General features: G+C 28.0%; 45 protein-coding genes. 43 read left to right on the top strand and 2 right to left on the bottom strand.

The window, feature by feature from the left end; translation table 11 throughout:
- Positions 1–371 precede the first annotated feature (371 nt).
- The 23 genes from E5347_RS09365 (at position 372) to tnpA (ending at position 24,858) form a co-directional block, all read left to right on the top strand.
- The gene (locus E5347_RS09365; RefSeq protein WP_136006723.1) at positions 372–1,082 is read left to right on the top strand and encodes a YveK family protein; all 711 of its coding nucleotides are present in this window, start codon (positions 372–374) and stop codon (positions 1,080–1,082) included.
- A gap of 169 nt (positions 1,083–1,251) precedes the next feature.
- The gene (locus E5347_RS09370; protein WP_136006725.1) at positions 1,252–1,905 is read left to right on the top strand and encodes a CpsD/CapB family tyrosine-protein kinase; all 654 of its coding nucleotides are present in this window, start codon (positions 1,252–1,254) and stop codon (positions 1,903–1,905) included.
- A 36-nt stretch (positions 1,906–1,941) separates the two neighbouring features.
- A complete protein-coding gene (gene pssD, locus E5347_RS09375) occupies positions 1,942–2,400 on the top strand; it encodes a PssD/Cps14F family polysaccharide biosynthesis glycosyltransferase (protein ID WP_136006727.1) in 459 nt (152 codons plus the stop codon).
- Entirely contained in the window at positions 2,397–3,251 is an 855-nt protein-coding gene (locus E5347_RS09380) for an ATP-grasp fold amidoligase family protein (RefSeq protein WP_136006729.1), read from the top strand. Before pssD ends, E5347_RS09380 begins: the two co-directional genes overlap by 4 nt.
- 99 nt (positions 3,252–3,350) lie before the next feature.
- Positions 3,351–4,184 (top strand): glycosyltransferase family 32 protein, encoded by an 834-nt coding sequence (locus E5347_RS09385; protein ID WP_136006731.1) that lies wholly within the window; start codon positions 3,351–3,353, stop codon positions 4,182–4,184.
- 128 nt (positions 4,185–4,312) lie between these two features.
- The gene (locus tag E5347_RS09390) at positions 4,313–5,278 is read left to right on the top strand and encodes a glycosyltransferase family 2 protein (RefSeq protein WP_136006733.1); all 966 of its coding nucleotides are present in this window, start codon (positions 4,313–4,315) and stop codon (positions 5,276–5,278) included.
- A complete protein-coding gene (locus E5347_RS09395) occupies positions 5,275–6,723 on the top strand; it encodes an oligosaccharide flippase family protein (protein WP_136006735.1) in 1,449 nt (482 codons plus the stop codon). The genes E5347_RS09390 and E5347_RS09395 overlap by 4 nt, the downstream gene beginning before the upstream one ends.
- Positions 6,683–7,165, top strand: coding sequence for a PssE/Cps14G family polysaccharide biosynthesis glycosyltransferase (pssE, locus tag E5347_RS09400; RefSeq protein ID WP_136006737.1), 483 nt, complete (start codon positions 6,683–6,685; stop codon positions 7,163–7,165). Before E5347_RS09395 ends, pssE begins: the two co-directional genes overlap by 41 nt.
- 2 nt (positions 7,166–7,167) lie before the next feature.
- The gene (locus E5347_RS09405; RefSeq protein WP_136006739.1) at positions 7,168–8,247 is read left to right on the top strand and encodes a glycosyltransferase; all 1,080 of its coding nucleotides are present in this window, start codon (positions 7,168–7,170) and stop codon (positions 8,245–8,247) included.
- A gap of 344 nt (positions 8,248–8,591) precedes the next feature.
- On the top strand, positions 8,592–9,755 hold the full coding sequence (locus E5347_RS09410) for a hypothetical protein (RefSeq protein WP_136006741.1): 1,164 nt from the start codon (positions 8,592–8,594) through the stop codon (positions 9,753–9,755).
- Positions 9,756–9,945: 190 nt separating this feature from the next.
- Complete coding sequence (locus tag E5347_RS09415) at positions 9,946–11,310, top strand: leucine-rich repeat domain-containing protein (RefSeq protein WP_168354941.1); 1,365 nt, start codon at positions 9,946–9,948, stop codon at positions 11,308–11,310.
- Between the two features lie 151 nt (positions 11,311–11,461).
- Positions 11,462–12,388, top strand: a complete 927-nt coding sequence (gene yhfZ, locus E5347_RS09420; RefSeq protein WP_136006744.1) for a GntR family transcriptional regulator YhfZ — start codon at positions 11,462–11,464, stop codon at positions 12,386–12,388.
- 49 nt (positions 12,389–12,437) lie between these two features.
- A complete protein-coding gene (locus tag E5347_RS09425; protein ID WP_136006746.1) occupies positions 12,438–12,791 on the top strand; it encodes a PRD domain-containing protein in 354 nt (117 codons plus the stop codon).
- A 130-nt stretch (positions 12,792–12,921) separates the two neighbouring features.
- Positions 12,922–13,278: a DUF2620 domain-containing protein gene (locus tag E5347_RS09430; RefSeq protein ID WP_136006748.1), complete on the top strand. Its 357-nt coding sequence runs from the start codon at positions 12,922–12,924 to the stop codon at positions 13,276–13,278.
- Positions 13,279–13,408: 130 nt separating this feature from the next.
- Complete coding sequence (locus tag E5347_RS09435; RefSeq protein ID WP_136006750.1) at positions 13,409–14,695, top strand: YhfT family protein; 1,287 nt, start codon at positions 13,409–13,411, stop codon at positions 14,693–14,695.
- A 169-nt stretch (positions 14,696–14,864) separates the two neighbouring features.
- A complete protein-coding gene (locus E5347_RS09440; protein WP_136006752.1) occupies positions 14,865–15,740 on the top strand; it encodes a phosphotriesterase family protein in 876 nt (291 codons plus the stop codon).
- Positions 15,741–15,750: 10 nt separating this feature from the next.
- Positions 15,751–16,854, top strand: a complete 1,104-nt coding sequence (locus E5347_RS09445) for an aminotransferase class V-fold PLP-dependent enzyme (protein WP_136006754.1) — start codon at positions 15,751–15,753, stop codon at positions 16,852–16,854.
- Between the two features lie 11 nt (positions 16,855–16,865).
- Positions 16,866–18,032 (top strand): YhfX family PLP-dependent enzyme, encoded by a 1,167-nt coding sequence (locus E5347_RS09450; RefSeq protein ID WP_136006756.1) that lies wholly within the window; start codon positions 16,866–16,868, stop codon positions 18,030–18,032.
- Between the two features lie 264 nt (positions 18,033–18,296).
- Positions 18,297–19,517: a phosphopentomutase gene (locus tag E5347_RS09455; RefSeq protein ID WP_136006757.1), complete on the top strand. Its 1,221-nt coding sequence runs from the start codon at positions 18,297–18,299 to the stop codon at positions 19,515–19,517.
- Positions 19,518–19,545: 28 nt separating this feature from the next.
- A complete protein-coding gene (locus E5347_RS09460; RefSeq protein WP_243109765.1) occupies positions 19,546–20,691 on the top strand; it encodes an amidase family protein in 1,146 nt (381 codons plus the stop codon).
- 628 nt (positions 20,692–21,319) lie between these two features.
- Complete coding sequence (locus E5347_RS09465; protein ID WP_136006759.1) at positions 21,320–22,717, top strand: MBOAT family O-acyltransferase; 1,398 nt, start codon at positions 21,320–21,322, stop codon at positions 22,715–22,717.
- Between the two features lie 12 nt (positions 22,718–22,729).
- On the top strand, positions 22,730–24,139 hold the full coding sequence (locus E5347_RS09470) for an alginate O-acetyltransferase (RefSeq protein ID WP_136006761.1): 1,410 nt from the start codon (positions 22,730–22,732) through the stop codon (positions 24,137–24,139).
- Between the two features lie 242 nt (positions 24,140–24,381).
- Positions 24,382–24,858, top strand: a complete 477-nt coding sequence (tnpA, locus tag E5347_RS09475; RefSeq protein ID WP_136006762.1) for an IS200/IS605 family transposase — start codon at positions 24,382–24,384, stop codon at positions 24,856–24,858.
- Between the two features lie 218 nt (positions 24,859–25,076).
- Here tnpA and E5347_RS09480 read toward each other — a convergent pair whose 3' ends face one another.
- The gene (locus E5347_RS09480) at positions 25,077–26,036 is read right to left on the bottom strand and encodes an LCP family protein (protein WP_136006764.1); all 960 of its coding nucleotides are present in this window, start codon (positions 26,034–26,036) and stop codon (positions 25,077–25,079) included.
- Between the two features lie 449 nt (positions 26,037–26,485).
- Between E5347_RS09480 and E5347_RS09485 the strand changes: the two genes are divergently transcribed.
- The 8 genes from E5347_RS09485 to E5347_RS09520 all read left to right on the top strand — a co-directional run bounded on the left by E5347_RS09485 (position 26,486) and on the right by E5347_RS09520 (position 36,491).
- Positions 26,486–27,142, top strand: a complete 657-nt coding sequence (locus E5347_RS09485) for a sugar transferase (protein ID WP_136006766.1) — start codon at positions 26,486–26,488, stop codon at positions 27,140–27,142.
- Between the two features lie 984 nt (positions 27,143–28,126).
- On the top strand, positions 28,127–29,590 hold the full coding sequence (gene tagD / locus E5347_RS09490; RefSeq protein ID WP_136006767.1) for a glycerol-3-phosphate cytidylyltransferase: 1,464 nt from the start codon (positions 28,127–28,129) through the stop codon (positions 29,588–29,590).
- Positions 29,591–29,602: 12 nt separating this feature from the next.
- On the top strand, positions 29,603–30,427 hold the full coding sequence (locus tag E5347_RS09495) for a LicD family protein (protein WP_136006769.1): 825 nt from the start codon (positions 29,603–29,605) through the stop codon (positions 30,425–30,427).
- A gap of 28 nt (positions 30,428–30,455) precedes the next feature.
- Entirely contained in the window at positions 30,456–31,271 is an 816-nt protein-coding gene (locus E5347_RS09500; RefSeq protein ID WP_136006772.1) for a LicD family protein, read from the top strand.
- 31 nt (positions 31,272–31,302) lie between these two features.
- Positions 31,303–32,463 (top strand): glycosyltransferase family 4 protein, encoded by a 1,161-nt coding sequence (locus tag E5347_RS09505; RefSeq protein WP_136006775.1) that lies wholly within the window; start codon positions 31,303–31,305, stop codon positions 32,461–32,463.
- Between the two features lie 15 nt (positions 32,464–32,478).
- Complete coding sequence (locus E5347_RS09510) at positions 32,479–33,699, top strand: hypothetical protein (protein ID WP_136006777.1); 1,221 nt, start codon at positions 32,479–32,481, stop codon at positions 33,697–33,699.
- A complete protein-coding gene (locus E5347_RS09515) occupies positions 33,689–34,735 on the top strand; it encodes a glycosyltransferase family 2 protein (protein ID WP_136006779.1) in 1,047 nt (348 codons plus the stop codon). The genes E5347_RS09510 and E5347_RS09515 overlap by 11 nt, the downstream gene beginning before the upstream one ends.
- Before the next feature lie 319 nt (positions 34,736–35,054).
- Positions 35,055–36,491 carry an oligosaccharide flippase family protein gene (locus tag E5347_RS09520; protein WP_136006781.1) on the top strand — a complete coding sequence of 479 codons (1,437 nt, stop codon included), beginning with the start codon at positions 35,055–35,057 and terminating at the stop codon, positions 36,489–36,491.
- Between the two features lie 166 nt (positions 36,492–36,657).
- Here the strand turns inward: E5347_RS09520 and E5347_RS09525 are convergent, their stop codons facing one another.
- Positions 36,658–37,656, bottom strand: coding sequence for an LCP family protein (locus E5347_RS09525; RefSeq protein ID WP_136006782.1), 999 nt, complete (start codon positions 37,654–37,656; stop codon positions 36,658–36,660).
- 396 nt (positions 37,657–38,052) lie between these two features.
- Here E5347_RS09525 and E5347_RS09530 point away from each other — a divergent pair, with 396 nt between their 5' ends.
- From E5347_RS09530 to E5347_RS09585, 12 genes are all read left to right on the top strand, one after another.
- Positions 38,053–39,231: a DegT/DnrJ/EryC1/StrS family aminotransferase gene (locus E5347_RS09530; RefSeq protein ID WP_136006784.1), complete on the top strand. Its 1,179-nt coding sequence runs from the start codon at positions 38,053–38,055 to the stop codon at positions 39,229–39,231.
- Positions 39,232–39,436: 205 nt separating this feature from the next.
- Positions 39,437–40,615: a DegT/DnrJ/EryC1/StrS family aminotransferase gene (locus tag E5347_RS09535; protein ID WP_136006786.1), complete on the top strand. Its 1,179-nt coding sequence runs from the start codon at positions 39,437–39,439 to the stop codon at positions 40,613–40,615.
- A gap of 304 nt (positions 40,616–40,919) precedes the next feature.
- On the top strand, positions 40,920–42,236 hold the full coding sequence (locus tag E5347_RS09540) for a nucleotide sugar dehydrogenase (protein ID WP_136006787.1): 1,317 nt from the start codon (positions 40,920–40,922) through the stop codon (positions 42,234–42,236).
- A gap of 36 nt (positions 42,237–42,272) precedes the next feature.
- On the top strand, positions 42,273–43,022 hold the full coding sequence (locus tag E5347_RS09545) for a glycosyltransferase family 2 protein (RefSeq protein ID WP_136006789.1): 750 nt from the start codon (positions 42,273–42,275) through the stop codon (positions 43,020–43,022).
- Between the two features lie 12 nt (positions 43,023–43,034).
- On the top strand, positions 43,035–44,201 hold the full coding sequence (locus E5347_RS09550) for a nucleotide sugar dehydrogenase (protein ID WP_136006791.1): 1,167 nt from the start codon (positions 43,035–43,037) through the stop codon (positions 44,199–44,201).
- A 67-nt stretch (positions 44,202–44,268) separates the two neighbouring features.
- On the top strand, positions 44,269–44,904 hold the full coding sequence (locus E5347_RS09555; protein ID WP_136006793.1) for an acetyltransferase: 636 nt from the start codon (positions 44,269–44,271) through the stop codon (positions 44,902–44,904).
- Complete coding sequence (gene neuB, locus E5347_RS09560; protein ID WP_136006795.1) at positions 44,897–45,895, top strand: N-acetylneuraminate synthase; 999 nt, start codon at positions 44,897–44,899, stop codon at positions 45,893–45,895. Before E5347_RS09555 ends, neuB begins: the two co-directional genes overlap by 8 nt.
- Positions 45,895–47,058: a UDP-N-acetylglucosamine 2-epimerase gene (neuC, locus tag E5347_RS09565; protein ID WP_136006797.1), complete on the top strand. Its 1,164-nt coding sequence runs from the start codon at positions 45,895–45,897 to the stop codon at positions 47,056–47,058. The genes neuB and neuC overlap by 1 nt, the downstream gene beginning before the upstream one ends.
- 233 nt (positions 47,059–47,291) lie before the next feature.
- A complete protein-coding gene (locus E5347_RS09570) occupies positions 47,292–48,362 on the top strand; it encodes a nucleotidyltransferase family protein (RefSeq protein ID WP_136006798.1) in 1,071 nt (356 codons plus the stop codon).
- Positions 48,363–48,373: 11 nt separating this feature from the next.
- Positions 48,374–49,366 carry an NAD-dependent 4,6-dehydratase LegB gene (locus E5347_RS09575; protein WP_136006800.1) on the top strand — a complete coding sequence of 331 codons (993 nt, stop codon included), beginning with the start codon at positions 48,374–48,376 and terminating at the stop codon, positions 49,364–49,366.
- 75 nt (positions 49,367–49,441) lie between these two features.
- Positions 49,442–50,539 carry a LegC family aminotransferase gene (locus E5347_RS09580; protein WP_136006802.1) on the top strand — a complete coding sequence of 366 codons (1,098 nt, stop codon included), beginning with the start codon at positions 49,442–49,444 and terminating at the stop codon, positions 50,537–50,539.
- 247 nt (positions 50,540–50,786) lie between these two features.
- A partial coding sequence (locus tag E5347_RS09585) for a triple tyrosine motif-containing protein (RefSeq protein WP_207670470.1) occupies positions 50,787–52,947 on the top strand: 2,161 nt, incomplete at its 3' end.

The following is a 52,947-nucleotide window of genomic DNA, read 5'->3' on the forward strand; positions in this document are numbered from 1 at the left end:
AAAGGAAATGTAAAATAAAATAATTATAAGTTTAAGTAATAGATAAAGCTTAAATTATATTGAGGTAAAAAATAAATATAAGACATAGGGTATATAACCCCAGTTCATTAGAAAGTTTGTAGTTAAAAGCTCTCTAATCAACTGGGGTGTTTTTATGTAAGCGTGAAGTTTTGGAAATATAAAATATAGAAATAAAATTAGTTTTATTAGATTTAATAAGAGCTTTTTAAGAAACTAGAAATATTAAAGTTAAATTTTTAGTCAAGTTACTTTTTTAGTAATAATTCTTAATTAATAGAAATATAATTAAGAAAATCTACTATAGGAGAAATATCTTTTTAGGGATTAATAGATTAAGGAGGGAGGTATTTATGGGAGATAACTATATTACTATAGAAGACTTTCTAAAGATATTAAAAAAAAGACTAAAGCTTATTTTAATTATGATAATAATTTTTACTGCTGCTTCAGTAATACTAAGTTTTTATGTAATTAAGCCTAAATATGAGGCATCAACAAAATTTTTTATAGGCAAAGAATCTATAGGAGAAGATCAATCGTATAGTCAAAATGATGTAATTATGTATCAAAACCTTATGAAGACCTATTCTGAAATTATAAAGACTCCAGATATTTTATCTAGTAGCATTAATAAGTCAAGGGTGGATTTAGATGTAGATGATGTATTAGGAAAATTAAAAGTTTTGGCTATTGCTGATACTCAAATCCTAGAAGTTAGTTATAGAAGTGTAGATACTGATGAAGCAAAAAAAATTATTAATGGTCTTACAGATGAGTTTATTAACATATCAAAAGAATTGGTTCCCAATGGAAATGTAAAAGTACTTCAAAAAGTAAGATTATCAGAAAATCCAGTTACACCTAATAAGAAAATTAATATAGCAATTGGATTACTATCAGGAATTATATTTGGAATTATATTTGCTTTTATTTTAGAAATTTTAGATAAGACTGTTAGTAGTAAAGAAGAATTAGAAGATGATATTGATTTACCTGTTATAGGAGTACTGCCATTAACAGAAAAAACACGAAACGATAAAAATGAAAGAATGAAAGAATGAAAGTATGAAAATGGGAAGAGGTAAGAGGGAAAGAATGAGAAATTAAGAGAGAAAATACGTGGAATTTTTTAATAAAAGTGTTTTGTATTAATTAATTTTTTAATTTTGCCGTGCAAAACCTCTTGAATTCTTCATTTTTATTTTTTAATTACTAAAAAGGAGGGAGACTATGCTGGAGGTAGAAAAATCATATACGTCTATGCTTGCTGAAAGCTTTAGGACAATAAAAACTAATATACAATATTCATCTTTAGATAAAAAATATAAGGTTATAGTAATTACTAGTTCTAAGCCAGGGGAGGGGAAAACCTTTGTGGCTTCTAATTTAGCTTTAACCTTAGCCCAAGGTGGGAAAAGGGTAGTCCTTATAGATTGTGATTTTAGAAATCCTAATATCCATAGAAGGTTTAAGTATTCTAATATATCTGGTTTATCAGAACTACTCTTAGATAAGGAAAGTTTTAATATATCTGAGAGAAAGTATAATGATAATTTAATTGTAATAACCTCAGGTAGAATGCCACCCAATCCATCGGAAACATTAGCTTCTGAAAGAATGTCAGAGTTTCTTGAAGAATTAAAAGAGGAATATGACTACATTATTCTAGATACACCTCCATTACTTTTTGTTAGTGATTCACAAGTTATTTCAACTAAAGCTGATGGAACTATTTTAGTAGTAAGAGCTGGTAAAACTAAGAAGTATGAAATAAAAGAGTCCTATGGAATTTTAAAAAGCATAAATGTTAATGTAATTGGAACTATTTTAAATGGAGCAAAGATTAATACAAGAAAATATTATGGAAAATACGGTGCAAAGTAGGGATAAAAAAACTAGAAGAATGAAGTTGGTGATTAAATGAAAAAGATTTGTTTTATAGCTTCAACTGGTGGGCACTTAGATCAATTAATGATGCTTGGGCCAATTATGGATAAGTATAGTAGCTTTGTAGTTACTGAAAAAACCAAGTACAAAGCTATAAAAAATATAAATAAAGTTTATTATTTATTTCAAGTTAATAGATATGAATTTATATGGATTTTAAAATTATTATTAAACGCTATTATTAGTATGTATATATTTATTCTGGAAAGGCCTGATGTAGTAATATCTACAGGAGCTTTAGCAACTATCCCAATGTGTATCTTAGCTAAGATTTTTAGGAAAAAGATTATTTTTATTGAATCTTTTGCTAAGATTAGTAGTCCAACTTTAACAGGAAAATTAATATATAAGTTTGCAGATGAATTTTATGTTCAATGGGAGGAAATGCTTAATATTTATCCAAAGGCAATATATAAGGGGGGGATATATTGAAGAGGGCAATGCGAAAGATTTTCACATATATGCCTGATAGGCTTGTTATGCAAATAGATAATTTAAGGACTTATGGTAGATTTCTAAATTTAAATAACCCCAAATTTTATGGGGAAAAAATTCAATGGATTAAGGCTTGTGGAAATCTTGAGAGATTTACTAGTTTAGTAGATAAATATTTAGTTAGGGATTTTGTTAAGGAAAAGATAGGAGAAGAGTATCTTCCAAGGATTATTAGTATATATGATGATGTTAATGAAATTAATTATAAAGTTTTACCTGATAAGTTTGTATTAAAAATGAATGATGGATCAGATAAAAATATAGTTTGCAAGGATAAAGCTCAGCTAGATACTGAAGAAACAAATAAGACCTTAAGAAAGCTATTTAATGAAGACTATTATAAATATACTAAGGAGCCACAATATAAAAATATTAAAAAGAAGATTATTTGCGAGGAATATTTAGAAGATAAAAATGGTGAATTAATTGAATATGGGCTACATTGTTTTTCGGGTAAGGCCCAATTAATTGAAATTCATACAGGAAGATATAAGGATTATAGAGAGGATTATTACGAGCCTAGTTGGATAAGACTTGCTTTAGGTGGAAAAGCTAAAAATTCCCTAAAGAATTTTGAAAAGCCTGCGTTTTTAGATAGCCTAATTAAACTTAGTGAAAAATTAGCTAGTGGTTTTGAATATATAAGAGTTGATTTTAATGCTGTAGATGAAAAGTTATATTTTAGTGAATTAACTTTTACTCCATCTAATGGAACAGATAAGTTTAAACCTATAGAAGAAGATTTAAGATTAGCTAAACTTATCGATTTAAAGAAATATAATAAATAGGATTTTAAATAGAAAATATATTAATAAGTTTTAAGATAAAAGATATATGATAAGTAAGTTTAAAAGAATAAGTTTGCAGAGTGTTTATGGGAGGGTGGAATGAGTAATATCCCTAAAATAATACATTATTGTTGGTTTGGTGGAGGTAAGAAACCAGAATTAATTAAAGAGTGTATTTCGACTTGGAAAAAATATTTACCAGAATACAAGATAGTAGAATGGAATGAAGATAACTTTAAAGTAGAAGATTTTGATTTTTCATATAAAGCTTTCAATGATAAAAAATGGGCCTTTGTATCTGATTATACAAGGCTTTGGGCTCTATATAATTATGGTGGAATATACCTAGATACTGATATGGAAATCTTAAAGCCATTAGATGATTTACTGAAAAACTCTTCCTTTGGAGGCTTAGAAGATGATCAAATTGGCTTTGGAATTTGGGGATGCAAAAAAGAAGATAAGTTTATAAGGGGAGTTTTAAATTACTATAATAACTTAAATTATGATGATTATAAGGATAATTTAAAGGACTTAGCAATACCTATCCATTTAACTAAAGTGGCAAGGGAAAATGGATATAAGTATGATGAAAATTTGATAAATAATGATTCTATGGATTTCATAGCAGTAGAAGATCTTAAAGAAATAGAAGGTTATGAGGAAATACTTCATCCTGAAGATATATCTGATAGAGAAGGTGTAGGAAAATTTAATGATAAAGAAATTAAATATTTCCTAGGAAATGTAGCTATTTATCCCAAAGAATATTTCTATCCTAAGAGACATGCTTGGCAAGAACCTATAATCACTGAAAATACTTATACTATTCATCATTATGAAGGTGCCTGGAGAAAGCCCCATCAAATACTTAGGTCAAAGGTTAAGGAAAAACTATTAAAAACTATTAGAGCTTTTAGGAGTAAAAGCTAATTGCATATTTTCAGATTATTTATCAATTAGTTATATAAATTAGTTTATATAACTAATTTAGACAAGTAGTATAGACAAATAATTGGCTTCTGCGTACAAGCTAAAGTATTAAAATAAAGAGGATTGTAATGATAACTATAATTTTACCTATATATAATGTAGAAAAGTATTTAGAGGAATCACTAAAGAGTATATTAAATCAAAGCTATGAGGATTATGAGTTAATAGTTGTAGATGATGGGTCTACTGATAAGAGTTTAAAGATTCTAAATAAGTATAAGAGTAAGTTCTCCAAAATAAAAATCTTTACCCAAAATAATAGGGGGGTATCTGAAGCTAGAAACCTTGCTTTAAGTCATGCGAAAGGTGATTATATTTTATTTGTAGATTCTGATGATTTTCTAAAGAAGGATATGGTTGAAAAGATGGCTTGTAAAGCTAAAGAAAGTCAATCAGATATAGTGATTTCTAATTACTGTCTTTATTATGAAGAAAATAAATTTTATAAAGCTTTAAGCGATATGCCAAAGGTTATTACTTATAGTAGCTTTCAAGTTGTGGACATGATGCTTAAGTATAAGTTTCAAGGGCAGCTTTGGAATAAGTTATTTAAATATAGCCTTTTAAAGGAAAATAATTTTACCTTTGAAAAGGGGAGATATATTCAAGATATATTTCCAGTTTTCAAGGTTATTAATAAGGCTAAGAAAATAACCTATATAGATGATGAGTTATATTTTTATAGGCAAAGAGAAGACTCAACAGTTCATAAGGGTAATAATAAATTAACTGAAGATTATTATCATGCTATGACTAGCATTATAAATTGTATCGAAGAAAAAGGAATTGATGTCAATAAGAAAAGTCTTAAAACTTTTAAGAGTTATGTATTTTCTTATTTTATTTATCACTATAATAATGAAGATCTAAGGAACAATTATAGAAGATTTAAAAAATCAAAGTATAGGGATATAAATCTTCATTTTAGAGAATTTTTATTTTTAAGAGGATTACCTTATAGGGATAAGCTTAGAATTGCTTTATGGAAAATAGGCTTATTTAATATTATAAAGAGAGTAAAGAGAAGATTATGAGTAATAAAAGAATTATTAAGAATTATATGTATAACATTATTTATGAAACATTAATTTTAATCCTGCCTTTTTTAACTGCTTCATATATTTCTAGGGTTTTAGGGGTAGATGGAATAGGTGAAAGTGATTATACAGCTTCTTTTGCAGTAGTGTTTTCAATAGTTGGAAAGCTTGGAATAGATAGATATGGTAGTAAGCATATAGCTTATAAAAGAGATGATAAGGAAAAAATGACAGAAACCTTCTTTAATATATGGTTTCTTCAAGTTATTGCAACTTCAGTATCTACAGTGTTGTATTTAATATACTTCTTAATCTTTGGTAACTCTTTAACCTTATTATTCTTATTGCAATTTCCTATAGTTTTATCAGCCTTTTTAGATATTAGTTGGTTTTATATAGGCCTTGAAAATTTCAAAAAGATAGTAGTGAGGAATACAATAATTAGGGTTATTAGTGTTATCTTAATATTTACCTTAGTTAAGAGTTATGATGATTTAAATAAATACATTTTAATTAATTCATTAGCTAGCTTTTTTGGATGTATTACTTATTGGATATCTCTTTCTAAGTATATTGGTAAGCCTAACCTTTCAAAAGTTAATATTAAACTATATTTAAAGGAATCTTTAGTTTATTTGCTTCCACAAATATGTATTCAGTTTTATACTGTGGTAGATCAAATTATAGTAGGGTATTTAACTACCTATGCAGATGTTGGTTATTATTCTCAAAGTTTAAGAGTTCCTAAGATGTCCTTAGCTTTTATAACATCACTAAGTACTGTCCTCATGCCAACTATAGCTAATCTTTATGAGAAAAATAATATTGAAAGTATTGGGAAGTATTTAAAGAAATCTTTAGAAATTACTATTTGTATAGGTGTATTTGGAGCAAGCTCCATGGCAGCAGTGGCAAATAAGTTTGTTCCAGTATTTTTTGGAGAAAAGTTTATTTCAATTACTCCATATATGATGACTATTAGTTTAATTGCAATAATTATTCCTATTGGACTTGTATTTACTAATCAATTTATTATTCCAACTAGTAAAAATAAGGAGTATATGATTCCTATTTTTTCAGCAGCAATAGTAAGCCTTACTTTAAATTTTATTCTAATACCTTTTGTGGGAATAGTAGGTGCAGTAGTTACAGTGGTTTTAGCAGAAGTAACTTCTACTTTATTGAAAATAATTTTAGTAAGAAAGTACTTAGATATAAAAATGCTATTTAAAGGTACTTATATTTATTTCTTATTTGGAGTAATAAACTTTGCTTTTGTAAATACTTCTACTTATTTCTTAGAAACTAATTTTATTTCCTTAATAATAAGCTGCTTTTTATGTTTTGCATGTTTTGGTACATTAATGGTAATTTTCAAAAATCCTATTAGGGAGGAGTTATATGATATTTATAACCGTTGGCACTCAAAGGTTTCAATTTAATAGATTACTAAAGGTAGTAGATAAATTAATTGAAGAAAAAAAGCTAGAAGAAGAGGTTTTTGCTCAAATAGGCTATAGCACTTATAAGCCAAAGTTCTATGAATTTAAGGATTTTATTAATGGAGAAGAGTATGATGAGGTATTAAGAAAATCTGAAATAGTTATAACTCATGGAGGAACAGGCACTATAATTAAGGCAGTTAAGCTTTATAAAAAAGTAATTGCAGTTCCAAGGCTTAAAGCTTTTTCAGAGCATGTAGATGATCATCAAATTCAAATAATTAATGAGTTTAGTGAAATTGGATTTTTAGAAAAGGTTGAGGATTTAAGTAATTTAAATGAAGCAATTATTAATGTAAGAAAACATGAATTTAAGGAATATGTATCTAATACAAGTAATATAATTCTTCAGATAGAAAAGAGTATAGAGGGTGAAGTCTAGTTTTGAATATTTTATATATAAATAATTCTGTTCATTTAGGAGGAGATACCAAGTGTATATTTAAGCTTTGCAAGGAAATAAAAAATAAAAATAAGGTCGTAGTGGCAAGCTCTGGGGGAACTTTACTTCAAGATTTTTTAAGCCTTGGAATTAAGCATTATAAAATTAAGGATCCAAGTATTTTTAATATTTTTTCTATAATACTAAATATATTTAAGATTAAAAAAATAGTAATGGAAGAGAATATTCAATTGATTCATAGTCACCATAGGTTAACAACTTTTATTTCTAAGATTGTATCCTATTCAACAGGAGTAAAGGTGGTTCATACACAGCATGTATGTATGAATGATAAGTTCTTTTTAACAAGGATTGCCTTAAAGAATATTGACATTATTTCTGTAAGTGATGCAGCTAAAAAGATATTAATTAAAAATTCTAGGATAGATAGAAATAGGATAACTACAATATACAATAGTGTTGAGTTAGAAAATGAAAATAAAATTGTTGATAGTATTTTAGTAGATAAAAAGAAAAGATATTTTACTATAGCCCAGGTTGGAAGATTAGTTCAGCATAAGGGTATATATGATTTTGTAAATATAGCAAAAGAAGTTATAAAAACTAATGAAAATATAAGATTTTTCTTAATTGGTGATGGTGAAGAGCATAGTAGAATAAAGAGCTATATTAAGAAAAACAACCTTGAAGACTATGTGTACATGCTTGGTAGTAAAGATAATGTAATTGAACATTTGAAATATGTAGATTTAGTATTACTTTGTTCCTATATTGAAGGACTACCCCTAGCTCCAATAGAAGCATTTTCACAAAGGATTCCTGTAATAGCTTCAAGTATTCCAGGTACTTCAGAAGAAATAGTCAATGGAATAAATGGATATCTAGTACCAGCAAAGGATATAGAAGTCTTTGCAAAAAGAATAAATGAAGTTTATGAAGATAAGGAATTATATAAATCTTTAAAAAGAGGAGCTTATAGAACTTTTATAATGAATTTTACATCAGAGAAATATATAAACTCACACCTGAAATTCTACAAAAAAATTTACAAGAGGGATTAACTGTACAGGCTACTGTCATATATTATGCTCGGACTCCGTCGCAAGCTCCAAGTCGTCCCACGCATAATATATGACAGTAGCCAGTAGTAACTTAATCTTAAGATGTAGGCCAACTGAAGGAGGAAACTCAGGCGTGGCTGAGTTTCAACGTTTATTGTTAATTATTGATTGATAATTGTCTTTGGCTTCAAGGAGTCCCACGCATAATATATGACAGCAGCCAGTAGCAAGATAATCTTGAGGATAAAGGCCGACTGAAGGAGGAAACTCAGACGTGGCTGAGTTTCAACATTTATTGTTAACTGTTAACTGTTAATTGATAATTGTAAAGAGGGGTTCTGGCCATGGATGTTTATATCAAAAGTGAGACAAGTGAATTGAGGAATTATAATAAGGAGAAGTTAATAATTATTTTGTTTTTTGCTATTTTTATAGTAAGTCAGGGGATACGAGGATATTTAAATGATTTTACTAGTAGTAGCATTTTTAATTACCATATAGTGCCTGTAGCTATAATTTTCTTTATGTTTCTTCAGAGGAAGAATAAGTTTAGTAAAGTTAATTTTTTGATTTTTATTTCTATATTGGCCTTATGTTTTCTTGGATTTTTGAAGAATAGATATGGATTATCTGACTTATTTAGGACTATTATTGGATTTTTGGCCCCTATGATGATTTTACTTATTGATTATAGGGACATTGATATTAAGTATATTTTTCCTAAGATGTATAAGTATTTTAATATTTTTATTTATTTTACTTTTATGATTCAAGTTATTATGTCTATTAAGTTAGGTAGGACAGGTGGAATTGTTGGACACCCATTAACTTCTGGATGGTATTATAGTATTTTTATAAGTTTTAATATGATTTATTATAAGTTTTTTAAGGAAAAGGGAGATTTTTCAATTTTACTAGATATAGTAATTGCCTTAACTGGGACAGTACTTGCAGCAGGGAGAATATCTTTATTTGCAGTTATATTTTTAGGTGTTATTTATACTTTTTCATGTTGTAGAAGAAGAAGTATCCCTTATTTGATCCTTCCAATTATGTTAGGAATATTTTTATCTACAGATATGGTAAATAAATTTATATGGGATAAATTTAAGGAAACAGCAGCTTGGGGAGATATTACTAATGGAAGAATGCTTGGAATTAGAGATATGCTATTCTTTGATTTATTTCCAAAGTTCTTACTAGGAAGAGGGTTAGGATATTCAAATTATGTAAGCCAATATTTATTTGGTGTAGTTAATTTTGAAAATCCAATTATAATGTTTGCCTTTGATCATGGAATCTTAACTACAATATTAGTGATTTTCTTATTATTAATAATTCCACTTTGTATCTTTATTAATAGAAGGAATTATCTTTTAGCTATTAATTTTATTTGTCTTTTTATAATTCCATTTAGTTATAATGGATTAGCAGAGACAGTGGGAATTTTAATAGTTTTGACTTTTTTGATTTATATTTTTTTAGCTTTAAATTTTAGTGAAGCATAATAGATAATAGATTTTGGATTTATCAATTTTTTGATTTTATGTTGTATTTGAACTAAGAATAATAAATATAATCACAACTGATATGTGCTTTTTTAGATATGCTATTTTAATTATTACAAATTATACTATATTTACAAAATATGATATAATTAGTATGTAATTACAAATAAAAATGAAGGAAGTGTTTTTTATGAACATGTACAAAAAGTATGCCTTAATATTAAGTGTACTAATGATTAGCCAGGTATCATCACCTGCTGTAAATGTTTTAGCTGATGAAAATAACACTAGTCAATCTTACCAAAATGAAACTTCTAATGAAAAAACTTCAGAGTCTATTGAAGTATTACAAAAGCAAAATGAAATAGTTAATATACCAGATGCTAATTTAAAAAAGGTACTAAATAAAGTATTAAATCAGTCTGAAAATGATGATATTACTTTAGAGCAACTTGAAAATATAACTGAAATAAATGCAGTAAATAGTGGAATAAGTAGTATTGAAGGATTACAATATTGCAAAAACTTAAAATATCTTGAACTTATGCATAATCGAATTAGGGATTTTAAGCCTATAGAAAACTTAAGTAATTTAGAAGGATTAGATGTAGCAGGAAATAGAATAAGTGATCTTAAAGTTTTTAAGAATCTAAAGAATTTAAAGTTTTTAGATGTATCAAGAAATAGCATAACTAAGATAGAGGGATTAGAAGAATTAAGTAACCTAGAACAATTATTTTTAGATAATAATCAGATTGCTATAATAGAAGGGTTAGAAACATTAACTAACTTAAATAGACTGATTTTATCAAATAATGGTATATACTTTATAGAAGGATTAGAAAAATTATCTAATTTAGAGTATTTATATTTAAGGGATAATGAAATAAATCATATTGAAAATATAAGTCACTTATCTAAATTACGTTTATTAGATTTATCAAATAATCACGTTGCTGAAGTACAAGGATTAGAAGAGTTAACTAATTTAGAATACTTATATTTAACAAAAAATAGGATTGATAAAATAGAAGGATTAGAAGGGTTAACAAAATTAGGTGATTTTGATATAAGCGATCAAGAGATTTATTTATTTTCATTAGAAGCAAAGGATTCTTCTCTTGAGATAGACAATGTATTAGTAAGTCTTAATGGAGAAGTTATAAAACCTAGTGAAATTAGCGGTGGCGGTAATTATAATTCAGAAACAAATAAGATTAAGTGGGATAATATATTAAAAAATGGATTTGAGAATTATTCATTTGTAAAGGATATAGAAATAGGAAATGCTAATGGAATTTTTTCAGGAATAGTATTACAACCAATTACCTATACAAATTTTAACGAAGGAAATACTGATACAGATAATAATAAAGAAAATGATGTTGATAAAGAAGATGGAAATGATATATTAGAAAGTGAAAATGATGCATTAGATAGTAAAGATAGCAATACAACAACTACTCTTCCAGCAACAGGACAAGAGAGTTCGTTACCATTATTATCTTTAGCATTACTTTCAGGTGGAGCAGTCTTAGTTAGAAAGAAAAGATAATAGATAAAAAAATCTATAAGTTGCTATAATATAAGAAGTTATAGCAACTTATTTTTATTAAAATTTAAATTTTCTAAAAACTATTGCAAATGTATTCATAAGATGTTATTATGATTATACAAAATATTGTACATTGAAGCGAGGTGATAGAGTGGATGTTCAAAGTAAGCTGATGCAGAAGCTTGGAATAACTATTAATTCATTAGCGATAGAGTTTTTACAATTAAATGAAGGTGATAGAATAAAAACAGTTGCAGAGCTTGCAGAAACTTATGAAACAGCTAGGGGAACTATCCAGTCTGCCATAAAGTTTTTAAAAGATCAAAATGCATTAACTTTAGAGTCAAGAGGACATTTAGGAACCTTTATTAAAGAAATAAACTATATAAGACTTTTAGAGTTAACTGGAATTAAATCTTTAGTAGGCGTTATGCCACTTCCATATTCTAAGAGATATGAAGGGTTAGCTACTGGAATATGTAAATGCTTAAATGATAGTGGAGTTAATACTAATCTTGCTTTTATGAGAGGATCTAATCACAGATTAAAGGCATTAGAAGATGGCAGATATGATTTTGCAGTAACTTCAAGATTAACAGCTGACTTCTATTTAGAACAAAATAAAGATATTCAAATAATTAAAACCTTTGGAGATTTTAGTTATGTTAATGAGCATATTATGGTAGTTTCTAAGAAGTTCGATGGTATGTTTAAAAAAGGGACAAGAGTTGGAATAGATACATCATCTATAGATCAATTTATGTTGACAAAAACTTATTTTGAAGATTTAGAAGTTGAGTATGTTAATTTAAATTATAGTCAGTTTATAACAGCTCTTAAGGAAAATGAAATAGATGCTGCAATATGGAACTTAGATGATTTACAAGATAGACAAGATGATATTAAATTTATGCCATTAAACAGGGAAGAAAAGAATATAAAGGATACTGAAGCAGTAATAATAGCTAATAAAAGGAACTCTATAGTACCAGCACTTTTCTCTAGAGTTTTAGATATAGAAGATGTGAAGGAGTATCAAAGATTAGTTATGGAGAAAAAGATAATGCCTCAATACTAGGGGTATTTATTCAATGAAAGTACAAAAAAGTGTATATTGGAGGATAGGGATGGAACTAGCAATAAGATTAAATATATTAAGGGATTCAGCATTATTATCAGAAGAAAATTATAATAAGATATTAGAAGTAATTAAATATTTTGATGAAGTTAAAAATATTAAACTTATGGAAGAAAATGCTTCAATGTTTATAACTCATTTATCTTCAGCTTTAGAGAGAATAGATAAAAATGAAACTGTTAATGACTTAGATCAAGTAGTTCTTGAATCTTTAAAACTTGAAGATAGCTACAATGATGCTGTAAGTATTGTAAAGGATTTAAAGGGTGTTTTAGGCGAAATACCAGATGAAGAAGTGAATTATATAATAATGCATATTTGCACATTGTTAAGTCAATCATAAAATTTAAAGTAGCGTGTATAGAAATTATAAGTATAAATACTAAAAAAATATAATAATTTTAAAATAAACTATATAAGTTAATAATTAAAGATTTTAAATATAAAATAATTTATAAATGGAGGAAAGAAAAATGAAGAGAATAGTTATTGGTGGACAAATTGATAAGCAAAGAGTGGCTGACATTACAGCTAAAATTGCAGGAGACAAGGTTTCAATTGAAATAAAAAGCGATATTGAAGCAGCAATGGCAATTAAAACTGGAGCAGCAGATTTCTATTTAGGAGCATGTAATACTGGTGGTGGTGGAGCTTTAGCTATGGCAATTGCTTTACTTGGTATGGGAGAGTGTGCAACTGTTTCAATGCCAGGAAATATTAAAAGTGAAGCAGAAATAAAGGCTGAAGTTGAAGCAGGAAAAAGAGCTTATGGATTTACAGCACAACATGCTGAAGAAGTTATACCAGTTATTCTTAAATATATTCTTTAATATAAATTTTAAATTGCATAAGAGTAGATAGCTGTAGTTAATTTGTTAAAAGAGATTTAAATAAGCAATTAATAGGGTTAGTTATTTTATTAATTTAAATATTATTTATAAAATTTAGGAGGAATCATTTATGCAATATGTAGTAATAGCGCTTTTAGGTGCACTAGCAGCAATTTTATCTAATACAGGTGTTGCTGTATTCAATGATGGTTTTAGAGCAATAGTTCCAGAGTACTTAGAAGGAAGAATGGACAAAAAGGCTTTAGCAGCAACTTCTTTTGCAATTAGCTTTGGATTAGTTATTGGTTTTGGTATTCCGGTTTCAATAGCTGCATCAATTATTTTAATTCATAGTATCTTATTAGGTACTGATATCATTGGATCTTTCTGTCCAAGTGGTAAAAAAGGAATGGTTATTTCAGGAGTAGCAGGAGCTGCTTATGGTATTGGTATAGTTTATGGATTACAATTCGTAGTTGATTTATTTGCAAAGTTACCAGTTAACTTCTTAGAACCATTAAAGCAAGTTGGTACTCCAATTACAGTTGCTTTTGCAGTATTCCCAGCTTTAGTTGTTGCATATCAATTTGGAACAAAGAAAGGTTTTTTAACTGGATTAGTAGCATTATTAGTTAGACAAATTACTGTTATTTATGGAACATTCTCTATAAATGGTATGAATATAAAATTAGATGCTGAAGGTATGGCTTTACTTGCAGGTATGATAATCATGATTATATTTGCTGTTCAAGAAAAACCAGATCCAAATGCACCAAAGGTTGATTTAGCTGCAATATTTGCAGAAAGAGTAAAGAAGATTAAAAAGAACTTACCTATATTAGCATTAATGGGTGGATTAATTTCTGCTGCAACAAGCTTAAGCTTAGTAGCTGGTGATCCAATAAGTTTAAATCTTTTAGCAGAAGGTAAAAATACTGAAGCTGCTATGACTGCATTAGCAAGAGGAATAGGCTTTATCCCACTAGTAGCTACAACTGCAATTTCTACTGGAGTATATGCACCAGCTGGTATGACATTTGTATTCGTTGCTGGATTCTTAATTGGAAACCCAATATTAGCATTCGTTGCAGGTGCTGCAATTATGGCATTAGAAGTTTACTTCCTAGATGGATTAGCTAAGCTTATGGACAAGTTCCCAGGAGTTAGAAAGTGCGGAGATAACATAAGAACTGCAATGAGTAAAGTGCTAGAAGTTGCATTATTAATAGGTGGTATGATGGCTGCTCAAGCTATGGCACCAGGACTTGGATTATTCGCAGTAATCGGACTTTATGTATTAAACAAAACTTCAAAGAAACCAATAGTAGATATGGCAGTAGGTCCAGTTGGAGCAATTGGAGTAGGAATTTTAATTAACATATTATACTTAGTTGGACTATACGTACTTCCAGTCTAAAATACATTTTTCTGTACATTCATTTATCTAAATAGATGGTGCTGTCGTACAATGAAAAATTAAGAATGAATAATGAAAAATCAATAATTCTTAATTTGGGCTGTTTGTGCGACAGCACCGTCCTTTAGGAAAATAATAATAAAATATGGCAATAAGGAGGGATGTTTATATGGAAAGAGAGATAATTTATGCCCACGAGCATGTAACTATAGATTTATCTGGAGTAAAAAAAGATGCAGATTGTTTCTTAAACAATAAGAATCAAACTATTGAAGAGTTTAAAGCTTTAAGAAGTAAGGGAGTTTCTACTATTATAGATGTTACTAATAGAGGAATGGGTAGAAGCACGGAATATGTTAGGGAAGTTATTAAAGAAACAGGTATAAATATTCTTCAAGCAACAGGATATTATAAAGAGCCATTTTTACCTGAAGAAGTATATAAATTAGATACTAAGGAAATGGCTAAAATCTTAACAGATGAAATTGTTATTGGAATAGATGGGACTAATACAAAGGCTGAAGTTATAGGAGAAATAGGAACTAGCTTAAATAAAGTTGAAGAAATGGAGCTTAAGGTTTTTGAAGCGTCTTCAAGGGCTCATATAGAAACTGGAAAACCAATAATTACTCATACTACTTTAGGAAAGCTTGGACTTGAACAAATTGAAATATTTAAAAAGTTTAATGTAAATTTATCTAAGGTAACTCTTAGCCATATAGATTTAAGTGGAGACTTAGATTATATGATTAGATTACTTGATACAGGAGTTAATATTGCCTTTGATACAATAGGGAAAAATAATTATCAACCAGATGAAGATAGAGCAAAATGGTTAAAAGAATTATGTGATAGAGGATATAGCAATCAAATAGTTATGTCTATGGATATTACTAGAAAATCACATTTTAAAGAGAATGGTGGACTTGGCTATAGTTATTTAATAGATAACTTTTTACCAAGATTATATGAAAAAGAAATTTCTAACAAGCATATAGAAAACATGCTAGTTAATAATATAAAAAATATTTATAACCTGAAGTAGGAGGAAAGTTATGAAGACATACCCATTGCACTCAATAAGTTTAGAAGAAGCAAAAAAGTTGCAATTTAAAATAATAGATACAATAACGAAGCATTTTGATGGCAGAGAAGTTTTATCTCTAGGAGACTTAGGTGTAGTTAAGGGATTAAATAAACCAACCTACACAAAGAAGGTTGAAAGTGTTTTTGCAGAAGTTTTTGATGCTGAAGCAGCAATACTAGTAAGGGGAGCAGGAACTGGTGCTATAAGATGGGGACTAATTAGCTTTATGAAAAGTGGAGACACTATTTTAGTTCATGATGCACCAATTTATCCAACTTCAAAGGTTACTATAGAAACTATGGGACTTAATATAGTTACAGCTAACTTTAATGATATAGAAGATATTAAAGAAGTAATTTCTAAACATCCAGAAATAAAGGGTGCTTTAGTTCAAAATACTAGACAAAAGATAGATGATTCTTATGAGTTTGAAGAAGTAATTACTACTATAAAAGAAGCAAATGAAAATATAAGAATAGTTACAGATGATAATTATGCAGCTCTTAAGGTTAAGAAAATCGGAAATCAATGTGGAGCTGATCTTGGAAGCTTTTCTTGCTTTAAAGTATTAGGACCAGAAGGTGTTGGAGTTTTAATAGGAAAGAAAGATTTAATAGATAAGGTTTATTCTTTAAATTATTCTGGTGGAAGTCAAGTACAAGGACATGAAGCTATGGAAGCTTTAAGAGGATTAATTTATGCACCAGTTTCTTTAGCAATTCAATCAGAAGTTAATGAAGAGTTAGTTGCTAGACTTAAGAGTGGAGAAATTCCAGAAATTAAGGATGCTTTCTTAGCAAATGCTCAATCTAAGGTATTATTGGTAGAGTTTAATGAAAATATTGCTGAGGAAATTTTAGAATTGACTACTAAATATGGTGCTGCATCTCACCCAGTAGGTTCTGAATCTAAGTATGAGTTTGTACCAATGATGTATAGAGTTTCTGGAACCTTTAGAGCGGCAGATCCAACTCTTGAAAAAAGAATGATTAGAATAAATCCAATGAGAAGTGGTGCAGATACAATTATAAGAATTTTAAAAAGTGCAATAGAGGAAGTAAAAAGTAAATAGGGGGAGTAGATATGTTTCTTGAAAAAACTGTAGAAAGAAATAAAGAATTAGTTCAAGCTGCATTTAAGCTCCATAAAGAAGGATTAATTTTACCAGATACTTATGTTGTAGATTTAGATACATTAGTTGACAATGCTAGAAAGATAAAAGAGGAAGCAGATAAATATGGGATTAAGCTGTATTTTATGACTAAGCAAATAGGAAGAAATCCTGTTATTTCAAAAGAGTTTATGAAGCTTGGTTATGATGGAGCAGTAGTAGTAGATTTCAAAGAAGCTGAAGTAATGATTAATAATGATATTAAAATTGGGCATGTTGGACATTTAGTTCAAATCCCAAAGGCTTTAGTAGAAAAGGTAGTTAAATCAAAACCAGATTATATAACTGTTTATACAATAGAAAAAGCTAAAGAAATTAATGAAGCTTGTGAGAAACTTGGTATTAAGCAAAATATTATGTTAAGAGTACTTGGAGAAAATGACAATTTATATTCAGGACAATATGGTGGGTTTAAATTAGAAGAACTTAAGGAAATAGGAAGAGAATTATTAAAGCTAAAGAATTTAAATATTGCTGGAATCGCATCTTTTCCATGTTTCTTATATGATGAAGCAAGTAACGAAATTAAAAGAACTAGAAATATAGACACAATAAAAGAAGCAAAAACAATACTGGAAAAGGAATTTGATATAAAGATAGAGCAGCTTAATATGCCTTCAGCTACTTGCGTAAACTCTATAAAGAAAATTAGTGAAGAAGGTGGAACTCATGGAGAACCAGGGCATGGTTTAACCGGAACAACACCTTATCATAAAGCAAATGATGCTGAAGAAATACCAGCAATGGTTTATGTAACAGAAGTATCCCATAACTTATTAGATAAAGGATATTGTTATGGTGGAGGTCACTATAGAAGATCTCATGTGGAAAATGCTTTAGTAGGGGAATCTATTGAGAACTACAAAATGGTTAAAGTAACTCCACCTACAGATGAAAGCATAGATTATCACTTTGAGTTATCAGAGAACTGCAATGTTTCTGATACAGTAGTTATGGCTTTTAGAACACAAATATTTGTTACTAGAAGTAATGTTGCCTTAGTTAAGGGAATTAATAAAGGGGAACCTGAAATAATTGGAGTCTATGACTCTCAAGGAATAGAGACTAAAGCTATATAGGTAAGAATTACTAAAATAAAAATAAATATAAACTAGTTTTTGAAGATACTTTATTAAAAGAAATGGATGCAAGAGGTTGGGATAGGCTAACAGTTTGTTGAAGTTTCTTTTTATTTATAATTTTATGATTCTCTGAGATGTAAAAATTAAATTTCTAATTTTTGTAATTAATTAGGATGTAAGATTTAGAAATCTAAACTTATTGTTTTATGAAATTAAACCTTGAAGAGTATTAAAAAACTAAAAATAAAGGAGGTTTTTATAATGAAAAAATTTATAGTAATAGTTCTTGATGGTTTTGGTATAGGTGAAATGGATGATGTTAAGGTGACAAGGCCACAGGACATAAATTCAAATACATGTCTTCATATTTTAGAAAGAAGAAAAGATTTAAAATTACCTGTTTTAGAAAAGCTAGGTTTAATGAATATATTAGGAGAAGAAATCAACGAAATGAAGGTAAATCCAAAGGCTACTTATGGTAAGGCTAATTTGACACACTTTGGAGCTGATACTTTCTTTGGACACCAAGAAATAATGGGGACAAAGCCTAAGATGCCTTTTAGAGAACCTATTAAAAATAAAATAGATGAAATTTATAAGGCGATAAAAGATGCAGGATATAAGGTAGAATACAAAAAAGGAAAGAAAGAAAAATATCTTGTAGTAGAAGATGCTCTTACTATTGCTGATAATATAGAATGTGATTTAGGACAAGCATTTAATATAACATCAGCTTTAGATTTAATTCCTTTTAGCAAGGTTCTAGAAGTAGGTCATATAGTAAGATCTATTGCCACAGTACCAAGAGTAATTACTTTTGGAGGCAAAGGCATTACTTTAGAAGATATATTAAATGCTGAAGAAGAAAAAGAAGGTGGATATATAGGTATAAATGCTCCTAAGTCAGGGGTTTATGATAATGGTTATGAATGTATTCACTTAGGCTATGGAGTTAACCCAAAAACTCAAGTATCAACTATTTTATCAGAAGAAAATATACCAGTTTATTTACTGGGTAAGGTAGCAGATGTAGTTATAAATGAAAAAGGAACAAGCATACCTATGGTAGATACAGAAAAGGTACTTGAAAGAACAATTGAAATCTCTAAAGTAGTAGAGAATGGCTTCATATGTTGCAATGTTCAAGAAACAGATTTATCAGGACATGCTGAAAATGTAGATAGATATGCTGAAAAATTAGAAATTGCTGATAGATTAATTGGAGAGCTTACAGATACTATTCATGGTGATGATATTTTATTAGTTATGGCTGACCATGGAAATGATCCAACTATAGGGCATAGTAAGCATACAAGAGAAATGGTTCCTTTAATGATATATGGTGAAAATATTAAGGAAGGTTTTGTCGGAATAAGAGAAACACTTTCAGACGTAGGTGCAACTGTAGCAGATTATTTTAAAGTTAAGAGTCCTGAAAATGGAACAAGCTTTTTAGATAAAATACTTCTTTCTAAGGAGTAACTAAGAATTGTAAAAAGAGGTAATTAGGTTGAGAATAGAAGATAGTAATATAGATAAGAATACTAAAGTTTATAGATCTAAAATACTTGCAGAACAAAATTTATATAAGTCAGTGATTTCAATAAATAATAGCTTAGATAAAGAAATGAAAGAAAAATCAGAAAACTTATTAACATTTGGAGTTAAAAATACTGTGGATATCCCAATAGAGTCAGTGGATAAAATTAGAAATAATTCAAAATATTTATTACTGACTATAGATAAGATGTCACATTTAGGTAGAAGTATTGATACAGATTTAATAAATCCATTAACTTATAGATGTATGACTGGATCTAGTAGTGGAACTGCTATAAATATAATTAAGGGCATTAACGATTTTGGAATTGGGACTGATGGTGGTGGATCAGTTCTTGCTCCTGCTTTAAGTACAAATTTATATTCCTTTATTGGATCAGGAGTTAATTTAACTACTAAAAAAGAAAGTTTATCTACTGATAGTATAGCTTTTAGTGGGGGAATTGGAGTTATTTCTAAAAACTTATCTATATTAAAGGAAGTAGCTTATGATTTATTAGATGAAAAAATATTAAAATATATAGCTCAAGTAAAAGAGAAATTGAAATTTAATAAAGATGAAAACTCAAGTCTTATTAGAGTAGCAATTCCAAAAACAAATTTATTAAAGTTACCTGATGGTACTGATATGAGGCAAGAGATAGATAAGGCAATTAATTTAATAGATAATAAAGGAATTAAATTTATAGAATATGATTTTGATAATATATATGAAAGAAATATTGGAATAAAAGAAATAAAAAATATATTTGAAAATAATTTAGCTGATGTTATTTTAACTTTTGAAGGACCGATAGATGTTTATGGATATGATGAAACTATTCAAAGGAGTTTTAAGGGAAAAGCAGAAAAAGAAATAACATCTAATGGAGGGAAAGCTTTAGTAAAAGCTATAAACATGTGTAAATGTACAGGTATTACTATTCCAGGAGAAAAGTTAGCAAGTGGATTTGTTATTTGTGGAAAACAAGGAGAAGAGGGAATGGTTAATGCTTTTAGTTTAGCCGAAGAATTAGATTCTGTTATTGATAAGAATGAGATTTTTCAAAGATATTTTATAAGAAGAGAAAAGTTTGTAGAACCAATAAAACTATAGATTGTAATAAAATACCCTAAGAGACCAGAAAGTTGGAGATTCCAAATTTCAGATCTTTTGGGGTGTTTTTATTAAAAGAATATAATTAAAAGTTATTATTTATTAATCAAATTCATACTACAATAGATTGTGGTAACCCAAATAGACATATTTAGTGAATTAATCTTATAGTTAATGTAATTAAATAATTTAGTTTGCAGGGAGATTTATAAGAGTAAAATTTATATACCTATGATATAAATTGAGATTAACACTTTATTAAGAAATGCAAATCTGTTAATTTTAATAATTAAATATATAGATACAAAGAAGGTCTATTTTATAGTATAATATTGAAGAATTAATGGAGAATATTAAGTTAATTGAAAGTTTTAATCATTAATTATCTTTAACTAATTTGTTTAATTATATGGAATTTAACTAAATATGCTATTAATTATGTTGATAAAAATAAATAATTCACGATTTCAATATAGGTAATTTACTAAAGGAATTCTTAAAACCTACAAAAGCAAAAGATTATAATGTTATAATATTATTATGGTTATAAGGCTAATGAGACTATTAGGATATAAGGATATAGATTTAGATTATTAATTGAAAGATAGATATTAATTAAGGAGATGTTATGGTATTTAGTTCAACAATATTTATATTCATTTTTTTACCGTTTATTTTACTTTTATATTATATAGCAGGGAAAAAAATAAAAAATTATATATTATTAATTGCAAGCTTAATATTTTATGCTTGGGGTGGAGTAGCTTATTTAAAGATACTAATTGCTTCAATAATACTCAATTATTCTTTTGGAATACTTGTAGACAAGTATAGTAATAGGGAAATACTTAAAAAAGCAATATTGACTTTAGGTGTTATTTTAAACCTTTCAATATTATTTTATTACAAGTATTATGATTTCTTTATAGAAAATGCAAATATGCTTTTTGGTAAAAATCTCTCTTTAAAGCATATAGTTCTTCCTATAGGAATATCATTTTTTACCTTCCAAGGGATGTCTTATATTATAGATATTTATAGAGGAGATGGAAAAGTTAATAAAAATCCTTTTTCAGTAGCTCTTTATATATCTTTATTTCCGCAATTAGTTGCAGGGCCAATCATTAAGTATAAAACTATTGATAAGGAAATTAGAAGTAGGCAAGAATCTATAGAACAGTTTAGCTATGGAATTAATAGGTTTGTACTTGGTCTTAGTAAAAAAGTTATTATTGCTGATATCTTAGGAGCCATGGCTGATAATATTTTTAGTCTTTATGAAAAGGGGATAGATACACCTACAGCTTGGATAGGAGCTATATGCTACACCTTCCAAATTTATTATGACTTTTCAGGTTATTCAGATATGGCAATAGGTCTTGGTCATATGTTTGGATTTAGATTTATGGAAAACTTTAATTATCCTTATATATCTAAGTCTATAACTGAGTTCTGGAGAAGATGGCATATTTCCTTATCAACTTGGTTTAAAGAGTATTTATATATTCCTTTAGGTGGTAATAGAAAAGGGAATGTCTATGTAAATTTATTTATAGTATTTTTAGTAACGGGGATATGGCATGGAGCTTCTTGGACATTCATTCTTTGGGGAATATGGCATGGAATATTTATAGTTTTTGAAAGACTTATAAAGAATAAAAGCTGGTATATTAATATTCCAAGTATAATTAAATACTTAGTTACTATGTTTATAGTCATAATTGGATGGGTGTTATTTAGAGCAGATGACCTCTCTCAAGCTTTTGGATATTTAGAAGTTATGTTTGGAGTTAATTCAAATGCAAATCTTTATGAATTTACTTATTTTATTAATAAAAAGTTAGTGCTATGGATAGTAGTGGCAGCTTTAGGATCACTTCCTTTTATCTCTAATAAACTTAGAAAATATAATGGAAATAAGAGTTTTGAAATTATATCTACTGTGGGAATTTTAATTTTATTTATTTTATCTATAGTATTTATAATTAATTCAACTTACAGTCCATTTATATATTTCCAATTTTAAAGGGGTGAAGTTATGAAGAAAATACATAAGGTAAAGATAATATTATTTTTAGGAATTATTGCAGTGCCATTAATTTTTATGAATTTAAAAGAAGATGTGGTTTCTGAAATAGATAATAGAATGCTGGTAGATTTCGATGAAATTTTTGAGGATAGTGGTAAGGTAATATATAACTTTGAATCCTTTGTTAATGATAGAATCGGATTTAGGAAAGGAATGGTTAAATCTTATGGGAGAGCAATGGACATACTCCTAGATGAGATGGTTCATCCTAATTATCAATATGGAAAAGATGGTTATGTTTATCTTAAATTACCTGAAACAAATGTTGATTTAAGATTTCAGGAGCTATTTTCAAGTTTTATAAAGGATTTTGAAACTTATTGCAGGGATAGAGGAATAGACTTCTTATATACATTAGAACCTAGTAAATCAACTATTTATCCTGAGTATTTACCAGAAGGTTATATTAGAAGTACAGAAAACTTAGATTACTTTACAGGGCTATTAGATGAAAAAGGTGTAAATTATTTAAGTAATGTAGATATACTTCTAAAGGCTAAGGAAGAAGCTCAAGTGTTTGATCCTAAGTATGATGCTGGACATTGGAATGAAACTGGTGCAATTTATGGGATTTCAGCTATGATAGATAGACTTAATGATTTAGATAATAGAGTTGGAAGCTTTGATATAAATAAGTTTGAAGCAATTCCATTTGTAAACACTTCATTAATGAACTCAGATTTTCCTATAAATGAGACAACTACTAATTATGAATTAAAGGAATATAGCTTAGAGTATATAGAGGATTATGAATATGAAATTATAAGACATAAGGATTTTAGATATTATAATCATTATGTAAATAAAGCTAATCCTGATGGGACAAAGCTTTTAATATTTGCAGGTAGTTACTTTAATAATAAAGAAAAATTTATTGCAGGAAACTTTTCTGAAATTATGAAGATACATAACTATAGAAATGTATTAGATTATGAGTACTATATCAATATATATCAGCCAGATATGGTCTTATTTGAATCAACAGAATACACAAATACAGGTTATCATTATCCTAAGAAGACTATGGAAAATAAGCCTTTAATAAAAAATATAAACAGTTATAGCAGTTTAAAAGAAGATGATTTAGTAGAAATTAACCAAACTACTTTTAAAAAGAGTAATACAAACTTAACGACTATTGCTATACCTTACGAAGGTGAAGATATATTAAATGCTTATGCTACTATAAATGGAAGAATTTTAGATTTACAAGTAAAAAGAGTTGAAGATAATAATTATGTAGGTTTTTCGATTATTAATAACGAAATAAAAGATATAGATGCCTTTGATTTATATTTCTTATCAAAGGATGAGGAGAGGTATGGAAAAGTAGAGCTAAAGCTAATGAATGATGAATAATTTAGAGCTTAGAATTTAGAATTAAGGATATGATTTCTTTGAAATCATTTTTAAATTAAGAGAGTTTTTAATTAAAGAATTAAAGAAAACTCAAGGTGCTTTCCTTGAGTTTTTTAAATTGTATTGAAAACCACTGGCTATGCCGGTGGTCAAAAGGGCTTAAGCTCTGAAAAAAAAACTCCTATGATAAAATTAAAACGACTGACAATCGTAAAATAATAAAATCATAGGAGGTGTGTCGTATGGGTAACGACATAGAAAGCTTAGCACATACAAAATGGAGGTGTCAATATCACATAGTATTTGCACCGAAGTACAGAAGACAAATAATATATGGAAAATATAAAGTGGAGATAGGAAAAATATTAAGAACTATATGTATGAGAATGGGAGTAGAGATAATCGAAGCTAATGCATGTACAGATCACATACATATGTTAGTGACTATCCCGCCTAAAATGAGTGTGGCAAAATTTATGGGAACATTAAAAGGTAAAAGTAGCTTAATGATTTTTGATAGATTTGCACATTTAAAATATAAATATGGTAATAGGCATTTTTGGTGTAGAGGATATTATGTTGATACAGTAGGAAGAAATAAAGCTGCAATTGCAAAGTATATTCAGAATCAAATTCAAGAAGATCAAATAGCAGAACAAATTAGTATGAAGGAATATATTGACCCGTTCACGGGATCGCCGGTAAAAAGTAGCAAATAGGAAAACCACCCGATGAGGGTGGTAGCTGAAACTGTTTTGCGATTGGCAGTTATTCAGAGCACGAGTAGTGCCGCCAGTATCATGCCCTTATAGGGCTTAATCAAGCCACCAGCTAAGCTGGTGGTACATGACTCAGTTTAATTTCAAAACTCCGAAAGGAGTTTTTTCATCAATTATAAATTATGCATTATCAATTATACATTGTGCGACAGCACGTACTATTCTTCTATAGAGTAGATAAATTTATGAAGTTCTTTTGTAGTTCCTTCAATATCTATATTAGTATGGTACATATCTGTAAATCCGGCACTTATAATATTAGAATCGGATGGGAATCTTCCTTGCTCTATATTGTTAAGTCCCATGCCTAGAGCTTTGGTAGCAATTGAAATTATTTCACCATTACTTAAGTTTGTTGTTACTAGTGGAAGAATCTCATTAATTAATCCGGGCACTTCAGCTAAGTTTATATCTTTAAACTTAAGGAATAAAGCAGCTAAGACATCTCTTTGTCTTTCTGTTCTTTTAAAATCACGACCTTCTGTATATCTTATTCTACAATAGGCAGAAGCTTGAGTTCCATTTAAAAGTTGTTTTCCAGCAGAATAAATATGATCAGTTTTTGTTCCATTATTCTTATCTATATTATCAATATATCCATTTATGTATTTAAGTTCATCTGCAGTGATTTCCATTTCCACGCCACCTAATGAATCAATTATCTTAGGAAGTCTTTCTAAGTCAACTTGTACAAATTTATCAATATTTAAATTAAAGTTATAATTTATAGTTTTCATTATGGCGCTTGGGCCACCATCTAAGATAGTATAATTTAAGTTCATCTTACCACCTTGAGGTAAATCCAAATAAATATCACGCATTAATGAACCAAGTTTAATATTGTTATTTTTAGTATCTATTGAAAGAATCATAGTTGCATCTGCAGCACTTACCTCATATAGTTCTGAGAAATCACTGCCAAAAAGAGCTATAGTTATAACATCGGAAGCTTCCTTAGGTAATTCTTTACCAGTATCTAAAACATCCTGTCTATCTATATCTATTCTGTTAACCTTACTTGAAAGGTAATATGTATATCCAGCCCCTATTGCAATAACGATTAAAATAACAGAAAGTATAGAAATAATAATTTTTTTCTTTCCTGAAAATTTCTTCATAAAATATCCTCCTGAAATATAGTACTTATAATTAATTTCAAATTCATAAAAATGAGCAGAATCTTTCTAAAAACTTGTTATATTATAGCAGATAAAAGGTAAATTTGGAAAGTAGAAACATATTATTGTATTAAATTAAAATAATTGATGTATATTTAATAGAGGAGAAATAAGAAATTTTAAATAATAAAAATTCGACAAAATCAAGTTTTGCGTTATATATAAACGCATTAAATTCCAACTAAATTTAAATAAAACTAAAAAATGTAAAATATATGAAAAATAAGTTAAAGCCAATAATAATATTTTGAATACTTAATTAAAGCTGAAATTATAATGAAAGTTTAATAGCTTTTAATTGATAAGTGAGTATGATATAATTAACAATGCTAAAAATTAATATTATAAATAAATAAGAAGATTAAATAATGTTTTATCAGGGGGATAAGATGGATAATATTAATATAAATATTAATGGTAAGACAGATAAAAAAGAAACTAAGATAGTATATGGTTTATTAAAAAGAAGCTTAGATATTATAGGCTCACTTATAGGCCTGGTTTTATTAAGCCCTATTTTTTTTATTGTAAGTGTTTTAATAAAAATTGAATCAAATGGACCGATTCTTTTTATGCAGAAAAGAGTAGGATTGAATGGAAAAGAATTCAATATGTATAAATTTAGGTCTATGGTAGTTAATGCAGAAGAGTTAAAAGAAAAGTTGAAAAATAAAAATGAAATGTCTGGACCTATGTTTAAAATTAAAGATGACCCTAGAATAACTAAGGTTGGTAAATTTATAAGAAAGACAAGTATAGATGAATTACCACAGTTAGTCAATGTTTTAAAAGGGGAAATGAGTCTAGTTGGACCGAGACCAAGTTTGCCGAATGAAGTTAGGGAATTTGAAAAATGGATGCTTAGGCGTCTAGATGTAAAACCAGGCATTACTTGTTTCTGGCAAGTAATGGGGAGAAATAAAATCGGCTTTGAAGACTGGATGAAGCTTGATATTAAGTATGTAAATGAGAGAGGCTTTTGGTTAGATATAAAGCTCATTTTTAAGACGTTTTTTGTGCTATTTGGAGATGAAAATGCAGCTTAATAGATGAAAATAGTAATTAAAAATAGTTAATGTTTTTAAATAAGGTGAGATAATAAATGAAAATAGCAGTAGCAGGAACAGGATATGTAGGGTTATCTAATGCTATATTATATAGCTTCTACAGAAGCAGAAGAACTTGAATTTTTTGTAAATATTTACTTAGCATCAAAAGTTCATATAAAATATTAAAATGACATTTTTAATTGGTGCTTTATATAGATTAGCAATAGATATAATAATGTTATTAATTAGCATATTTATAATAGGTTAATACCAGATAAAAAAGTGACTATAAGTAAATTTGAAAGAAATACTATGAATGTATATATAGGACATATATATTTTATTAAAGTATAAGTGGAAATAATGCCTAAGTATTCTAATAAAATTGCTTTTTAATATCAACATTAGTTATATCTATAGGGATAGTATTAATTTTATCTTCACCTATATTTAGAAAAATATATAATTATTTATTTCTATAAGAAAGAGAAAATAATGGAGATATTGAAGAAGTACATTCAGAGGTTAAATAGTTTTTGATAGCAATTATAATATTTAATACAAATTAAATTTTAGCACTTTATTTAAATACAACAAAATATTATACTATTAAGTTATTTATATTAAAGAATGTAGAATATATGTGAATATAAAAGAAACCTAAAAATAAAGAAAATAATAGAAGAGTAAATAAAAACAGAGCAAATAGAAAAATGTTGTTATAAGAAAATATATATCTTATAATGGTAAAAGTATGCAAATGCAAAGTAATTATAATATGTTTTTGAAATATAAGTTATAGAAACAATTAGGTTTATAAGATTATAAAAATAATTATAAAAAGTTAATGTTAAAATGAAATGTAGTTATAGTTAAATTTATGTTAAATACTTATAAATAAGTAGAAGAATTTGATAATGAAAAATATTTAAATTAGTATTTTAGGATTATTTATAATAAATAAAGAAGGGAGAATGACTGTTGAAAAAAATAGGCATTTTAGGAGCCGGGACATGGGGCATAGCCTTAGCAAGAGTGATATCAAATGGGGGGAACATAGTAACAGTATGGTCTGCTTTAGAAGAGGAAATAGAGGAATTATCTACAAAGAGAGTTCATCCTAAGCTGCCAGATGTAACTATTCCAAAAGAGATAAGTTTCGTTAAAGAAATAAAGGATGCCTGCTTGGATAAGGATATTATTATATTTGCAGTACCTTCTATATTTATAAGAAAAACTGCATCTATAGCAAGAGAATATATAAAAGATGGTCAGATAATTATTGATGTGGCTAAAGGAATTGAATCAGATACGTTATATACATTAACTGAGGTAATTAAAGATGAATTAAGAAAAGATGGTTGTCATGAAAACGTAAGGCTAGTTGCCCTTTCAGGTCCTACTCATGCGGAAGAGGTTTCTAGAGATATTCCTACAACCATTGTATCAGCATGCAAAGATTTAGAGGTTGCAGAATATGTACAAAATATATTTGAAAATACATGTATGAGAGTATATACAAATACAGATATAATTGGTGTTGAATTATGTGGAACTGTAAAAAATATTATTGCTCTTGCAACAGGTATAGCAAGTGGATTAGGTTATGGAGATAATACAAAGGCAGCATTAATTACAAGAGGAATTACAGAAATATCGAGACTTGGAACTGCTATGGGATGTTATGATCAAACTTTCAATGGTTTAGCTGGAATTGGAGATTTAGTTGTTACATCAATGAGTGAGCATAGTAGAAATAATAAAGCAGGTCAATTGATTGGAATGGGATATTCTATTGAAAATGCAATTAAGGAAGTTGGTATGGTTGTTGAAGGAATAAATGCTTTGCCAGCTGTTATTAAATTGGCTAATCAATACAAAATTGATATGCCAATAGTTAGTGCAGTTAATTCAATAGTAAATGAAAAAGTTAATCCTAATGATATGGTTGAAGCTTTAATGAAAAGGAAAAGAAAAACAGAGCTTCCAAAGTCAGCTCTAGATATAAAGTTTGAAAATGCTAGTTTAAGAAATAAGAGAGGTATAGACATGAAGAGAATTATTACATATGGAACTTTTGATTTACTACATTATGGACATATTAATTTATTAAAAAGGGCTAAGGCTTTAGGAGATTATTTAGTGGTAGTTCTATCTTCAGATGAATTTAACTGGAATGAGAAACAAAAAAAATGTTACTTTACATATGAACAAAGAAAGGCGCTTTTAGAATCAATTAGATATGTTGATTTAGTTATTCCAGAAACAAATTGGGATCAAAAAAGAACAGATGTACATGAATATCATATTGATACATTTGTTATGGGAGATGACTGGAGAGGACAATTTGACTTTTTAAAAGAAGAAGGTGTAGAAGTAGTATATTTAGAGAGAACACCAGAAATCAGTACAACTCAAATAAAAAAAGATTTGAATAAAAACTAGGAGTTAAGATATATGGATAACAAAGAAAACTTATCAGAAATTCAAGAAGTTATTTGGAATATAGCTAAATATATTAAAATGTATTTAGATGATAATAAGATTGAATATTATATGTTAGGTGGAACCTTACTTGGAGCAATTAGACACAAAGGTTTTATTCCTTGGGATGATGATATTGACCTTGGAATTCCAAGAAAGCAATATGAAGAATTTATAAATAATGTTCAAAAATCGCTACCAGAATATCTTAAATTACAGACATTTAGAAATGAAAAATCACATCATTATTATTTTGCTAGAGTTGTTGATACAAGACATACAGTTAAAAGAACTGGTAGCATAAAAGAAAGAAATGAAGATATCTGGGTGGATATATTTCCTTTAGATGGGATGCCTAATAAATATATTGAAAGAAAAATTCATATGTTTAAATTACTTTTTACAAGAATGATGTATCATATTTCTTGTTTTGATAAAGTGAATTTAAAAAGACCAAATCGTCCATTATCAGAAAGAATAATAATAAAGATTGTTCAAATCACTAAATTTGGGCAAAATTCTGATATGTATAAATGGCTAGAAAAGATAGATTCAACTTTAAGGAAGTATCCATATGAGTCATCAAATTGGGTAATTAATTTTATGGGTCAATATAAATTTAAAGAAATGTTTCCAAAAAGTTATTATGGAAAAGGACAATTGTATTCCTTTGAAGATAGTGAATTACCAGGACCAGTAGATGCAGATGCTGTTTTATCACAAATGTATGGAGATTATATGACTCCACCTGAAGAGGGTAATAGGAATGCTCATGCTGTAGAGTATGAAAAGGAATAGTTTTAAGGTGTAAATAGGAGAAGATAAAATGAATGATGGATTAAGAAAATTACAGCTAGTAGACTTAGCGTTATTTAAGGAATTTTCTTGTTTTTGTGAAAAAAATAATATCAAATATTTTGCACTTGGAGGTACGCTTTTAGGAGCAGTTAGACATAAAGGTTTTATTCCTTGGGATGACGATATGGATTTAGGTATTCCAAGAGAAGATTATGAAAAGTTATTATCACTGTGTAAAGATAAAAAAACAAATTTTAAATTACATACATTTAAGAATGATGAAAATCACTATAGATATTTTTCACGATTAGAAGATTCCTCAATAAAAATTAAAAGAACTGATAATAGTGTAGTAGAAATATCTTCAGCTTGGATTGATATTTTTCCTTTAGATGGAATGCCGAATAATTCAATAATAAGAATGATTTGGAAATACTATTTACTTTATAGAAGAGCTATGTATAGATTCTCCTGTTTTGATATAGCAGTTAATGTGAATAAAAAAGGAAGACCTATGATAGAAAGGATTTTAGTGAAATTTGGGAAAATAGTTCCACTTCAAAAAATACTTGATACAAAAAAAGAGTTGATGAAACTAGATAGAGCATTGAAAAAATTTCCATATAGTAAATCTGATTATTTAGTTAATGCAATGGGAGCATATAAGTTTAATGAAATGTTTTCAAAGAAGGTATATGGCGATGGAAAGTGGTATGAGTTTGAAGATACAAGAGTTTGGGGACCAGAAGATTATGATACAGTCTGCAAGCAACTTTATGGTGATTATATGAAAATACCTAAAGAAGAAGATAAGAATCGTCATAGTTCAGAAGTGTTGGGATAATTATATATTCGTTGAAAGGATAAATGATATTATGAAAATTTGCTATGTCACTCATTTACCAAATTTGACCGGAGCAAATCAATCATTGCTAGATATTTTGTCGAAAAATAAAAGAGAAAAGGTTGAGGCTGTAGTTCTGTTAGGAAAGCATGGTCCTTTGGAAAAAGAATTAGAAAAAATTAATATTAGATATGAAGTGATTCCGTATTCTAGTGAAATAAAAGAACCTAGAAAAATATTGAGGAATATAGCAAAAAAAGTAAAAAATTATTTTGCTATTTTTAAAATTAAAAAGTTTTTTATTAAAGAAGAATTTGATATAATTCATAACAATTCTTTACTTGTAGGGGTTGGTATGAAAGCTGCTTATAAGCTGAGAATCCCTTATATATGCCATATAAGGGAGTTTGTGGTAGATTACCATAATGTTTCTCTTTTAAATGAAAAAAAACAGTTTGATCTAGCTAAAAATTCAAACAAGGTAATAGCAATATCAGAAAGTGTTAAAAATAAGTTTTCACCTATTCTTAACAAGAAAAAAATAGAGGTATTATTTGATGGTATTAATATAGAGAAATATATACTTCCTAATCATATTATTTTTCAAAATAATTTAGAAACGAATGATGGGGTTATAAATGTACTTTTAGCAGGAAGAATTTCTCCAGGAAAAGGTCAATTAGATGCAATAAAAGCAGTTGAAATAATTAGAAATAAAATTAACAATGAAAAAGTAAAAAATATAAAAGATATAAATCTATATATAGTAGGTGGGATTGGTGATAATAATTACTATCAAAAGATGATTAAATATATTTCTGATAATAAAATAGAAGGAATTCATATAATAGATTTTTGTAATGATTTAAAGAAATTGAGAGAGAAATGTGATATAGGGTTAACGTGTTCAATATTTGAGGCTTTAGGAAGAGTTACAATAGAAAATATGCTAGGTAAATTGTTAGTAATAGGTGCAGATACTGATGGTACAATAGAGATAATTAACGAACAGACAGGATTACTTTATAAATATGGTGATTTTGAAGAGCTTGCAGATAAAATTATATTTGCAGTAAATAATAAAGAAAAAATGATAGAAACTGCATGTAATGGTCAGGAATATGCAAATGATAAATTTGATTCTAATTCATATAATTCTGAGTTATATAAAATATATGAATCTATAATATAATTAAGGAGAGATGATATGAATAAAATTAAAAAAGTTGATATATCAGATAAGTTAAACAGTATAAGTTTTTATAATATAAGTTTATATGATTTGTTATATTATTCTGCTTATATAATCTTGTTTATCAAGGTTGTATTCTTTCACAAGAGCCAGATAAATACTGCCATAGATACAGAAATTGTTGGAATACTTTCTAAAATGTGTTCTTTAATATTTTTTGCAAACTGTACAATAATAATGATTTTTTTACAAGAATATAAAAAGAAAGAAAAATATATAATCCTTTTATTAATTGGAATATTTTTTATTTCGGCAATGAAAGCAGAGTCATTAACATTATTAGGTGCATTGGTGTTAATTCTAAGCTCTAAAAAAATTGATTTCGATAGGTTTAACAAAGTATCATTGATTGCTCAAATTATAATTGTTGGATTAATTATTATTTTGGCAGCAGGAAATATAATTGACAATGGAAATATTCTTAGAGGTAATAGTGGGAAAATTAGATACGCATTTGGATTTGGACATCCCAATACCCTTGGAATATTAACTTTTCAAATGATATGTCAGTACTTGTATATAAAAAGAAAAAGTAATGATTATAAAAAATATATAATAAGCACAATTACTATGATTTTTATTTATAAAGCAACAAATAGCAATACAGCATTATTAATGTCTTTAATGGTAGTTTTTTTAACATTTGTATATGAAAAGATAATTAAAATAAAATTTAATTATAATCAAATTAAAAATATGTCTATTGTATTATTAACGTTATCAAGTACAATCCTTATAACATTGTCTGGTTACTTTTGGATGAATCCTAATCAATTAAATCTGAGTACAATGGTTACAAGAATATGGCTGATAAAAAAATATTTAAAGGCATATGGTGTGAATTTATTTGGAAATGTAATTAGTACTGGTACTGATATAGTAATTCCGGGTATGCCAAGAGGATATTATTATTTAGATAATGCATATGCATGGATAATAATAAATTTTGGTATTATTGTATCAGTAGTTTTATTAATTGGAATTATCTATTATTTACGTAAGTTAATACGTTATGGTGAATTTAATATGTTAATAATAGTGTTTGTATATTTAATATATGCAATTTCAGAAATAAATCCGTTTATGATTGTTTTTAATAGTACACTGATTGGATTAAATTACTCCATATATAATGGGAAAGAAAGGAATAATTTAAAGAAAAATAATGAAGAATAATGATTTAGTATCGATTATCATACCTGTTTATAAAACTGAAAAAAAGTATTTGATTAATTGTATAAAATCTATTGAATTACAAGATTATAACAATTATGAGATCGTTTTGGTTGATGATGGAAACCCTAAAGAATACAAGAACATATTAAATGATATTGAAAAAGATATAGAAAAAGTACGTATAATACACAAAGAAAATGGGGGAGCTTCATCTGCTAGAAACTTAGGATTAATTGAAGCAAATGGAGAATATATTGTATTTGTTGATGCTGATGATAGTATATCTAAAGATTTTATATCAGAAGCTATTTCATATATTTCTAAATATAAGTTAGATATAGTTATGGGAGGTTATCAAATAAATGATGTTAAACATTTGCCCAAATGTAAAGATATAAAAATTTATCAAAGTGAAGAGATAGAAAAATTAAAGCAAATATTTATATCTGGATTTGCAACAGAAGATACAAAAGAATTAAAAGGGTGTTTAGGAATTCTAGCTCCATGGGCAAAAGTGTTTAGGAGAAATGCCATAGGAGATATCAAGTTTGATGAAAATCTAATTTTGTCAGAAGATGCATTATTTAATTTATACTGTTTAAGTAATGTAGAAAAGGTAGGAATAGTTTCGAAGTGTTGGTATAATTATTCAATTGTAAATGATTCAATTTGTCATAGTTATAGAGAAAATGCATTACATGAAATTAATATAAGCACAAAAAAGTTTGAAGAGTTTTTAAATATATCTTCTTTAGAGTGTTTTACTAATAATGAGGCATATAAATATAGAATGATTAAACAACTATATAATTTATTATTATATTATTATTGTAATTCAAATTATAAAGGTGATAATCCTATAAAAGGTATTAAAAAGTATTTAAAAGATAATAAAAATATATATAAGAGTATTAAGAATACGGATGAATTTTTTTTGCCGAAAAGCTATAAGGTTTTAAAATTATTGGCAAAGCATCAATCTTCTCTAGGTATATATATATTCTTTAAATTAAAGTTATATTTAAAGAAATCATAGATAATGTTAAGATTTATTTTTATTGCTTAAAGTAAATAACCCAATTTAATAGTTGTAGATGGATTATTTGGATAAATATTTTTATATGAAGAAAATAAAAGATGAAGAAATGTTTAGTTGTAGATAAGAGAAATCATATAGGTGGAAATATATTGCGATAATATAGAGAGAATTAACGTCAAATATAAAAAATGAGATGATAAAGAAACCAATATAATTTTGGGGAGAATATTAGCAAAATATAAGTATTATGATATAAATAGCGCAGTTTAAAGAAATTAAAAGGCAGTTGAAGAAGAACTTAGAAGGGTAGAATAGTATGAAAGTTTTAAAGAATTTTTTATATAATTTGTCTTATCAAATATTAGTATTAATATTACCTTTAATAACAGTACCGTATGTATCCAATATATTAGGAGCAAAGGGTGTAGGAGACTATGCCTTTACTTTTGCGAATGTCCAATATTTTGTTTTATTTGGAATGGTTGGTGTGACTTTATATGGAAATAGACAAATAGCTTATGTAAGGGATAATAAAGAAAAGTTAAAGAATACTTTTTATTCAATATACTCAGTCCAAGTAATAACAATGCTTATATCAGGAGGGTTATTTTTATTATTTGCTTTTACATTCACTGATGAAGGATATAGAAATCTATATTTAGTTCAAGGAATAAATATATTAGCAGCTTTAATAGATATATCTTGGTTATTTATGGGGCTTGAGCAGTTTAAGAAAACTGTATTAAGAAATACAATAGTAAAATTATTATCACTTGCAAGTATTTTTATATTTGTAAAAAACATAGATGACTTAGTAATTTATATTTTAATATTAGCTTTATCTAACTTATTAGGAAATTTGACATTTTGGCTATATGTTCCTAAGGTAATAGGAATTAAAAATATTAGAATTAAAGGGTTAGCAGGGCACCTTAAAGCTTCTATAGCTTTATTTATTCCGCAAATAGCAATACAAGTTTATTTGTTATTAAGTAGAACATTATTAGGAGTTTTTACAGATACTATACAAGTAGGATATTATGAAAACTCCCAAAAATTGGTAAGGATGGCATTGACAGTAGCTACTGCAATTGGAACAGTTATGATGCCTAAGATAGCTAATACAGTTGCGTCGGGGGATATGGATAAAGTTAAGTATTATATAAAGAATTCTTTCTTCTTTATGAATTTTATTTCAATTCCACTTACATTTGGATTGTTAGGAATAGCTAAGGAATTATCACCATGGTTTTTTGGAAAAGAATTTGAAGGGATAGAGAAATTAATAATTATAAGCTGTGTAATAATATTAGCGATTAGTTGGTCAAATGTTTTTGGAACACAACTTTTAGTTCCTTTAAATAAAACAAAAGAGTTTACTTTATCTGTAACAGCGGGTGCGATTGTTAACTTAGTCTTTAATCTTATATTACTAAAACGTATGGGGAGTATAGGAGCTTGCATAACTATAGTTTTGGCAGAAATAACAGTTACGAGTACAGAAATGTATATTTTAAGAAAGTTCTTGGATATTAAAGAGCTAATAAAATCTGTTATTATATTTTTCCCAGCAGCAATAATTATGTTTATAATAGTTAGAATAATTGGAGTTAATATGGGTGCAAAAATATTAACAACTATACTTCAAGTTTCAATTGGAGGTTTAATTTACTTATTATCTGTTTTTATACTATTTAGGATTTATCATAAGCAAAATTTAGTAGGTTATTTAAAGGAAATGTTAAAAAGCTAGAAAGTTTAAAATGAACAAATAACTTGGATAGTATAAAGAAACTGCTTAATATATGTAGTATAGATGATAAAAAATATTTAAATATTAAGGTGTTATATGATTTATTTATAAGAAGTGCCATGAAATATGTATAAATAAAAGAGATAGGAATTTCCTATCTCTTTTATTATCTAACATCATTAAATATATAATCTCTCATCTGCTGTTTAGCAGTTTCAATATCAAATGTTAGATAGTAAATTCCACCAATATTAGCCCCTTCGCCGTAACCATCTCTAGGGAATCTATCTTGTTCTAAATTATTTCCAATTCCAAGAGCTTTAGTACCTAAGGAAAGAATATCACCAGCGTTTAAGTTAGTTTGAACATAAGGTAAAACTTCATTTAATAATGAGTTGTATGAACCAATAGATGCAGATGTTAGTTTGGTAAATATTGCATCAATAACTGTTCTTTGTCTTTCAGTTCTCTTATAATCTCCTCCAGCAGTATATCTTATTCTAGAGTAAGCAAGAGCTTGTGTACCATCAAGGTGCTGAACACCTGCATAAGTAATATGAGGAGAATTTGTTCCATCTTTTCTATTAACATCATCTATATATTTATTTATATACTTTAATTCTTCGTTAGTAATTTCTATATCCACCCCACCTAGAATGTTAATAATCTTAGGTAATGAAGAAAAGTTAACTGATACGAAGTCTTGAATATTTAATCCAAAGTTTTCATTTATAGTTTTTATTGAAAGCTCTGGACCACCATAAGCATAAGCATGATTTATTTTATCCATTCCATATCCATCTATATTAACATAAGAATCTCTCATTATAGATGTTAGTTTTAGCTTATTATGAACTGGATCTAAGGTTGCAATCATTATGGAATCAGAACGTCCAGTTTCACCATCAGTAGCATCTACTCCAAATAAAGCTATGTTTTTAATTTTACTTGTATTGTTATACTCTTTTAATTCATCTTCTACAATTCCGAGGTTATCTTTATTAAGTTTAATATTGTCCATCTTACTTAATATGCCTATAAAGTAGCCACCACCAACTACAGCTAATGCTAGTACTACACATAAAAAGCCTATAAATATTTTAAATCCCAAAGATTTCTTTTTCTTTTTTCTTTTTTTAGATTCATTATAATCATTTTGTGACATATCTACACTTCCTTTCTAAATAAGTTTATCATAGGATATAGTTTTTTTTCAATTAAGTAATATAAATGTAAGAAATAATTATATATAAGTTGTAATAAAGTTTTTACATTTTATTAAGTTACATTTATATAAAAATATATTATTTACTAAATTATGTACTCAACTTATATAAGAATTAAAAATATACATGATTTCAATTGATGTAATTTACTTTTAAATTATTTTTGTACTAAAATATCATAAATCCTTAAAAAATAGATTGTTTGTTGAAACATATATATAATATATAATTTGTATTTAATATAATTGAGTTATATAATAGATAGAGTAATAACATGTTTAGATAGAATGACTTTTATTAAAATATTTATAACTATAAGTGAAAGGATGATAAAGATGAAGAAGATACCATTTTCTCCTCCAGATATAACAGATAAGGAAATAGAAGCAGTAGTAGAAGTATTAAAATCAGGATGGATAACATCTGGACCTACATTAGCTAAGTTTGAGGAAGAATTGGCTGAGTATTGTGAGGCTAATAAGGCAGTAGCATTAAATAGTGCAACAGCTGCAATGGAGCTTATATTAAAGGTATTTGATATAAAGGAAGGAGATGAAATAATAACAACTCCTTACACATATACTGCAACAGCAAGTGTAGCAGTACACAGAGGTATAAAACCTATTTTTTGTGATGTTGCAAAAGATAGCTTCTTTATAGATTATAATAAAATAGGAGATTTAATAACTGATAAAACTAAGGTAATTATGCCAGTAGACTTTGCTGGGGTGCCTTGTGATTATGATAAAATAAAAGCTGTTCTAAAAGAAAAAAATAGAGAAGACATAATAATATTAGTAGATTCAGCTCATTCCTTTGGGGCTAAATACAAGGGGGGAAAAGTAGGAGCACAATGTGATTTCCATACTTTCTCATTCCATGCAGTAAAAAACTTTACAACCGCTGAAGGTGGAGCAATAACATATAATAACAATAACTTTAATGGAAGAGAGAACTTATTTCAAGATTTTAAATTTACTTCCCTACATGGCCAATCTAAGGACGCTTTATCTAAGATGAAGGCAGGAGCTTGGGAATATGACATAATTACAGATGGTTTTAAATGTAATATGACAGATATAAATGCTGCCATTGGTAGAGTTCAATTAACAAGATATGAAGATATGTTAAAGTATAGAAAAGAAATATTTAATACTTATACAAGAATATTAGAAAAAGAAGATTTTTCTATAATACCAGTTACTGAATATGGTGAAGGAACTGAAAGCTCATATCACTTATATCCATTAAGAATAAAAGGATTTAATGAGGAAAAGAGAAATATTCTTATTCAAAAGTTAGCTGAAAAGGGAATATCAACTAATGTTCACTTTAAGCCACTGCCAATGTTTACACTATATAAGAACTTAGGATATAATATTGAAGATTATCCAAATGCATATGCTCAATATGAAAGTGAAATAACATTACCTGTATATAGCACTTTAAAATTAGAAGATGTAGAATATATAGCTAATGAATTAGTTAAAGTAGTTAAGGAAATTAACAAATAAAATAACTCTAATATAGATTAACTTTTTAGTTAATCTATATTTTTATACAAATTTTTATTAAATAAGTATTAAGAATTATATGGAAATATATATTAAGCCTGTATCATGGTATAAAATTATATTAAAAAGTTTATATATATTTTGAATTGTGATAAAATAAAAATGTTAGTTTTTTATAAATTTGAGTATAAAGGAGATTATTACTATGAATATACCTTTAATAGATTTAAAAGCTCAATATGAATCATTAGCAGAGGAGCTAAAAGAGGCAACTTTTGGGATATTATCTTCAGCTAATTACATAATGGGTAAAACTGTAATAGATTTTGAAAAAGCCTTTGCTGAATATGTAGGCGTAAAGCATGCTATATCAGTAGGTAATGGAACAGATGGATTAGTAATAGCATTAAAGGCTATGGGAATAGGAGAAGGAGATGAAGTAATAACAACTCCATTTACATTCTTTGCTACAGCTGAAGCTATATCAGCAGTAGGAGGAACTCCCATATTTGTAGATGTATATAAAGATACTTTTAATATAGATGTAACTAAGATAGAAGAAAAAATAACTTCTAAAACTAAGGCTATAATGCCAGTTCATATCTTTGGACAATGTGCAGATATGGACGAAATAAATGAAATTGCAAAGAAGCATAATCTTTTAGTTATAGAAGATGCTTGCCAAGCAATTGGAGGAAAGTATAAAGGAAGAAATGTTGGTTCTTTAGGAGATGCTGCAGTATTTTCATTTTTCCCAACTAAGAACCTAGGCTGTGCTGGAGATGGTGGTATGATTGTTACAAATAACGATGATATTGCAATAATAGCAAAAGCTCTTAAGGCTCATGGAAGTGGAGAAAATGGTCAAAAGGCATACAACTTACTAAACAATATAGAAGAAGAAGTTCAAAAAGCTGAAGGAGCAAATGATACAGTTTATAATCCGTTAAAATATTACAATTATTTAATAGGATATAACTCAAGATTAGATGCAATTCAAGCGGCTATTTTAAATGTTAAAATAAAAGAAATAGATAATTGGAATGCTAAGAGAAGAGAAGTCGCTGAAATTTATAATGAAGCACTTAAAGATACTGATTTAGTAACTCCAGTAACTAGAGATTATGTAGAACCAGTTTACCATATGTATGTTCTGCAATCTGAAAATAGAGAAGCAGTACTAGAAAAGTTAAAGACTGCAGGTGTTTCAACAGGAGTATATTATCCTGTACCACTACATCTTCAAAAATGTTATAAGAACTTAGGATATAAAGAAGGAGATATGCCAGTTTCAGAGTACCTTTCTCATAGAACCTTTGCTATACCAGTATATCCAGAGTTAACTAAAGATCAAGTAGATTATATAATAAGCAAAATAAAATAAAATAAAATAAAATGCAGACATTTTACTAATGAAAAATTAAGAATGAATAATGAAGGATATGATTTCTTTGAAATTATTTTTAATTAGATGTTTTAATTAAAGAATGAAGAAATAAAAGAATTAAGGAAAAACTTTTATGGATTTTTGAATAAAAAGTACTTTGATTAAATTAAGTTTTAAGTTTTTCTGTGTAAAACCTAATTATTTAAGTGTATTTTACAGAGATATATGTAAAATTAACTAAATAATTAATATATTTATTAAAAGAATGAAGAAGATTCCATTTAATTTAGGAGGAAGAACAATGTCAGTTTTAAAGGATCAATTACTAGAAAAAATTAATAATAAAACTGCAAAAGTTGGTGTAGTAGGTTTAGGTTATGTTGGATTACCTTTAGCAGTTGAAAAAGCAAAGGCTGGATATGAAACTATAGGTTTTGATGTTCAAGATCAAAAGGTAGAAATGGTAAATAAGGGCCAAAACTATATTGGTGATGTAGTTGACGCAGAACTAAGTGAATTAACAGAAAAAGGAGTGTTAAGAGCAACTACTGACTTTAGTTTTATAAATGATGTAGATACAGTATGTATTTGTGTTCCAACTCCACTTGATTTATATAAGCAACCAGACCTTTCTTATGTAGTAAAATCAACTGAAAATGTTGCAAAATATCTTCATAAGGGAATGATAGTAATCCTTGAAAGTACTACTTATCCAGGAACTACTGAAGAAGTATTAAGACCAATACTTGAAAAGGGTGGATTAAAGTGTGGAGAAGACTTCTTCCTAGCATTCTCACCAGAAAGAGTAGATCCAGGTAACAAGCACTTTAATACAAAAAACACTCCAAAGGTAGTAGGTGGATGTACTGAAGAATGTACTGAAGTTGCAGCTGCTTTATATGAAAATGTATTAGAAGGAGAAATTCACAGAGTTTCTTCACCAGCAGTAGCTGAAATGGAAAAAATATTAGAAAATACTTTTAGAAATATAAATATAGGATTAGCTAATGAAATGGCTATTTTATGTAATAGAATGGGAATAGACGTATGGGAAGTTATAGATGCAGCTAAAACTAAGCCATATGGATTTATGCCATTTTATCCAGGTCCAGGACTTGGTGGACACTGTATTCCTCTAGATCCCTTCTACTTAGAATGGAAGGCTAAGGAATATGATTACCATACTAAACTTATTGAAACTTCAGGAATAATAAATGATTCAATGCCAGACTTTGTTTTAGAAAATATTATGAAGATATTAAACAAACAAAAGAAAGCATTAAATGGTTCAAAAGTTTTAGTTATGGGATTAGCTTATAAGAATGATATAGATGATTATAGAGAATCACCATCATTTAAGGTAATAGAATTACTAGAAAAGAATGGTGCAGAAGTTATAGTTAACGATCCATTCTGTGATACAGCTAAGTACAAGGGTAAAACTTATCATTCAGTAGACTGGAAGGAAGTAATAGATGAATCAGATATAGTAGTTATTACTACTGGACACACAGTTTACGAATATGAAGAAATAGTAGATAGGGCTAAGGTTGTATATGATACAAGAAATGCTACTAAGAATGTTGTAAACAATAGAGAGAAAATATATAAGTTATAAAATTATTAGAGTTAATGAAAGAGAGGTCACTATATAATGAGTGATTTAATATCAATAATTACTCCTACATATAATTGTGGGAAGTTTATTGAAGAAACTATAGAATCTGTTATGAAGCAAAGTTATAAAAACTGGGAAATGATTATAGTGGATGATTGCTCTACAGATAATACAAAAGAAGTTGTAGATAAATATACTATTAAAGATAAAAGAATTAAATATCACATTTTGGAACAAAACTCAGGAGCAGCAGTAACAAGAACAAAGGCTATGGAGCTTGCTAGTGGTAATTATATAGCTTTTTTAGATAGTGATGATTTGTGGACAGAAGATAAATTATCAAGACAACTAGAGTTTATGAAGAAAAATAATTATGCATTTACTTGTACGGCATATAGTCAAATAGATGAAGCAGGAAATTCACTAGATAAAATTATTAAGACAAAAGATAAGACTGATTACAATGGAGTATTACTTAGTTGTCCTGTAGGAAATTCAACTGTGATGTATAATGTTGATAAACTTGGGAAATTTGTAGTTCCTAATATAAGAAAGCGTAATGATGATGCATTATGGTTACAGATACTAAAAAAAGAAAAATATATTTATGGAATGTCAGATGTTTTAATGAAATATAGAATTAGAAATAATTCTATTTCTAGTAATAAGCTTGATTTAGTTAAATATCATTGGAAGCTTTATAGAGAAATTGAACATTTATCAGTTGCAAGATCAGTTTTTCATATATGTTACTGGGGTATGTTAAAGACTCTAAGAATTAAATAGGAGGGGTATGAAATGAAGATAACAGTTGCTGGGATAGGTTATGTTGGACTTTCTAATGCAGTATTATTGGCGCAAAATAATGAAGTGATTGCATTAGATATAATACAAGAAAAAGTTGATATGATTAATGATAGGAAATCACCTATAGTAGATGCTGAAATAGAGGATTATCTAGCGAATAGAGATTTAAATTTAAAAGCAACTACAGATAATTATTTAGCTTACAAAGATGCTGAGTATGTTATTATTTCTACTCCAACAAATTACGATCCTGAAAAAAATTATTTTAATACTAGAACTGTTGAAGCTGTAATAGCCAATGTATTATCTATTAATCCAAACGCGATAATGATAATAAAATCAACTATTCCAGTAGGATATACAGAGAAAGTAAAAAAGAAGTTTGATACAAAAAACATCATATTTTCCCCTGAATTCTTAAGAGAAGGTAGAGCATTATATGATAATTTGTATCCTTCTAGAATTGTGGTTGGAGAGAAATCTGAAAGAGCAAAAGTATTTTCAGACCTATTAATGGAAGGAGCTATAAAGGAAGATATACCAGTTTTGTTTACTAATTCCACTGAGGCTGAGTCTATTAAACTTTTTGCAAATACATTTTTGGCTATGAGAGTTGCTTTCTTCAATGAGTTAGATTCCTATGCAGAGATAAGAGGATTAGACACTAAACAAATCATAGATGGAGTTTGCTTAGATCCTAGAGTCGGCAATCATTATAATAACCCATCTTTCGGATATGGTGGCTATTGTTTACCAAAAGATACAAAGCAATTATTAGCAAACTATGCAGATGTACCTCAAAATATTATGTCTGCCATTGTTGAAGCTAATAGAACTAGAAAAGATCATGTGTCTGAAATGATATTAAAGAGAAGTCCAAAGGTTGTAGGAATATATAGATTAACAATGAAAATGGATTCAGATAACTTTAGGCAGTCAGCTATTCAAGGGGTAATGAAGAGAATTAAAGCTAAAGGTGTAGAAGTTGTTGTTTATGAACCAGCTTTTAAAGATGATAACTTCTATAATTCTAAAGTTATTAGAGATTTAGATGAATTTAAATCTATATCTGATGTTATTGTTGCAAATAGAATAACATCAGATATATCGGATGTTTTAGAGAAGGTATATACTAGAGATTTATTTAGTAGAGATTAAGGGGGGATGGTTAATAACTAGGTTACTTATAGTTATTAACCATTTCCAATATAGTAGAAGGTGTGTTATGGAAAAAATTATTTTAGTTGGAGCTGGAGGACATTGCAAAAGTATTTTAGATTCATTATTAGAGCTAAATACTTACAATGTTATTGGTATTACTGATATAAATAATGATTTTAACATAAGTGGAATAAGGGTAATAGGAAATGATGATATATTAGAAGAGGTATTTCATTCAGGAGTTAAAAATGCATTTATATGTGTAGGATCAATTGGGGACACAAGAGTTAGAAGGAAAATATACAATAAATTAAAAAGTATAGGATTTAAAATTCCTAAAATTATTGATAAAACAGCTGTTGTTTCAAAGAATTCTGTTATTGAAGATGGTGTGTTTATAGGTAAAGGGGCAATTGTAAATTCATGCTCTTTTATTGGAAATAACTCAATAATAAACTCTGGTGCAATTGTAGAACATGATTGCAAGATTGGTGAATTTGTGCATGTGGCTCCTGGGGTTACTATGAGTGGTGGAGTTAATATAGGGAATGATTCACATATAGGTACCGGTGCTACTATAATTCAAAATATTTCAATTGGGAATAATTCTATAATAGGAGCTGGGAGTGTTATAGTGAAAAATATAAATCCTTACAGTAAAGTTTATGGTAATCCAGGAAGGACGGTAAATCATGAGTAAAGTGTTTATAATAGCTGAGGCTGGAGTAAATCATAATGGAAGTATTGAAATAGCGAAGAAATTAATAGACGAAGCTGCTAAATGTGGTGTAGATGCTGTTAAGTTTCAGAGTTTTAAAGCTAAGAACTTAGTAACAAAAATTGCCAAACAAGCAGATTATCAAAAAGAAAATATGAAAAAAGAAGTGTCTCAATATGAAATGCTAAAAGCATTGGAATTAAGTTATGATGATCATATAGAGTTAATAAACTATTCAAAAGAAAAAGGAATAATGTTTTTATCATCTCCCTTTGACTTAGAAAGCATTGATATGCTAATGGAACTTGGGATAGAGATATTTAAGGTTCCTTCAGGTGAAATAGAGAATGTACCTTACTTAAAGAAGATTGCTAAAACTGGGAAGAAGGTTATTTTATCAACTGGAATGAGCAATTTAGCAGATATAGAGTTTGCTTTAGATATATTAAGGGAAGCTGGTGCTAAGGATATATCTGTTTTACATTGCAATACAGATTATCCTACTAAAATGGAAGAAGTAAATTTAACGGCAATGAATACAATAGGTAATGCGTTTTTGGTTGAGATTGGATATTCAGATCATACAAAAGGAATAGAGATACCTATTGCAGCTGTAGCTTTAGGAGCTAAAATAATAGAGAAGCATTTTACTTTAGATAAAAATATGGATGGACCTGATCATAAAGCAAGTTTGGAACCAGATGAGTTAAAAGCTATGGTAGATTCAATAAGAAATGTAGAAATTGCATTAGGTAATGGAATTAAGGCTTTGACTAATTCTGAAAAGAAAAATATTAAAGTTGCAAGAAAGAGTATTATTTGTAGTAGTTATATAAAAAAGGGAGAGGTCTTTACAGAGGAAAATCTTACTATAAAGAGGCCGGGTACAGGTTTATCTCCTAAGATGTGGGATAAGATAATTGGGAAAAAGGCTCAAAGAGATTATAATGTAGACGAAATGGTGGAATTATAATGAAGAAAGTTTGTGTTGTAACAGGTACGAGAGCAGAATATGGATTGTTAAAACCGCTAATTGAGAAAATTAATAATGATGAAGATTTGGAGCTGCAATTAATTGCAACTGGTATGCATTTGTCGCCTGAATTTGGTATGACTTATAATAATATAATAGAAGATGGATACATGGTTAATGAAAAAATAGAAATATTACTTAGCTCAGATTCATCAGTTGGAGTAGCAAAGTCAATGGGATTAGCAACTATTAGTTTTTCTGAAGCTTTCGAAAGATTAAAGCCAGATATGATTGTTGTATTAGGTGATAGATTTGAAATATTTGCTGTATGTAGTGCAGCTGTTGTTGCTAAAATACCAATAGCTCATTTACATGGTGGAGAAACTACAGAAGGAGCTTTTGATGAGGCATTTAGACATAGTATAACTAAAATGAGTTATCTGCATTTTACTAGCACAGATGAATATAAAAAGCGAGTTATACAATTAGGAGAAAATCCTGAAAGAGTTTTTAATGTTGGAGCAATTGGAGTAGAGAATATAATTAAAATGAAGCTTATGTCTAAAGAAGAGCTGGAGGAGAGCATTGGGTTTGAATTAGGAGATTCATATTCTTTAGTCACTTTCCATCCTGTAACACTTGAAGATAGCACTTCAGAGAATCAAATTAAAGAACTTTTAGAGGCTTTAGATACTATAGAAGATATGAAATTTATTATTACTAAGGCGAATTCTGATAGCGATGGTAGATTAATTAATAAAGTTATTGATGAATTTTGTATTAATAATAAAGATAAATATATAAGTTTTTATTCTATGGGATATCAAAGATATCTTAGTGCTATGAAGTATTGTGATATGGTAATTGGGAATTCTTCCAGCGGAATAATCGAGACACCTTCATTTAAAAAGCCTACAATTAACATTGGAGATAGGCAGAAGGGAAGAACTCAAGCAAAATCTATAATAAATTGTAGACCTATTAAAGATGAGATAATTGATAGTATTAAATTTGCTAAGTCTAATGAATTTAAAGAAGTATTATCTTCTGTTATAAATCCATATGAAAATGGAGAGACCTCTAATAAAATAATGATTGAAATAAAAAATATCTTAAATAAGTCTATAGATATTAAGAAAGCCTTTTATAATATAGATTTTTAAACTATAATAGAAATTGAAATTATTGTATATATGCTTTGATTAATGATATATATTTTATAGTTTTATAAATTTAATATTACTAAATAAAAGCATAGAGTATTTAATTTCTTTATATAAGTTTATTGGGTACTTACTTTACTTAAGTAATACAAATTAAAGAAATGATTTAAGTAAATGTAGATTCTTTATTAAAACTTATATAACATAATATATAGAGATAATGTGGTGATATAGTGAATATTGATAGCTTAAAAATAAAAAGAAAAGTTAATATTAGAGAGGCTATTAAGAAACTTGATAGCGTTGCAAAGGGAATACTTTTTGTAGTTTCTGAAAATGATGAGTTAATAGGCTCTATCACTGATGGAGATTTCCGTAGATGGATATTAAAAAATGGTAGTATGGAAGAATCTGTTGAAGCTATTATGAATAAAAATCCTATTTATTTAATGGAAGGTGATATTAGTTCTGCTGATGAAATTATGATTGAGAAATCTATAACAGCAATCCCTATAATTAATTTAGATAGAAATATTTTAGATGTTAAGTTTTTAAATAAAAATGTATTTATTGAAAATAAGAATAAATCATTAAAAGATGTTCCTATAGTTATAATGGCAGGAGGATTGGGCACTAGATTATATCCATATACTAAAATATTACCAAAGCCACTTATTCCAATTGGAGATACACCAATAATTGAAAGAATTATCAATAAGTTCTGTTTGTATGGAGGAAATGATTTTTATCTAACAGTAAATTATAAAAAAAATATGATAAAATCTTACTTCAATGAGATTGAAAAAGATTATACTATTGATTATGTAGAGGAAGATAAGCCCTTAGGAACTGGTGGAAGTTTAAGTTTGCTTAAAGGTAAAATAGATAAAACATTTTTTGTTTCAAATTGTGATATATTAATAGAAGCTGATTATGAATCTATATTGAGGCATCATAAGGAAAAGGGATATAAGGTTACTGTGGTTTCTTCAGTTAAAAATTTTCAAATACCTTATGGGGTTTTTAAGCTTAATGATAGTGGTAATATTAATGAAATTATAGAGAAACCGGTTTATACATTTTTAATAAATACAGGAATGTATATTATAGAACCAGAAGTTCTAAATGATATACCTGAAGATAAATTTTATAATTTACCTGATATTGTAGAACAATATATGAATGACGGTGTTCCTGTAGGGGTTTACCCAATTAGTGAGCAATCATGGATGGATATGGGGCAAATTAGTGAAATGAAAGAAATGGTTGAGAGAATAGAAGAGAAAGAAAAGAATAATAACTAGGAGTGTGTGAAATGGACTTAAGAGGAAAGAAAGTACTTGTAACAGGGGCAGAAGGATTTATAGGAAGCCACCTTACTGAAAGGTTAGTTGAGTTAGGTGCGGATGTTACTGCATTAGTTCAATATAATTCTTTTAATAATTGGGGATGGATTGATACTTTTGATAAAGAAGTTTTAAATAGTATTAAAGTTGAAACAGGAGATATAAGAGAATTAGATGGTATGAATAGAATAATTAAAGGTCAAGAAGTAGTTTTTCATCTTGCAGCTTTAATTGCAATTCCGTATTCATATCTTTCTCCAATGGCTTATGTAAGAACAAATGTTGAAGGTACAACAAATGTTTTAGAAGCATGTAGAAATCATGATGTTCAAAAAATAATTCATACTTCAACTTCAGAAACTTATGGAACAGCATTATATGTTCCAATAGATGAAAAGCATCCAATGCAAGGTCAATCACCTTATTCAGCATCTAAAATAGGTGCAGATAAAATGGCAGAAAGCTTCTATAGATCATTTAATATGCCAATTGCTACTTTAAGACCATTTAATACATATGGTCCAAGACAATCAGCAAGAGCTGTAATTCCAACTATAATATCACAAATTTTAGCAGGTAAAAATGAAATAAAACTTGGAAGTTTAACACCTACAAGAGACTTCAACTTTGTTAAGGATACAGCAGAAGCATTTATAAAAGTTGCTGAATCTGATAGAACTATAGGTGAAGTTATTAACGCAGGATCCAATTATGAAATAACAATAGGTGATACTGTAAAGAAGATAATAGATATTATTGGAAAAGATGTTAAGATAATTTGTGATGAAGAAAGAATAAGACCAGAGAAAAGTGAAGTTAATAGATTATGGGCAGATAATACTAAGATTAAAGAACTTACTGACTGGGCTCCGAGATATTCAATAGATGAAGGGCTTGCAGAAACAGTAGCTTGGATAAGAGAAAATATGAAGCATTATAAACCTGATATCTATAACGTATAAATATAATAATTTTCTGTAGAGATTATCTGTTGAATAGGATAATCTCTAAATTAATTTATAAAAGGTGGGATAAAAATGATACCATTATGTATACCAGAAATTAGAGGGAATGAGTGGAAATACATAAAAGAGTGCTTAGATACTAATTGGGTTTCTTCAGTGGGGAAGTTTGTAGATAGATTTGAAGAAGAATTTGCAAAATATAATGAAGTGAAATCAGCAGTTGTAACTATGAATGGAACTGCAGCACTTCAACTTGCATTGGTAGCTTTAGGAGTAGGAGAAGGAGATGAAGTAATTGTTCCTTCTATGACATTTATATCCTCAGTAAATGCGATAAAATATGTAGGAGCAATACCTGTATTTGTTGATGTTGATAGAGAAACATTTGTAATGGATGTTAATAAAGTAGAAGAATTAATAACAGAAAAGACTAAAGCGATTATGCCAGTTCATATCTATGGATATCCTGTTGAAATGGATGAACTTAATGGAATTGCAAAAAAATATAATTTATTTGTAATAGAAGATGCAACAGAAGCTTTAGGAACATTATATAAAGGTAAATTAGCAGGGACTTTAGGAGATGTTGGATGTTTTAGTTTTAATGGTAATAAACTAATCACCACAGGAGCAGGTGGGATGCTAATTACAAATAATGAGGAGCTAGGTAAAAAGGCTAAATATTTATCTAATCAAACTAAAACAATTACTGAAAATGGTGCTATGTACCATGAAGAGGTAGGGTATAATTTTAGAATGCCTAATATACTTGCAGCTATGGGAGTGGCACAATTAGAAAAAGTAGATGAGTATTTAGAAGTAAAAAGAAGAAATGCAAGACTTTATAATGATTTACTAAAAGGGGTTAAGGGGATTACTTTAACTAAGGAAGTAGATTATGTAGATAATTGTTATTGGTTGTATTCAATTCTGGTAGAAGATGATTTTAGGATGTCTAGGGATGAACTATTAAATGTACTAAAAGAAATTGGAATACAAGCAAGACCATTTTTCTTACCAGTTCATGCTATGAAACCTTACTCTGGAAGTAAGTGTGGAGATATGAATGTTACCATTGACGTTAGTAATAGGGGGATAAATCTTCCAAGTTCGGTATCGCTAACTGAAGAAGAAGTGAGAATAATCTGTGATGTAATAAAAAACAAATAAATAATAGTTATTTATAAAAAGGCTTAGTAATTATTCTAAGCTTTTTTTATATAAATTAAATTATATTTATGACAGTATTATACATAACTATTATAAAAATACTGTATTATAGCAAAATATTTAAATAATTTAAAACTTTTACTAATATATTGCTTAAAGATGTCTTAACATATATAATTTAATAGTAACTTAGAAATATATGCTATATTATTCATTTTAGTAGCCCATTAATAAATGGGAGGAAAAAATGAAAAAGATTAAACAGTTAGCAATATTTATGGCTGCTATGTTTATTTTAAATATAATTTCACCAAATGTAATTTCATTTGCTGAGGTTGTTAATAATACTATTGTGGACAAGCAAGACAATAGTGAAGAATTTAAAACGGACATACAAGCTGAGGAAGTAACTAAAGAGGAGAGTATAATATTAGAAAATGATAAGGGGGGAGAAGTTAGCAAGGAATCAGATACTAGTATTGTAACTGATAATAATGTATCTAATGAAAATGTACAAAGTAAAAATAATGATAGTATTATTTCTACTGTAGATACTAAATCTACAATAATTTCAAAAGTAGAAAATCCTGTCATGGATCAAAAATTAACTGAGGCATTTAAGATAAAAGGTTATGCAGTTAGTAAAGATGGAATAAGCAAAGTTGAGATTTATCTTGATAACGTTAAGTATGCAACTGCCACTTATGGAATAGAAAGAAAAGATATCGGTAGCCAGTATCCTGACTATCCTAAGTCCAATAATAGTGGGTTTGAATACTTCTTTAAAAATGTTTCTAATGGTAAGCATGAGATAAAAGTAAGTGTTATTGATAATAAAGGAAATAAATCAGATAGCATTATACGTGTTAATATAGATAATACTAAGACTAAGATAATGAGCGTAGGGTCATTAGATAGAGTCCAAATGATTAATATGTTAAGAAGTAAGAATACTAATCTTGATTTAAAATATATTGTTGACTTTGTTGACTTTACAATTAAAGAAGCAAAAATTGAAGGTGTAAATCACGATATATTATTTGCTCAAATGATGCATGAAACTGGATATCTAAAATTTGGAGGAGATGTTAAACCTGAGCAAAATAACTTTGCAGGAATAGGAGCTACTGGAAATGGAAATCCTGGAAACTCTTTTCCAAGTGTCGAAATAGGTATAAGAGCTGTAGTACAACATTTAAAGGCATATGCATCAACAGAACCTTTAAAACAAGCTGTTGTAGATCCAAGATTTGATTATGTTAAAAGAGGAACTGCAATTTACCTTGAGCATTTAGGAATACAAGAAAATCCAGAAGGATATGGATGGGCAACTGCAAGGGGATATGGATATAATATTTTAAATATAATATCTGAGCTAAAGAATCAATCCAAAACTCTTAATTTTTCAGTATTAGATGATGTTTCAATTTCTGGGAAGCTATCGACAGGTTCAAAAGTAACTGTAACAGCTACAGGAAATCCTGTTAACGATACATTATATAGAATCTGGGTATGTAATAGAGATACTGATAAATGGACGTTGTTAAGTGATTGGAGTGCTATGAGAACAGCTGACTTCAATCCAGATAAGGCTGGCAACTATAGTTTTGTTGTACATGCAAAACATAAAAATTCAACTACAACAAGTCAAGATCATTATATAAATAAAGATTTTAAGGTTGGAGTTGGATCTTCAAAGGTTACTTCATTTAACTCTACAGGATCAAAATTTGTTAAGTCTAATATTACTTTAACAGCAAAAGCTGATCCAGAAGGAAATAGCCTATATAGATTCAAAATATATGATGTTTCAGCAAAAAAATGGACAACAATACAGGATTATAGTACTAACAATACAGCTGTATTTACTCCTACTAAGGTTGGAAATTATAAGGCATATGTTTATGTGAAATATAAGGATAGTTCTAAGGATAGTGATGACTCAAGAGTAATTGATTTAGCTATAACAAATCCTGTATCTAAAGCAACTTCATTAAACATTTCTGGAAATAGATATGTTAATGAAACTATAACAATGACTGCAGGAGCAGATCCATCGGGAGACACATTATATAAGTTATGGGTATGTGATAGAAGTACAGATACATGGACAGTATTAAGTGATTGGAGTACTAAGAGTACAGCAACATTTGTACCTAAGAAGTCAGGAAGCTATAGTTTTGTAGCTCATGTAAAACATAAGAATAGTGATACTAAAACTCAGGATGATTATAAATCTGTTGATGTTAATATAAATAAGAGAACTTCAAAGGCAACAACGCTTAATATATCTGGAAGTAAGATGGTTAATTCCAATATAACGATGACAGCAGGAGCAGAGCCAGCAGGGGATACATTATATAAGTTATGGGTATGTGATAGAAGTACAGATACATGGACAGTATTAA

The sequence above is a fragment of the Clostridium sartagoforme genome (assembly GCF_004794105.1).
GTDB lineage: Bacteria > Bacillota > Clostridia > Clostridiales > Clostridiaceae > Clostridium > Clostridium sartagoforme_B.

Coding starts and splice junctions, on each gene's coding strand:
- E5347_RS09365 (WP_136006723.1), top strand. CDS start 372: ATGGGAGATAACTATATTACTATAGAAGACTTTCTAAAGATATTAAAA.
- E5347_RS09370 (WP_136006725.1), top strand. CDS start 1,252: ATGCTGGAGGTAGAAAAATCATATACGTCTATGCTTGCTGAAAGCTTT.
- pssD (WP_136006727.1), top strand. CDS start 1,942: ATGAAAAAGATTTGTTTTATAGCTTCAACTGGTGGGCACTTAGATCAA.
- E5347_RS09385 (WP_136006731.1), top strand. CDS start 3,351: ATGAGTAATATCCCTAAAATAATACATTATTGTTGGTTTGGTGGAGGT.
- E5347_RS09390 (WP_136006733.1), top strand. CDS start 4,313: ATGATAACTATAATTTTACCTATATATAATGTAGAAAAGTATTTAGAG.
- E5347_RS09395 (WP_136006735.1), top strand. CDS start 5,275: ATGAGTAATAAAAGAATTATTAAGAATTATATGTATAACATTATTTAT.
- pssE (WP_136006737.1), top strand. CDS start 6,683: ATGATATTTATAACCGTTGGCACTCAAAGGTTTCAATTTAATAGATTA.
- E5347_RS09410 (WP_136006741.1), top strand. CDS start 8,592: ATGGATGTTTATATCAAAAGTGAGACAAGTGAATTGAGGAATTATAAT.
- E5347_RS09415 (WP_168354941.1), top strand. CDS start 9,946: ATGAACATGTACAAAAAGTATGCCTTAATATTAAGTGTACTAATGATT.
- E5347_RS09425 (WP_136006746.1), top strand. CDS start 12,438: ATGGAACTAGCAATAAGATTAAATATATTAAGGGATTCAGCATTATTA.
- E5347_RS09430 (WP_136006748.1), top strand. CDS start 12,922: ATGAAGAGAATAGTTATTGGTGGACAAATTGATAAGCAAAGAGTGGCT.
- E5347_RS09435 (WP_136006750.1), top strand. CDS start 13,409: ATGCAATATGTAGTAATAGCGCTTTTAGGTGCACTAGCAGCAATTTTA.
- E5347_RS09440 (WP_136006752.1), top strand. CDS start 14,865: ATGGAAAGAGAGATAATTTATGCCCACGAGCATGTAACTATAGATTTA.
- E5347_RS09445 (WP_136006754.1), top strand. CDS start 15,751: ATGAAGACATACCCATTGCACTCAATAAGTTTAGAAGAAGCAAAAAAG.
- E5347_RS09450 (WP_136006756.1), top strand. CDS start 16,866: ATGTTTCTTGAAAAAACTGTAGAAAGAAATAAAGAATTAGTTCAAGCT.
- E5347_RS09455 (WP_136006757.1), top strand. CDS start 18,297: ATGAAAAAATTTATAGTAATAGTTCTTGATGGTTTTGGTATAGGTGAA.
- E5347_RS09465 (WP_136006759.1), top strand. CDS start 21,320: ATGGTATTTAGTTCAACAATATTTATATTCATTTTTTTACCGTTTATT.
- E5347_RS09470 (WP_136006761.1), top strand. CDS start 22,730: ATGAAGAAAATACATAAGGTAAAGATAATATTATTTTTAGGAATTATT.
- tnpA (WP_136006762.1), top strand. CDS start 24,382: ATGGGTAACGACATAGAAAGCTTAGCACATACAAAATGGAGGTGTCAA.
- E5347_RS09480 (WP_136006764.1), bottom strand. CDS start 26,036: ATGAAGAAATTTTCAGGAAAGAAAAAAATTATTATTTCTATACTTTCT.
- E5347_RS09485 (WP_136006766.1), top strand. CDS start 26,486: ATGGATAATATTAATATAAATATTAATGGTAAGACAGATAAAAAAGAA.
- E5347_RS09495 (WP_136006769.1), top strand. CDS start 29,603: ATGGATAACAAAGAAAACTTATCAGAAATTCAAGAAGTTATTTGGAAT.
- E5347_RS09500 (WP_136006772.1), top strand. CDS start 30,456: ATGAATGATGGATTAAGAAAATTACAGCTAGTAGACTTAGCGTTATTT.
- E5347_RS09505 (WP_136006775.1), top strand. CDS start 31,303: ATGAAAATTTGCTATGTCACTCATTTACCAAATTTGACCGGAGCAAAT.
- E5347_RS09510 (WP_136006777.1), top strand. CDS start 32,479: ATGAATAAAATTAAAAAAGTTGATATATCAGATAAGTTAAACAGTATA.
- E5347_RS09515 (WP_136006779.1), top strand. CDS start 33,689: ATGAAGAATAATGATTTAGTATCGATTATCATACCTGTTTATAAAACT.
- E5347_RS09520 (WP_136006781.1), top strand. CDS start 35,055: ATGAAAGTTTTAAAGAATTTTTTATATAATTTGTCTTATCAAATATTA.
- E5347_RS09525 (WP_136006782.1), bottom strand. CDS start 37,656: ATGTCACAAAATGATTATAATGAATCTAAAAAAAGAAAAAAGAAAAAG.
- E5347_RS09530 (WP_136006784.1), top strand. CDS start 38,053: ATGAAGAAGATACCATTTTCTCCTCCAGATATAACAGATAAGGAAATA.
- E5347_RS09535 (WP_136006786.1), top strand. CDS start 39,437: ATGAATATACCTTTAATAGATTTAAAAGCTCAATATGAATCATTAGCA.
- E5347_RS09540 (WP_136006787.1), top strand. CDS start 40,920: ATGTCAGTTTTAAAGGATCAATTACTAGAAAAAATTAATAATAAAACT.
- E5347_RS09545 (WP_136006789.1), top strand. CDS start 42,273: ATGAGTGATTTAATATCAATAATTACTCCTACATATAATTGTGGGAAG.
- E5347_RS09550 (WP_136006791.1), top strand. CDS start 43,035: ATGAAGATAACAGTTGCTGGGATAGGTTATGTTGGACTTTCTAATGCA.
- E5347_RS09555 (WP_136006793.1), top strand. CDS start 44,269: ATGGAAAAAATTATTTTAGTTGGAGCTGGAGGACATTGCAAAAGTATT.
- neuB (WP_136006795.1), top strand. CDS start 44,897: ATGAGTAAAGTGTTTATAATAGCTGAGGCTGGAGTAAATCATAATGGA.
- neuC (WP_136006797.1), top strand. CDS start 45,895: ATGAAGAAAGTTTGTGTTGTAACAGGTACGAGAGCAGAATATGGATTG.
- E5347_RS09575 (WP_136006800.1), top strand. CDS start 48,374: ATGGACTTAAGAGGAAAGAAAGTACTTGTAACAGGGGCAGAAGGATTT.
- E5347_RS09580 (WP_136006802.1), top strand. CDS start 49,442: ATGATACCATTATGTATACCAGAAATTAGAGGGAATGAGTGGAAATAC.